The following is a 57671-nucleotide window of genomic DNA, read 5'->3' as shown; positions in this document are numbered from 1 at the left end:
TCTGCTGGTGGAGTGGTTGCAGGATAGCTGGCTGCTGGCGTCGGCTGAGTTTCAACACACGCGTTTGCGCAGCGGTATCCTGCTGCTGGTGTTGCTGCTGACGCCAAATCGCTATGTGGCTGGCGCGGTATCCCGCCCGCTGGCGCAGATTAACCGTGAACTTTTACGCCAGCAGTTTGATGAGTGGGTGAAAGATTCTGTTGAAACGGAAGTCGCGGTGCAGTCCGCCACGGCCGAGCAGGCTGCGGCAGCGACCACACAGCTGTCCCGCTATACCCAAAACGTGACGGAATCTGCCCGGCAGGGGCAACTGGATCCGGTGCTGTGCCGCGACCATGAAATCGATCTGATGATCGACATTCTCTCTCGCCGCCGTAAAAACAACCCGATTGTGGTCGGGGAAGCGGGCGTCGGTAAAAGTGCGTTGATCGAAGGGCTGGCGCTGCGCATCGTGGCGGGTGCCGTGCCGGAAAGATTACGCGATGTCGAACTGCTCACGCTTGACCTGGGGGCGATGCAGGCCGGTGCCTCGGTGAAAGGCGAATTTGAGAAACGCTTCAAAGGCGTGATGCAGGAAGTGAAGGACGCACCGCGCCCCATCATTCTGTTCATTGATGAAGCGCATACGCTCATCGGGGCCGGCAATCAGGCTGGCGGGCTGGACGTTTCCAACCTGCTCAAGCCTGCGCTGGCGCGCGGTGAACTGCGCACCATCGCGGCCACGACCTGGAGCGAATACAAAAAATACGTCGAGAAGGACGCCGCGCTTTCCCGCCGTTTCCAGCTCGTCAAAGTGGGTGAGCCGAACGCGGAAGAAGCCACGGTTATTCTGCGCGGGTTGCGCAGTATCTATGAAAAAGCGCACGGTGTTCTGATTGATGAAGATGCGCTTCAGGCGGCGGCACAGCTGTCGGCACGCTATATCTCTGGTCGTCAACTGCCGGATAAGGCGATTGACGTGCTGGATACCGCCAGCGCGCGCGTCGCGATTAACCTGACGACGCCACCGCGTGCGGTCAGCCAGCTACAGACCCGCCTGCGCCAGCAGGAGATGGAAATCACCCAGCTTGAGCGTCAGGCGCGTATCGGTCTGGGCAATACCGAAGAGCGGTTAGTTGAACTGCGTGACGCGCGTGAGGCCGGCGCGGCACAGCTGGCGCAGTTGGAAGCCGATTGGCAGCAGCAGAAAACGCAGGTTCAGCGCGTGATTGAACTGCGTACCGCGCTGCTGAATGACGAGCAGGCTGTCGACTTTGATGCGGCATCGGTGGCGGCGGAGTTGGCGGCCTGTGAACAGGCGTTGGAAACGTTGCAACAGTCTTCGGTGCTGGTCTCTCCTCACGTTGATAAAACACAGATTGCGGCGGTTATTGCCGAGTGGACGGGCGTGCCGCTGAACCGTATCTCACAGGGTGAAATGGATGTCGTCACGCGCCTGCCTGAATTCCTCGGCGAGATGATTAAAGGGCAGCAGTTGGCGATTGCTCACTTGCATAAACACCTGCTGACCGCGCGGGCGGATCTGCGTCGTCCGGGGCGTCCGCTGGGGGCGTTCCTGCTGGTGGGGCCGAGCGGCGTGGGTAAAACGGAAACCGTGGTCCAGATTGCCGACCTGATGTTTGGCGGACGTAACTATCTGACCACCATCAATATGTCCGAGTATCAGGAAAAACACACGGTTTCACGTCTGATCGGTTCGCCGCCGGGTTACGTTGGGTTTGGTGAAGGCGGCGTGTTGACCGAAGCCATCCGCCAGAAACCGTATTCTGTGGTGCTGCTGGATGAGGTGGAGAAGGCGCACCCCGATGTTCTGAACCTGTTCTATCAGGCGTTTGATAAAGGTGAACTCGCCGATGGCGAGGGTCGGGTGATCGACTGTCGCAATGTGGTGTTCTTCCTGACGTCCAACCTCGGATTCCAGACGATCGTGAACTACGCCGAGCAGTCGGATGTGTTGCTGGATGCGCTCTACCCCGAACTGGCGGCGTTCTTCAAACCTGCGCTGTTAGCGCGCATGGAAGTCATTCCTTACCTGCCGCTGGCGCATGACACCATGGTGGAGATCGTACAGGGCAAACTGTCGCGTCTGGTGTCTCTGCTGCAACAGCGCTTTGGTGCGGAAGTCATTATTGAAGACGAGGTGCCGGAAGAGATTCTGCGGTTGGCGAACCGCAGTGAAAACGGTGCGCGTATGCTCGAATCGGTGATTGATGGCGCCTTGTTGCCACCGGTCTCGCTACAGCTACTGCAACGCCTGTCTGCGGGCGAACCCGTCAGCCGTATTCATTTCCGCGTCGACGCCGGTCAGTTCCAGACTGAGGTGGAGGGCTGAGTATGCAACATGCCCTCGAACTGGCGCTTGCACTCACCCGGCAGCATGACGAGGCCGGTCTGTGCGACTGGCTGCTGGAGACGATGCAGACCGCCTGGCAGCCTCAAGGGATGCTACTGGGTATGGTGGATGTCAGCGGCAGGCAGTTGACCTGTCAGGGGCGAGTGCATGACACGCCGGTGGCGCTGAGTCTGGGCGTGGACGACTTTAGCCACCCGCTGGCTTATGCGCTGCATAAGAATCAGGCCCGCACCTGGGATTCTCTCTATGGCGGTGCCCGCATTGAGCACCGTGACTTTCGGCAGATGCTGGTTTCTGTCGGGACGAACTGCGGGCTGCACGCGCTGCCGCTGCTGTCGGACAGCGGTAAGCCATTGGCGGTGCTGGCGCTGCTGGATACGCCGACGCGCCTGCAAACGCTGAATCAGCAGGGCGAGTGCGAACGGCTGGCACAGGTGTTTTGCCGCCAGCTTATCCTGCTGCGTGAACTGGCGTATACCCGTCGGGAGCAGGTCGCGCTGAGAGATTCTCTGCGCCAGATCAAGGATGAAGGGCAGAGCCGTCGCGAGCAGGAAAAGCGGGTGGAAACGACCTTGGTGGGGCAGTCCACCGTGATTAAAGCGCTGCACCAGCAGATCTATCAGGCAGCAAAACACCGTCTTTCGGTGTTGATTCAGGGCGAAACCGGTTCGGGGAAAGATGTGGTGGCGCGTCTGCTGCATCAATGTTCCGAGCGTGCCGACAAACCTTTTATTGCCATCAACTGTGCTGCAATCCCGGAAAACCTGATTGAAAGCGAGCTATTTGGCTACCAGAAAGGCGCGTTTTCCGGCGCACAAAACAACAAGATTGGTCTGGTCGAGCAGGCTAACGGCGGAACCCTGTTTTTGGATGAAGTCGGCGATATGCCACAGTCCATGCAGGCCAAGCTGTTACGGGTATTGGAGACGCATAGCTTCCGTCCTCTGGGCGCGGAGAAAGAAGTGCATTCTGATTTCCGCCTGATTGCTGCGACCCATCAGCCGCTGGAACAGCAGGTGTCTGACGGCGTATTTCGGCAGGATCTCTATCATCGCCTTTGCCAGTGCCTGTTGCAGGTCGCCCCGCTGCGTGAGCGACCGGACGATATTCGCCTGCTGTGTGAGCACTTCATCGGTCAATTTTCCAATAAACAGCAAAAGCACGTTGGGCCATTGAACCGGGCTTTCCTACGCCAACTGGTGGGGTATGACTTTCCCGGTAACGTACGGGAACTGCGCAACCTGCTGGAAGTCGCCTGTGCACATACGCCGGACGGTGAGGCATTGTCTCTGGCGTCGCTGCCGCCGGAGCTGCGCGAGCGGCTGACGAGCAGCACGGCTGAGGAACAGGATCGCTATCAGCACATCCACGATTTGCGTATTGCCACACAGCGGTATGAAGCGGCTGTCATTGAGGCACGCCTGCGCCAGTTTCAGGGCAACCGCCTGCTGGTGGCCGATAGCCTCAATATCCCTAAACGCACTCTCGACCACAAATGCCAGAAGCTGGAGGTAAATTGATGTTTCTGACGATGGCACCCCTATTGTTGGCAACCGCCGCGACGCCCGATCCCGCCTGGCAGTCGTTATGGGAACAGTGCCGCAATGAGACGGCTTCAGAGCTCCGGCTGGCCTGCTATGACGCGCTGGGCCGGGAAGCGGAACGCAGCGGCACGCTGTCCCCACAACGTGATAACGCGGCGGCGGGCGGAACCTTTCAACTGGGACGTGAAGCCGACAGCGGCGATATGACGCTCACCCGCGTGCTGGCCGATGGCAATACGCTGGTGATTAGCTGCGCCAGCAATATTACGCACTTGCGCTTAACGCTCAGTGAACCCTGGGCAGGAGAGTCCGTCACGTCGCAGCTTGATGGCGTAACGGTGTCCGACAGCTGGTTTATCCGCAATCGCGGACTGCTGCTGGAGTCGGGGCGCGGCCTGCCCGCGATTGATGCATTAAAGCGCTGGATTGGGCATCGCGAACTGGTGCTTAACGGCGCGGACGGTCACACGCTGCGTATCGAACTCGCCGGGTTGGGCGAAGCACTCGCGCCGCTGCGTCAGCAGTGCCACTGGTAAAGGAGGCGTTCATGCATGCACATCCCTGGTGTAAACGCCTGCAAACCTCGTTACCGGATGAGATGTTGCGCGCGGCGGTATTGGCTGACGATCCGCTCTGGGAAAAGGTCGAGACAGAGCTGGTCAAGCTGGGATCGCTGGCGCATAACCAGGTCGATCTTAACGTGGTGGCGGGTTACTGCCTGACCTTGCTGGAAAGCAAGACCAAAGACATGCGGGTGCTGGTGCAGCTATTGCGCTGCTTACAGCACCCGGCCAAAGCGACACCGTTTTCTACCGCGCTGATGCTACTGGACAGCTGGTTGGAGAGCTACTGGGTGGCCGCTTGGCCCGCCAGTCCGGTTCAGAAACAGAAGTTGATGATCCAGATTGTTCGGCGTTTTGAGAGCGTGCTTCCGCGTATTGCAGAAAGTGCATCCAGCGCAGAGCTGGAGCAATTGCAGCAGTTAACGGAGAAGGTGGCGACCCGCTGGGGCGAGCTGGCGAGCGACAAAGCGGCGCTGATGGATGAACTGGTGCAGGGCGTTAAGCGCGCCAGACAGCGACAGCAGGCGCAGGAACAGGCGAATCAGACGGCAAAACCGACCCCGGCAGCGAGCGGCAGTGGAGGCGCAGGTGGAAGTGAAACCAGCGCCAGTGCGGCCCCGACACCCGTCAGTTCGGTGGAGATTAATTCATCCGACGAGCGCGGCTGGCGGCAAACCCAGTTGAACGTCGCCGCGCTGCTGGTTGAGCGTCATCCCGACTCACCGATGGGCTACCGTCTGCGCCGCCACGCTATCTGGTCCGGTATTGCCACTCCGCCGATGTCGTCCAAAGGGAATAAAACCCAGCTGGCACCCGTCTCGTCAGACCGTGTAGATGAATACCAAAGTGCGCTGGCGCAGGCCGATTTGGCGCTGTGGGAACGCATAGAACAAAGTCTGGTGCTGGCTCCTTACTGGTTTGATGGTCACATGCTGTCTGCCTCGGTGGCCTCACGGTTGGGACATGCTTCTGTCGCGACGGCGATTGCTGAGGAACTTTCTGCGTTTCTTCTGCGTGTGCCGGAGCTGCGTGAACTGGCGTTCAGCGATGGCGCGCTCTTTTTAACTGGGAAGTGTAGCCAATGGTTGCAGTCCAGCCAGCCCGTGCGCGGCGGAGGCGGAGCGCGACAGGACGATTTGGCGACGGAGGCGGCGGCCTGTCGGGATGAGAAAGGGATTGGGGCGGCGATGCAGTTACTGGATGAACGCATGCGCCGCCTGAAAGAGCCGCGTGACCGCTTTTATGCCGAGTTGGTACTGGCGGATTTACTCGCCGAAGAAGGGATGAAGTCACTGGCAGCACAGCACTATCAGCACATGTGGCAGGAAAGCCAACAATTGGGCCTGATGCAATGGGAACCGGGAATGGTCAGCCGCGTGGAGCGGTTGGCGGCATCCCGCAAAAAATAAGACATTCGGAGTGAATGGTCACTTATGTTTAAAACAATCATAACCTTTCTACGCAAGCAGTTGCCTAAACTGAAACCCTCCTGGCTACTATTGGGCGTGCTACTGTGGGTCGTCGTGCTGGTTCTGGCCTGGTGGCTGGGGCCGCGTTTGGTGGTGGGCGAGTCGCGTCCATTACAGGGAATTTGGGGCCGCGTGGTGTTCACGCTGGTTTGGCTGTGGCTGGCGTTCTCCTACAGCGCCTGGATGGTCTGGCGTCGTGTGCAGCAGATGCGGGCGGAACGTCATGAGCAGCAGGTGATTGAACAGGATCCCTTGCAGGTGTATGTCGACAGCCAGCAGACATTTCTCGATCGCTGGCTGGACGCTTTTCAGACTCAACTGGGCAAAAGAGCGCTGTATGCGATGCCCTGGTATCTGACGATTGGTCTGGCTGGCAGCGGAAAAAGTAGTCTGATCCATCGTGCTAATCCGGCAAACAAAATGAACCCGAAGCTGGATGCGGAGCTGCGAGACGTGGCGGCAGGCCAGCAGGTGAGCAGTTGGGTCGGGGAATCTGCGGTGATTTGGGATCCCAGCGGACAGCTACTTGCCCAGCCTGAGCTGGAGGGCGATTCGCTCGGACAGCGCCATGCCCGACTGTGGCAGCACCTGCTACAGTGGCTCAGTGAAAACCGCCGTCGTCAGCCGCTCAACGGTCTGGTGCTCACGCTGGATATTTCCTGGCTAGCACAGGCTGGCGTCGCGGATCGTAAAGCCTACGCGCAGGTGATGCGCGCCCGTTTGCAGGAAATTTCCGTCAATATCAACACGCGTTTACCGGTGTATATCGCGCTGACCCGGCTGGATATGCTGAGCGGCTTCGATAAGGTCTATCGCCAGTTGAACCGCGAGGCGCGGCAGGCGGTATTAGGGGTGACTTTTACCCCGCAGGCGAGCAACAGCAAAGACTGGTTAGAAGAGCTGGAGCGTTTCTGGGATGAGTGGGTCACGCACCTGAATGATAACCTGCCAGACATGCTGCTGACGCAGTCCGACAGAAGCGTGCGCAATTCGCTGTTCTCGTTTGTTCGCCAATTGGCTGGCGTGAAAGACTACGTGGTGGAAGTGCTGACGGAAACGTTAGCGACGGGCGAAGATCGCGCGTTCCTGATCCGCGGCGTTTACGTCAGTTCTGTCTATCAGCAAGGCGTGCCGTTCGATGCCTTTGCGCAGTCGGCTTCCCGACGTTATCAACTGCCAGAGCCGATTAACCCTGCGCTGCGCGGTGAATCGAATACGTTCTTTGTGCAGCGCCTTTTTCCTGATGTCATTTTCCCTGAGGCCAGCCTGGCGGGGGAAAACCGGTTGCATAGCCTCTATCGCAGACGTCGACTGAGTATCGGCGTGGGCTGCATGCTGCTTGCCAGTCTGGCGCTGATTGGCGGCTGGCACCATTTCTATCGAGTCAATGAAGAAGCCGGACGTAACGTACTGACGAAAGCGCAGGCGTTTATCGGCACCAATGAACTGGAAGGGCAGCCGGGCTACGGCTATCAGCAGTTGCCGCGTCTGAATTTGATTCGCGATGCGACCTTATCCTTTGGTAATTACCACGAACGTACGCCGCTACTGGCCGACCTTGGCCTGTATCAGGGCGGTAAAATTGGGCCTTATGTTGAAGGCACCTATCTGCAAATGCTGAACCAGCGCTTTTTACCGGCGGTGATGCAAGGGCTGCTGGAAGATTTGAATCAGGCGCCTGCCAATAGCGAGCAAAAGCTGACGATTCTGCGCGTGATGCGGATGCTGGATGATGCGTCAGGACGCAATAAAACGCTGGTCGAACAGTTTATGGCGCAGCGTTGGCAGAAGGCATTTCCTGGGCAGGGCAATGTACAGGAACAGCTGATGCAGCATCTGGATTACGCCCTTGAGCACACCGACTGGCACAAGGCGCGTGAGCAGAAAGATGCGGTAGCGATCAGCACCTTTGCACCCTTTAATCAGCCGATCACGCTGGCTCAGCAGGAACTGAGCAAGCTGCCGATGTATCAGCGCGTTTATCAGAGTCTGGTCATGAAGGCGACTCAAGTGCTGCCACCGGATTTAGCGATCCGTGATGAGGTCGGGCCGACCTTTGATCCAGTGTTTTCCCTGCGCAATGACAAAGCGGGAAGCGTGCCACGGCTGCTGACGTATCCCGGTTTTAGTGATTATTACCTCAAGCAGGACAAAGCGCTGTTAGAGCTGACGGCACTGGACGCTTGGGTGCTGGGGCAGCGCGAACGTGCGCAGTTCAGCGAGGCCGATCGGCGGGAAATTCTGCGTCAGGTGAATGACCGCTACATTACGGATTACATCAACCAGTGGCAGAAAGTGCTGGCGAACATTGATGTGCAGACGCTCGATACGCCGGAACAGGCGCTCGACATTCTCACGGATATTACTGGCAACGATCAGCCCTTCCAGCGCGTGCTGACGACGGTCAGTGATAACACCCGCATTCGTAAGCTGTCCGATGACGATAACGACACCGCGCAGAACATCAACACGCGTACCGGTCGTCCATTTATGACCATCAACGCAGCGCTGAGCGGACGCGGCGAGCAGGGGCCGCTGGTGCAAGAGGTCAACCAGAAACTGACCGATCTCTATCACTATCTCGATCAGATCGTTAACGCGACCGATCCGGGGCAGGCGGCGTTGAAAGCCGTGCAGGCGCGGCAGGGAAATAAATTTGCCGATCCGGTGTTCGCCTTGCAGCAATACGCCCGCAGCCTTCCCGCGCCGCTGGATCGCTGGGTCGGACAATTAGCCGGAGAGAGCGCTAGTCTGGTGACCGGGCTGGCGATGTCGTCGCTGAATCAGGAGTGGCTGGATAAAGTCGTCACGCCATTCAATGAGAAGCTGGCAGATCGTTACCCCTTTGACCCGTCATCGAACAAGGATGTGCCGCTGTCGGAAATGGAAATGTTCTTCATGGCAGGTGGGACGCTGGACAGCTTCTATCAAACCAACCTCAAGGCGATGATGGAAAGCGGCATGCTGGAAGAAGGCATGGCGTCACCGTTGCAGGCTGAACTGGTGAAACAGCTTGAACGCGCTAACCGCATCCGCCAGACCCTATTTAATGCGCAGGGTAGTCTGGAAGTGCATTTCGTGCTGGAACCGCTGGAACTGACGGCGAACAAGCGCCGCAGCGTGCTCAATCTGGATGGACAACTGCTGGAGTACAGCCACGGTCGCCGCCAGAAAACGCCGCTGGTGTGGCCAAACAGTATGCGTGACGGGGCCGAAAGTAAGCTGACTCTGGTGCCGGACGATCGTGAGCGTTCACCGCGTAGCCTGAGCTTTAGCGGGCCGTGGGCGATGTTCCGGTTAATCAATAGCGATCAACTGACTCAGGTGAATGAGAACACTTTTGATGTGCGCTTCTCGCTGGAGAACGGTGCGATGACGTATCGCGTGTATACCGATGCCAGCCACAACCCGTTTGCCGGTGGTTTGTTCAGCCAGTTCACGCTGCCTGACTCGCTTTATTAATTAACTCTCGGGAGCCCGTTCAGGCTCCCTATTGCTGGATGATGTGATATGCAAGATGCACAACAGGCCCTGAAAGTCGGCCGCGATCCACGGATGCTGCCGGAGTTTGACGCACTTCGGGCGGAAATTAACAAGTTGAGTCACGCGTCTCGCCCTGATGTGGATTGGATGCTGGTGCACGATATGGCCACCACCATCTTTGAAAAGCAGGGCGTGGATCTCCAGACGGCGATCTACTTTACGCTGGCGCGTTCGCGGCTGGCGGGATTGACGGGATTCACGGAAAGTTGCGAATTTCTGGCGAACCTGATCGTAACGCAGTGGGATAACTTCTGGCCGCCGGTGCATCAGGAACGGGCGCGCATCGAGATGCTGGACTGGTTTATTGCCCGCATCAGCGAAGTGGTGCGGCAGTACGCCATCAGCCATGAACACAAGCGGCTGGTTTATCGCTGCGAACGCGCGCTACAACTGATGAGTGAAAAACTGCACAACTCGGGCCTGAGCCGCATTCCTCGCGTCGAGAATCTGCTGCACTTCGTCGAAGGCTACACCCATTTGTTCGATGAAACCGAGATTGTCATTGTGTCGGACGATCAGGAACTGAAAAAGCAGGATATGCAGATTCCGCCCATGGTGTTCTTTCATTCAGACATGGAGCCCGGCGCGACGGTGCAAAGCAGTGGTTCATCAGGCTCGGGCCAGGCTCCATTGCCCGCAGGCAGTATTCTCATCGGACGGGAGAAAGGGCAAATGAAACCGACGGTATTGAAAATTGAGGCGCATAAAAAGCAGAAGCCAGCCTGGTTTTGGTTTGTCTCTGGGCTGTTGACCTGTGCATTGCCCGTGGCGGCGATGACGGGCTGGCAGTATTGGCAGGATCAGAAAGCCGACGCGCTGGCGTTACTGCAACAGCCAGCGTACGCGTTGCCTGCGGCTCCCGATCATAACGACATTCGCCGGGTGCGTATTGTGCTGGGCGAACAGAAACTGCAGGGCATGGAAGGCGAGCTGATCAACCGCTATCAGGCACAGCTGGAACAGGTGAAAAACGCGTCGCCGTTTTACCTGTACCAATACGGTAACGGCTTGAAAAACGTGATGCAGCAGCTCTATCCCGATTCGCTGGCGGTGAAGGAGATGGAACGCCAATGGCAGATTGCGCTTGAACGCCAGCAGGGCGATGAACCGAAAACGCTGGGTTACGAACAGGCTCGTGCCAGAGTCAACGATACCTTGCAGCAGCTGCTGGAACTGGAACGCCAGCGCCGGACAGTGACGATCTCCTATCTGAAATCAAAGCTCTACGACATGCAAAAAGACCTGATGTCGGATGTTCCCTTCGGGATACGACTGCGGGAGCTTGAGGCGCGTAAAACCAAGAGTCAGCCGCTGACGCCATCGGAGCTGCGTGCGATGGAAGATGAACTGCGCGCCTTCAATATTCGCCTGTACCGTTTGCAGCAGGGTAATTCCGCCAGCTGATTATCGTGAAGGGAAAAACGCTGAGCACATGATGAAATACAAAAAATTATTGATAGCCCTCTCGGCCTGCTGGCTGGCGTCATGTCAGGCGCCGGTTACGTCGCTGCCTGAAACGGAACTGGCGGCGTCAGCAAACCGGGGAAATGGTGAGGCACAATATCATTTGGCAAAGACGCTCGCCGCGCGCTCACAGTACACCGAGGCGATGCAGTGGATGCAGAAGGCATCTGGCCTGTCTGAGCTGCCGGGCAATCAAGAAATGCGCGCGGCCGCCGCACTTCAGGTTGGTGACTGGTATCAGGCAGGGCTGGGTGCGCCCAAGAACAGTCCGTCTGCTCGCCAGTGGTGGACAACGTCCTCACGTCTGGGAAATGGCGAAGCGGGGCATCGGCTCGGCATGGACTGTCAGGTTCAGCATCAGGGAAAACTGGTCGCGGCCTGTCTGAGTGCGTTTGAATCCTCAGCGGCGAACGGCTATCCCCCTGCGCAGCTGATTGTTGCCCAGTGGCACGCGACGCATACGGGCGGCGAAAAAGAGGCCGTATCGTGGCTGCTGAAAGCCGCAGAACTTGGCAATCGGGATGCGCAGTACCAGCTGGCGCAGCGCTATGAACAGGGCAACGGTGTGGTTATCCGTCGCGATCTGGCTGAACGCTGGTATTTCCGCGCAGCGACGCTGGGGCAGGCACAGGCGCAGCTGTGGATGGCGCAGCACGAAGACGGCGAAAATGCGTTGAACTGGTATCAAAAATCCGCGTCATCAGGCGATGCGCAAGCACAGCTTTGGCTGGGCAAGGCATACCGCGAAGGTAAGCGCTTACCTTGGGATGAGCAAAAGGCGCGTTATTGGCTGGAGCGTGCTGCATCTGGCGGATCGGGTGAGGCAGATTATTTGCTTAGCCAGAGCCAGACAACCCATGAAAAACGTGAACAGTATCTGGTTCAGGCCTCCTCCGCGGGCTATATCCGGGCGCAGCGCGAGCTGGGCGAGCGGTTATTTAAAGCGAACGAACTGGCGCGTGCGCGTGAAGAATATGCTAAAGCGGCATCAGCAGGAGACACCGAATCTCGGCTGGCTTACGGTGAAATGCTGCGGCTGGGGCAAGGCGGTAAAGAGGATTATGTTGAGGCGATGAAACAGTACCGTCTGGCGGCAAATGACGGTAACCGTATGGCTCAGTATCGTATGGGGATGATGCGTCAGGATGGGCTGGGGGCATCCCGCAATCGTATTCACGCCTACGCCTGGTATGCCATGGCCGCGACGGAGGGGATGAGCGAAGCCATTCATGCACGTAACGATCTGGAAGCGACGATGCAGCCGGATGAAATCAAGGCCGGACAGCGGCTGGCAATGCACTGGTCATCGGGGAAAACAGAGTAATTCGTAGTGGTTGTTTGTCGGTGCTCACTAGCTGATAGGCAACCGCTGCTGGTAAATCGTTAAAGCAGAACCAGCAGAGCAGAGCGGTCTGGCTGGATCATAAATAGTGGCAATAAACAGGCGGGTGTTGCGTGATAGCAACACCCGTTTTTTGTTTTTATTGCTCTTTTATTCGTCGTCTTATTACGGGATATCCTGATTTTGCTATGCCTGTTTTTCACAAAAAACGTAAGTGACTGCTTACTCTTACCGTTATGAAAATGAGTAAATTATCGTCAAATATAGTTTTTTGCTATTAATAAGCACTATTTCTATCGGTCATTCATTTCTTTAATTCATCACTAACTCAAACTTTCAGAATAACTGCGCATTCTGCGCAACTTCTTGCTCACTTTCTGGTGTAAATCACTTTTTGCGCAATGTCTGCAAACGATTTGCGAAGTCTGCGCAACTTCTTGCTCAAATTTTACTTAGGTGAAATTTTTGTTAGGTAATTTTCTTTATAAAACATAAAGATAACTTTTGGCATGTGTATTGCTATACAGACGGTGAAGTTACTCATTCTGTTAAACAGCTAAATCTATTCAACACCGATCTATTCAACAACAAGGAGCAACACTATGCCAACTCCATGCTATATCAGCATCGAAGGTAAAACTCAGGGCAACATCACCGCGGGTGCTTTCACTTCTGATTCTGTCGGCAACATCTATGTGGAAGGCCACGAAGACGAAATGCTGGTTCAGGAATTCAAACACATCGTCACCGTACCGACCGACCCACAGTCTGGTCAGCCGTCCGGCCAACGTGTGCACAAACCGTTCAAATTCACCGTCGCGCTGAACAAAGCGGTTCCGCTGATGTACAACTCTTTGGCATCCGGCGAAATGCTGCCGACCGTAACGCTGAAGTGGTACCGCACGTCGGTTGAAGGTAAGCAAGAGCACTTCTTCTCTACCGTGCTGACCGATGCCACCATCGTTGACATCGACTGCAAAATGCCACACTGCCAGGATCCGTCAAAACTGGACTACACCCAGTTGATCGAAGTGTCACTGGCCTACCGCAAAATCGACTGGGAGCACACGGTTGCCGGTACTTCTGGTTCTGATGACTGGCGTGCGCCGATCGAAGCGTAATCTTTCTGTCTCTAACCCGGGCTTGTCCCGGGTTTTCTGCGTTTTTCTTTGGGGCGGTGTTTTTTACCCGCGTGGCGTTTTATCAACATGACTTGTGGTGTGAGCAGACTCAGACCACAACTCAGGTTTTCATTTTCATCAGGATAGCGACATGCCGCTCTGGGGTAACCCGAGGCGTGCGGTAGCCATGGCAACGGCGAAGAAGGAGAAAGCAGGTGGCAAACAGTACAGGATTACAGTTCACCGTTAAGGTCGGTGCCCTGGCAGCAGGCACTTTTGCGGTGGTGGATTTCAGGCTGGATGAAGGGCTGAACCGGCCTTTTAGCCTGTCGCTGAGTCTGGCGAGTGCGCTGCCGGATGTCGATTTCGGCGCGGTGCTGGACCAGCCGTGCGAGCTGATGATTTGGTATGAGGGCGAGCTGAAGCGCCGGGTCAGCGGGATTGTCAGCGGCTTCACGCAGGGCGACACCGGATTCCGGCGCACGCGCTATCAGGCGGAAGTCCGTCCGGCGCTGTGGCGGCTGGGGTTGCGCACCAACGCCCGCATTTTTCAGGCCCAAAAGCCGGAGGCGATTATCGGTGCACTGCTGGAAGAAGCGGGCATTACCGACTACGCCTTTGCGCTGCGTAACGAGCACGCGGTGCGTGAATACTGCGTGCAGTATCGGGAAAGCGATTTGGCGTTTGTCACCCGTCTGGCCGCCGAGGAAGGACTGTACTTCTTCCACGAATACGAAGAGGGCAAACACCGGGTGGTGTTTGCCGACGATGCGGGGGCACTGACCAAAGGCCCCGAGCTGTTCTTCAACCTGGCGACACAGGGGCTGAGCGAGGGCGAATATGTCCGGCGTTTCCACTACGCAGAGCGGGTGAGTACGGCCGAAGTCGAGCTGAAAGACTACAGCTTCAAGACGCCGGCTTACGGGCTGTCGCACAAGAAGATGAGCGGTGAGCTGGCGCATCAGCGTGAAAGCTATCAGCATTACGACTATCCGGGTCGCTATAAGCAAGACCCGAGCGGCAAAGCGTTCAGCGGTTACCGGCTGGATGCGCTGCGCTCAGGGGCGGTAACGAGCGAAGGGGAATCCAACTGCGCGGGGCTGATGCCGGGCAACACCTTCACCCTGACGGAGCACCCGAATGCGACGCTGAATGCGGTATGGCAGACGGTGAGCGTGACACACGTCGGGCAGCAGCCGCAGGCGCTGGAGGAGGAAAGCGGCGGCGAACCGACCACCATGAGCAACAGCTTTGCGGTGGTGAAAGGTACAACGACGTGGCGTGCCGCCATGCCGTACAAACCGATGGTGGACGGCCCGCAAATCGCCACCGTCGTTGGTCCAGCGGGTGAAGAAATCTACTGCGACCAGTACGGTCGGGTAAAACTGCAATTCCCGTGGGATCGCTACGGCGCGAGTAACGATCAGAGTTCCTGCTGGGTGCGCGTTAGTCAGGGCTGGGCGGGCGGCCAGTACGGTATGATCGCCATCCCGCGTATCAGTCATGAAGTGATCGTCAGCTTCCTCGAAGGCGATCCGGATCAGCCGATTATCACCGGACGTACTTTCCACGCAACCAATCCGACGCCGTATGTTTTACCGGCACATAAAACACGCACCACGCTTCGTACCGATACCCATAAAGGCAGTGGTTTCAACGAACTGCGCTTTGAGGATGAGGCAACGCGTGAACAAATTTACTATCACGCGCAGAAAGATATGGATGGTGTTATCAACAACATCCACCGGCAGAGCGTAGGACGCGATCAGCACCTCAGCGTGGATCAGGATCAGTTCCAACGGGTCACGCGTCACCGTCACCGCACGATAGGCAAGGACGACTTTGAAAACATCGGTCAGGACCATCATCAGGAAATTGGCCGAAGCTTTATTCAGAAAATAGGTTCTTCGTTTAAGCGCTTCATCGGTGGTGGTGAGATTACCCGTATCGAAGGAAGCCGTCAGACGACGATGTCCGGCTCTGAAGAGACGCTGATCGGTGCGCACCAGCGCGTTCTGGTGAATACGGACAGCTACCTGAAAGCCGCGGATATCGTGCTGGAAGCGGGGCAGGCCCTGACCATCAAAGCGCCGGGTGGCTTTATCAAGATTGATAGCGCGGGCGTCACGATTTCCGGGACGATTGTGAAAATCAACGACGGCGGTGCGGCTGGCGTAGGGACTGCGCCAGTATCGATTACGCCAGAAGACCCGACGAAGCCCACGCTGCCGGATGCGCCAGACAGACGTTAAGGAGGAACTATGCCAGGTGCTGCACGTTTAGGGGACAGCTGCGCGGGTCACGGCTGCTTCCCTGCTACCCCGATTATTGAAGGCAGCGGTGATGTCATCATCAATGGCAAACCGGCGGCCCGTAAAAGCGATGCGGTCTTACTCCACGCTTGCCCCTGCCCGAATATGCCTCATGGTGTACATAATCGTGCGATATCCGCGGGATCCGGTACGGTCATCATCAATGGCAAGCTGGCGGCGCGTATCGGTGATGCGATCGGCTGTGGCGGCTCGGTCGCCGCTGGCAGTGGGGACGTCATCATTGGTGATTCGCCCTATCAGTCTCCGGTGAAACCCTGCGCCGAACAGTCGGCAAAAAGCCGCGCGCCTCTGCTGGCATTGACGCCGATGCTGTTGCCAACGTTAATGGAATGGGCGTCGGTCGCCGAACTGCCTATTCTTGATGACTTGCTCTCCGTCGCCCAGCGTAAAGAGCGCTATCTGGCGCGCGCCAAGTTGGCGACCGAGGCGGCGACGCTGCCGGGATTAGCCGATGCGGCAAAGCGGCTGGCGTTTAATAACGACAGCATCTTACGCGCCGAAGCGGCTCAGTATGTTTATTCGGTTGATGAATTCCGACGAGGCGTGCTGGACAAACTACCTAAGGCACCGGTTGGGCTGGATATTCTGGATACGAGTAAGCTTCCAGGCCTGACAGACAATGATTTTATGGACAAGAAAACAGGGTTTGGTTCTGCTCTGTTCAAATCAGCAATTAATGGCGAAACGATGTTGACCTACCGGGGCACCAATAATGCGGTGACAGGCGTTAAAGACTGGTTGACTAACGCTGGGCAAGGTATGGGGTTGGAGACGGATCAATACAATCAGGCCATGTATTTGGCAAAGCGGGTAAAAAACGTTCTTTCTCCGCCACCTGTCATCGTGGGGCATTCATTAGGCGGTGGTTTGGCATCGGCTGGCGTTGGCGTAACGGGATTACCCGGCTATACCTTTAATGCTGCGGGTTTGCATAACAATACCGTGTCGCGTGCAGGTGGTGCAGACTTGGCGAAAACAGCTTCGCTGATAACAACGCAGGCTGTGGATGGTGAGGTACTAACGATGGCACAAACCTATGGCAAAGCGTTGATTCCTGGTTTGCTATCCGGTGCGGGCGCATTGATTGGCGGAGCCGCTGGTGCGGCGCTTGGGGGTATCATTGGTGTAGCAAAACTGTTGGAAGGGGGCCTGCCGAAAGCCAGCGGTGATATGATGGCACTTCCCGCTGTCGGCGGCTCGCCGATTGCTCGCCACGGTATGGATCAGGTGATTGCGGGTATTGAAAGCCAGAAAAAGGAAGATATCGGGAAGATAACCAATACATTCAGGGGAATATAATGCAATGGTTGGCACGTATAAAATGGGTAGGCGTCGTTATTCTGGGATTATTAACCGCTTGTCAGGCGGGAGGACACAGTATGCGGGCGAGTGAACTTTTTGAGCCGCCCGTGGTGGCGGTACTGGAAAGTATTCAAAAAGGTGACGAATCAGCCGCTCGTCATCAGCTGTCGCAGGGCGTTAACCTGAATATTCAGGGGAAAGAAGGTATCACGCCGCTGCTGTGGCTGATTTATGAAACGAAGGATAAAAAGGCCGTCACGCTGGCGCTTAAACTGGGTGTCGATCCGAATTATAAAGATGGGTTTGGCGACAGTGCGGTTAATTCCGTGGCGGGCGCGAAAGACCCTGACTGGCTGCGTATTATTCTGGACGCGGGAGGCGACCCGAATGCAATTGGGCGTCGTGGTCAGCCTGCAATATTTAGTGCTATTGGTGAGGAGCGCTGGGCCGATATCAAATTACTTGTAGAACGGGGAGCTGATTTGAACCTCGTTGATGGTTCCAAAGTAAACAGCGCCCACTATGCCGCTTATCTGAATAAATATGAAGTCGCATATTGGCTGATAGAACACGGCGCAGATAGTAATATTTATGATGATACAGGCAGTAATCTCGCTTTTACCGTGGATGACAGCTTATCCATTATGTCTCCTAAATCGCCTCACTACCCTTGGGCGTTAAAGGTAAAGCAGCTGTTACTGGATCGTGGCGTTAAATTCCCACCGCTGTCACCTGCTGAAGTTAGGGAGCGTAGGGAAAAAGGACTGCCAGTATAGTTTTATTTTGATTCTCCGTTTTATTAATCATTTTGCGTTATAAAAATAAACGGCATGTCTCGACCCGATAGTCTGCGTGATTATTGGGTCGTTGCTGCTGTGATGAATACACGCTCATCGTATTAAAAATTATCTCATTTACTGACAGGCAAATAACGATGATGGCAAACGGTTATACCCTGTTTGAAATCAGCCAGTTTAATGCGCCGCTGTTCGCTATTATCTCGCCGTTGAGTTATCCCCAATTACCTGAGTATTGGCAGGCTTTTCAACCTGCGGCGTCAGATATATGGCAACAACTGCATTTTGGCAAGGATGCCGAAAACTGGCAGATGTGGGCGCCTATTGTGGTGAAAATAGAAGAAGGCAAACCGGGGGAAACACTGCTGCACTGGCTGACTGAGATGCAGCCGGAGCGGCATAGTGGCGTAATTCTCATGCATGGTAAACTGACACTGCAGCAGGTGGCTGATTTTTGGCAGCAGCGCATTTCCTGTCTCTGGCCTGATGGCACTAGAGCGCTATTTCGTAGCTATGCGCCAGACGTTTTATCGGCCTGGTGGCCCACTCTGGATCTTGCTGCTCAAACTGATTTTCTCGGTCCGTTGAATAACCTGTATTTGCCCATAGTCGATAGCGAGTGTGGGGAATATCAGCTATTCGCACAGCGGGACGTAAAATACGAAAATAATCACGGCCTCGATAAAACGTACCACATTACTTTAACGCACGATCAATATTCCCTTCTCGCTAATGACAATCGCTTACACCGACTCGCGAATGAACTGTTCCTTTTTGTCAGCGTGCAATGTGTTTTTCCGCTGGATATTGAAATAGTCAAAGCGCGCTTTATTAGCGGCATTGCCTTCGCGAAAAATTATTACCCCAAAGCCAGTGAAGCGGAATGTGAAGCCTGGGCCGCCCACCGCTGGGTACTCGGGAGTGAATTCTATTTGCATCCGATCTTTATTCATCTGACTGAACGTTATTCGATTGCGGACAGTATTCGGATTTTTAAATCTGAACCTGAACGTATTGAGAGTGTGCAGCTTAATTACCATCGCCCCGGTTGGATGCGGGGAGAGTTACCCGACATAACGGAGGTCACGCTGTGAGTGTATCGCAACCTTTCCTTGAACTGCTGCCGGAAGATGACGCCGCCTGGCAAACGCGTATCGCTCAGGGCGGCTGTTTTGTTATCGCAGAAGCATCGATGAACGATGCAGTCCCCTGGCTGGCCGAGCGTTGGGGGGGCAGCCTGGAGCAGACGCGTTTGTACTGGGGGGAAACAGGGCGCGTTCATGCCTCGGTATCACCCTATTGTATTCCGCTTAATGTCGCCAACTGGCCTCAGGTGAAAGAACACCTTGTCACTCAACCGGGCTGGGGAATGGGGTTACAGCTAGCGTGGTTTATGCAGGCGTATTCGCCGCTCGATCAACTGCTTGAGGTCACGAAGCATCTGCGACAGTGGAGCCTGGTGGCTTCACCTTCTGGGGAAAACGCCATCCTGCGTGTGGGGGACTGGCAGGTGGTGAATCAGCTGTTATCCGCCAGTTCCGCACAAGAAGCCTGTGCGCTCTATGGTCCGATAGCCAGCTTCTGCGACATTTCCCCTGACGGTGTAGTACGCGCCTTAAACCTCACTGCCCGTGAACCCCATTCTATTCCAGACATCCTGCCGCGCCAGCTGAGTGCTGAACAATGGCAAGCCATCATGGTGCCGTACGGGCATCAGAATCTGGCGCGCTATATGGAACATCTGCGTGCTTACCATGCTGACTGGCAAAACGCGCCTGATGATGAATTACGGGCGTTTACCCATCAGCAGGCGGAACAGGCGAAGAGCAACGGCTTTAACAACGACCGCGATATCGTGCGTTGGCTGGCATTGGCGACAGAACTCTCGCCGGAATTCATTCATCAGCCCTGGGCAAAAAATATTCTGATACAGCCTGAATACATTGGCACGCAAAGCCGCATGGATCGCCTGTATCAGGCAGCTATTGACCACCTGGACGAAGCATAAAATAAAAAGGACGTCATTTCATGAGTCAGGATAAACAGGATTCATTACACCAAAGTGGTTCCGCAGCGAAAAAAGAGTTTTCAACGGATAAAATTATTCAAGGAGGGTGTAAAGAATGTGAGTGTGAAACCTTTGTTCAGTATGTTTACTCATCAGGGGATCCCGTACCAAATGCCCCCTTTGTTTTAACCGATAGCAAAGGGAATAAAACTGACGGGCAAACGGATGAAAATGGTTACTTTAAAGTCCAAAATATGGCGTGCAGTACTTATCAACTTGATATTAAGGAAGGTTCAGATGACTTTTCTTCCCCTGATACCGTAGAGAATAATCCAGTCCTTCAATCTAACCCCGTTCATGCAGCATTGGCAGGAGAGTATTTTACCCTTTATTTGCTACTGCATGAAAAAGGGATTGTAGAGTACGACGCTGAAGACAGTGAACGTTATGATGAAGTTAATGTTGATGATAGTACATGGAGTGGGCGATTTTTTTCTAATGTTGAAGATAAATATCAATTAGCCTATGACCGTTTTCAAACATTAAAAAAACAGATTAACGCAGGGGATCGTGAATTTAAGCGGGCAATTAATAAAATTCACCATAGCTTATCAGCAGAGGTTGCCGATCAGACAACAGAAACAGCGGTTTTGCTACTTTGTCAAATTATCCTCGGTTTTATTCCTGTTGTTGGTCAGGCACCGGATGTGTATTTTATTGGTGAGTGGTGCTGGGCTGCCTATAAAAAACCAGATAACCTGGAGGATAACTACTTCCTTGCTGAAGGTGCACTGAATATTGTAGGTGTTATTCCTGGTCCTGGACATGCGCTAAAAATTGCAGGTAAATCTGTTGTCCGTGCAATGAAAGCATTAGAGAAAAGTGCGTTGGATAATCAGGCCGTTCAACTAGCCGTTCGTGAAATTAGAAATCTATCTAATGGTAATATTGTTCGATGGTTAATGGACTTTGCTGAAAAAATTAACAAGGAAGCTAAAGAGGCTTTAAATCTGCTCAATAAAATAATTACGGCTATTGAGCTGATGGTGAATAATGCCACAAGTTCAGCAAAAAGTTGGATTGTTGCATTTGCAAAAGATAGTTTTTCGGCAATTTGTGGTGTTATTAAAAAGCTCATTAATAAATTTAAAGAAATTATTGATGGGATTATCCAAAAAGTTAATACGTTTATTGGGAAAATTATTACCAGAAAATCTGGAACAGCGGTAGGAAAAGATAAGGCGGCAAAACCTGAAATTAAGGTAGCAGATAAAACGCCATCAGATGTTGATGGTACTCCCGGTCATGCGTCATCTACGGCTAGTACGGCAGATGGAAAGACCTGCTCTACATCAAATAAATGCCAAGGTGAAGGTGAACCGGTCGATATGGCCACGGGGTATATGGTGGAGTGGCGTACTGATTTCCAACTAGCAGGTATTTTACCGCTGGCGATTAAACGCTATTACCGTTCTGGTGGTGAGCGAAAGCCTGGTTTATTAGGATCATTATGGCGTAGTAACTGGGATATTAGCCTGACACTTGAAGACGGTGTGGTGACACTGACTGATGGTGAGTTCAATCAGGCGATATTTGTTTTGCCTATCGAGGGGGAATCTACGCGTTCACCATCTAACCCGCAGTGGCGATTGACCCGTCAACAGGGGCGGTTGATTTTGCAAGATGTTGGTGGTTTGCACTATCGATTTGAGCACGCCAGAGGGAGAGAATTATGCCTGACATCCATAGAGGATCGGCAGGATAACCAAATCTCGCTGATTTGGGAGTTCGGCATATTGCGCTGGGTGGTTTTGCCTGATAGCCGTTTGATTCATGTGGAAACTCGTCGTCAGCGTATTACCTGTTTAACGTTATGCGATATTCATCGCAAACCTTTGAAAACACTTGCTAGCTATACCTATGACAAGAATGGGTATTTATTGAGCGTACGTGCTAGCGATGGGTGCAACTTTGATTATCGTTATTCTCCAGAAGGCTGGCTGCTGCGCTGGTCGGATTTATCATCGACCTGGGTTGAGCACGACTACGATAAAAAAGGCCGTGTAATACGGGACAGAACCTCGGAAGGCTACTGGCCGGGTCACTTTGAATACGACGATGACACCCTGACCAGCCATTACCACAGCGGGTTTGGTGGGGTGATTAGCTATGTGCGCGATGAGCGTAATAATATTCTGTCAAAACGTACGCCTGATTGCGGCGAGACCCGGTTCGAGTGGGTGGACAACCAACTGGTGGCGGAGACCGACCCGCTAGGTGGTCGCACGGTGTATCAGCGCAATGACTGGGGGCAGGTCACCGAGGTTATTCTGCCTGACGGCGCGACGCACCAGTATGCGTATGATGATAACGGGCAACTACTGGCTTATATCGACCCGCTGGGCAGCGAATGGCACTATCAGCGCAATGCAGCCGGGCAGGTTGTTGAGGTGAACGACCCGGAAGGGCGCGAGTGGCTGTACCGCTACGGTGAAACGGGGCAACTGTCGACGGTGATAGGCCCAGACGGCGTGTTGCAGCGTTACCACTATAACCGTCGTGGCCTGCTGAGCAGCCTTGAGCGGGATAATGCACCGCCGGTAGCGTTCCGCTATGACGATCTGGACCGCCTGACGGAGCGGCATATCGGACATGAAGCGGGCGTGCAGGTGCGGCGCTGGGAGTATGACGGTGTGCGCGCGTCACCGTCGAAAGTGGTGTATGAGGACGGCAGCGAGACGCGGTTTGGTTACGATGTGGAAGGTAACCTGACGGCGGTGACGGATGCGCTGGGTCAGCGTTATCAGTTCCGCTACGGGGCGTTCGATAACCTGCTGGAAGCGACGGACCCGCTGGGGGCGACGGTGCGTTATCACTACAATGCGGAAGCGGAGTTCGCCGGGGTGACGAACAGTCAGGGACGGGACTGGACGTACGGTTTTGACAGCAGTGGACGACTGAGCGAGGAACGGCATTACGACGGGCGGGTATACCGGTATCAGTACGATGTGGCAGACCGTCTGGTGCAGCGCACCGCGCCGGACGGCAGCGCATTGTACTACGAGCACGATGCGGCAGGGCGGATAACACGAATCACGGCACGCAAAGCGGACGGTGAAACGGACGGCATCACCGAGCTGGCGTATGACGTGGCCGGTAGGCTGACCAAAGCCGCCAGCCCGGATGCGGTGGTGGAGTACGCCTATAACCGGGCGGGTCAGGTCACATCGGAAACGGTGAACGGCGAGGCGGTGCAGAGCGGTTACGACGCGGGTGGTCAGCGTGCGGTAGTCGAAGGGATACTGGCACCGCTGCAACTGGCGTGGCAGTCGGGTCGGCTGTCGTCGCTGGGTATCGGTTCACACCAGCCGCTACAGTTCAGCCACACGGCGGCGGGCGAAGAGCAGCGGCGCAGTAACGGCAGCGGATTTGCATTACGCCACGAGTGGAGTCCGACGGGGCTGCTGCAGCGTCAGGCGCTGGAGGGCGCGGATGGCCGGGTGAATGACGTGCTGGAGCGCCGGTACCAGTATGATGTGCTGGACCGTCTGACGGGCATCAGCGACAGTCACTGGGGGGAACAGGCGTTCCGGCTGAACGGGGCCGGTCAGGTGACGGCGGAGCGCCGTGATGAGGGACGGCGGCGTCAGGCACGGCTGTTTGGCTATGACAGCGAACAGAACCTGTGCGAGGTGTCGCAGATAGCGCCGGGTCTGGGTGAGACGCTGAAGGTACAGGATGCGGTGGTACAGGCGTCGGCGCGCTACGATGCGGCGGGCCGGGTAGTCGAGCGGGGCCATACGCAATACCGGTATGACGACTGCGGGCGTCTGGCGATGAAGCGTGAAACGCGGCCGGGGTTCAGGCCAAAGGAAACGTACTTTGACTGGGACGTACAGGACCGTCTGGTACGGGTGAGCCTGCCGGACGGGGTACGCTGGCGGTATCGTTACGATGCGTTTGGTCGCAGAGTCAGTAAGGTGCGTGAGGGACAACTCCCGTCGGCGCAGGCGGTAGCGCGGGTGGCGTACCGGTGGGACGGTGACCAGCTTATCGGTCAGCAGCAGTATCGTGCAGATGGCAGTGCGGCACGGGAAGTACAGTGGGTGTACGAGCCGGGGAGCTTCCGGCCGCTGGCACAGGTGGAGGCGCAGGGCGACAGTACGCAGTTGCACTACATCGTGACCGACCTGACGGGAACGGCCAGAGAGCTGTGCAGCGAGGAAGGGGAAGTCCGCTGGCGCGGGGAACAGGGACTGTGGGGCGCTCACCGCGAAGAGCGACGGCCTATCCCGCTACGGCGCTATCTGGGCGATGCGGCGAACGAAGAGGTGTACTGCGAGCTGCGCTATCAGGGGCAGTTGTATGACGCAGAAACAGGGCTTTACTACAACCGGCATCGTTACTATGATGCGGAGAGCGGACAGTATCTGTCACCGGACCCGATAGGGCTGCTGGGTGGTATTCGACCTCAAGCGTATGTTCATAATCCGCTGGAATGGGTCGACCCGTTGGGGTTGGCACGGTCTGTTTGTCAGGCTCGCTATGAAAGGTATAAAGACTATCGCTCACAAGGATATTCGGCTGAAGAGGCTGCGAAACTATCCAAAGGAGCTAACCCTGCAATGATTACCCCTGGCTCTCTTCCTGCTGCGGAAGAAGCGGCAGTAAATAGAACGCTAGGACATATTGATAACGGAGATAAACCTGCTGGAGCTCTTGGGAAAAAATGGGGAACTACATTTAAAAATCATCAAGGCGAATTGCCTGGCGGAAGTGGTGCAAATTCTCCTTATAGCGAGTATCGAGTAGATCCCGGTCCCGGTGTAAGTGGTGCAGGGGCTAGACGAGTTGTTGTCAACAATAATACGGGTGAAACATATTATACATGGACGCATTACGGTGATTCAGGAAACCCATCTTTTGTGAGGATTAGATAATATGTCTTTTAATTTTTTCCAAACAAATGAATTGGATGCTCTATCTAGTGAGTATGAAAAAAATGGGTATGTGATAATTAAATCCTGTTTCAGTCAATCGAAGGGTATATATGACGTCTTTGATGAAATAAAAATATCTCTGCCTCTAGATCCGCCATTATATAGTAGATGCAATTTTGATGCTTTTTCTGATTCTATTTTTAGTGGTTTGGACTCACTTGAAAATGATAAAGTGTGTGTATTTTTAGTGGATATTAAGAAAGCTCTTAGAGATGACAGTAAAAGTTATAATATTTTACTGGATATATTTTCTGATAACTTATCTTATCTTGAAACTGAAGGGAAAGAAGTTGTTTTATTTATTAGCTAATTAAAGAGGCCGGGAGGATCTGACGATCCTTCCGGCTTTTTATTTTATTAGCTGTCAGGTTGTTTTTTATAAATTAATCTGCGTCTCAATAATAATCCTCCCCCTTTCCACCGTCACGGTAACAGGCATCCCGGTGATAAAGCCACACTCTTCGAGCCAGCGGCCTTTGAGGTTGATGGCGGAGGGTGGGTTGGGCTTGCCATTATGCGGGGCGTATCCCACGGTGTAGTAACGCTCTGTTTTGGTTGCTTTATTAACGGTGACGTCTGACTTAGAATGTGCCTTAGCCATGATTAACTACCTCGTATAGTTGCTTGTGGTGAGCGGCGTGGGTGAGGTGCGAACTCATCTTCGCCGCGCTATTTATCCGTCAGTTACGCGCCTGAGCAATCAGAGCGCTTAACATCTCCGAAATCATCTTCTGTTTTGCCTTGGGCAAACTGGCTATCTCTTCAATAAGCTGTTGCCATTTCGGAGCTGGGCCACGCTTGCGTCTGGCAGGCTCTGGGGCTTCCCCGAATACCTCTTCGAGATAAACTGAAAAAATCTGTGCTACAGAAGGGAGTGATGAAACCTTGATCCTTCTGCGCCCGGCTTCCCTCGTCGGCGCAAGCGGTAGCGCGGGTAGCCTACCGATGGGACGGTGACCAGCTGATTGGTCAGCAGCAGTACCGTGCAGATGGCAGTGCGGCACGGGAAGTGCAGTGGGTGTACGAGCCGGGGAGCTTCCGGCCGCTGGCACAGGTGGAGGCGCAGGGCGACAGTACCCAACTGCACTACATCGTGACCGACCTGACGGAAACGGCGAGAGAGCTGTGCAGCGAGGAGGGGAAAGTTCGCTGGCGCGGGGAGCAAGGGCTGTGGGGCGCAACGACGACCTATTCCGCTGCGGCGCTATCTGGGCGATGCGGCGAATGAGGAAGTGTACTGCGAGCTGCGCTATCAGGGTCAGCTGTACGATGCGGAAACGGGACTTTACTACAACCGTCATAGGTATTTCGACCCTGAAAATGGGCAGTATCTCTCACCAGATCCTATTGGACTAGATGGCGGGATCCGGCCCCAAGCGTACGTCCACAATCCCTTAGAATGGGTTGACCCATTGGGATTGGCTGGCTCTGTTTGTCGAGCTAGATATAAGAGGTATAAAAAATATAGATCTCAAGGATATTCAGCACAGGATGCTGCTAAATTATCAAAATCATATTCTAACCCAACTAGGCGCCCATCTTATGCTAAAGGCCAGGTTGATGAGGTGTGGAATTCAGCTAAGCAAGCAGATGGTAATGTCTATGATCCAAATTCAGGTGAAAAATTAGTTTGGGATCGAAGTAAATCAAGAGCGGGGCAGTGGGATATGGGGCACTTAAGCGGGAGAGAATACCGGAAGTTACATAAAGATTATATGGATGGTAAGATATCTAAAGATAAATTTCTAAGTGAGTATAGAGACCCGAAAAATTACCAACCTGAATCTATTTATTCAAATAGAAGCCATATGTTTGAAGATAAGTAACATGAGGTGAAAGATGATTAGTAATGCTTTTCAATTCGTTAGAGATGGTCAGAGTGAAGGGTTATGCTCACTAGTTAATAGTGAGAATGTGAATGTAACTAATGAGTACGGCCAAAATTTATTACATGAAGCTATTGCTTATGGGAATGTTGCCGTAGTAAATAAACTTATTGAATTAGGAATTGATGTAAATCACCAAGATGATAAGGGACAAACTCCTTTACACTATACAGCTCAGCATAAGATGAAGGATGTTGCTGAAATAATTCTAATGAATAAAGGTGATGTTTTGGTAACTGATAAATTTGGTAATCAGGCTCTATGGACTGCAGTTTTTAATGCGAGAGGAGATTATGATATTGTATCTTTGTTATTAAAATACAATTCACTTCCTGAGCATAAAAATAATTCAGGGAGATCTCCGCTAGATTTTGCTAGGCAAATTAAAGATACAGATCTTATTTCTATTCTTGATGTAAAAGTATAGTTTTCTTTATTTTGTTTCGATGTTATTTTCGGGAGGGCGCTATGATGCTGGTGAGTATAAATAATTACTTTAATTATAGTTATTGAAAGGGGACTTAATAGTATTAAGTGGAAAAATCCGGATGTGATTTCAAGGTCCTTCCGGGTTTTTATTTAACAGATAGTTGCTAAAAATTATTCTCAATCTCAATAATAAATCTGCCGCGACCCAGTGTAATGGTCGCGGAGGGCGGCCATAAATTCCGACTCTTCGAGTCAGCAGCCTTTAAGGTTGATTATGTTACATAAATCACTAATGAAAATGTATAAAAATCAGTATGATTGAATCGTTTAGGTAAGAGAGGTAAATGTCAGGGGGGGCGGTAGCATGTAATATTCATAATTAACCACCATCAACTTCCGGAGTAGGCAAGTGGAATTTACCGTATGCGACAGGAATGAGAGATGGGATTGAAATTAGGGTTGATTTCTATCCCCCAACGCATCCGACTCTTGCTGGAAAAATATCAACGGCGTATCCAACCAATGTTACACCTAACCCCCCAAAACCATAATGTGATATGAAAATTAATGACGAAATGAAATTTTACATGGAAGTAAAGAACTCAATTTCAAGACTGATTGATATTTATGGAAAAAATCTTGATGAGGAAACAATTAACTCTGTTAATCACTTCTTAGATCATGGTGAGTATGAAATGGCGTATGAAGGAGTTTTCATAGATCTCATGTCTATAGGATTTAACCCTGACGATATCGATGTTTCACATTATATTGGAATTGGAATTGGTCTTGGTTTAAATAAAGAAAGTGTATTTGATTTTGACTTTTGGAATAAGTTAAATGCTTATTTGAATATATCTTGAATTGAAGTTGTTTGATTTTAAAAATCCGGAAGCGATCTAACGATCTTTCCGGCTATTTTATTTTTAGTGGTTTTTGTATTACGCCAACATAGTCTCTATCTCTGCCCGAATAGTTATCTTTCCGGGCAGCACGTCAATATTTAACGGCTGGCCGAGTAACCCGCTTTGGGTGAGCCAGTCGCCTGCCAGCGTCAGTTCTCCGCTGTCACTGACCCAGTCCGCCCCTTCCGTCTCGTTGCCATCCAGTTCAGCCAGCAGCGCCGCGATATCGGTATCCTCACCCAGCCGTGTCAGCACCAGCCCGTTGCGGTAGAGGCTGATACGGAACAGGCGTATGACGTGGCTGGCCGGCTGACCAAAGCCGCCAGCCCGGATGCCGTGGTCGAAGGGATTCTGGCACCGCTGCAGCTGGCGTGGCAGTCGGGTCGGCTGTCATCGCTGGGTATTGGTTCACACCAGCCGCTGCAGTTCAGCCACACGGCGGCGGGCGAAGAGCAGCGGCGCAGTAACGGCAGCGGGTTTGCATTACGCCATGAGTGGAGTCCGACAGAGCTGCTGCAGCGTCAGGCACTGGAGGGCGCGGACGGCCGGGTGAATGACGTGCTGGAGCGGCGCTACCAGTACGATGTTCTGGACCGTCTGACGGGTATCAGCGACAGTCACTGGGGCGAGCAGGCATTCCGGCTGAACGGGGCCGGCCAGGTGACGGCGGAGCGCCGTGATGAGGGACGGCGGCGTCAGGCACGGCTGTTTGGCTATGACAGCGAACAGAACCTGTGCGAGGTGTCGCAGATAGCGCCGGGTCTGGGTGAGACGCTGAAGGTACAGGATGCGGTGGTACAGGCGTCGGCGCGCTACGATGCGGCGGGCCGGGTAGTCGAGCGGGGCCATACGCAATACCGGTATGACGACTGCGGGCGTCTGGCGATGAAGCGTGAAACGCGGCCGGGGTTCAGGCCAAAGGAAACGTACTTTGACTGGGACGTACAGGACCGGCTGGTACGGGTGAGCCTGCCGGACGGCGCGCGCTGGCGCTATCGTTATGATGCGTTTGGGCGCAGAGTCAGTAAAGTGCGTGAGGGACAACTCCCTTCGGCGCAGGCGGTAGCGCGGGTGGCGTACCGGTGGGACGGTGACCAACTGATTGGTCAGCAGCAGTACCGGGCAGACGGTTCAGCGGCGCGGGAAGTGCAGTGGGTGTCCGAGCCGGGAAGCTTCCGGCCGCTGGCACTGGTGGAGGCGCAGGGCGACAGCACGCAGCTGCACTACATCGTGACCGACCTGACGGGAACGGCCAGAGAGCTGTGCAGCGAGGAAGGGGAAGTCCGCTGGCGCGGGGAACAGGGACTGTGGGGCGCTCACCGCGAAGAGCGACGGCCTATCCCGCTGCGGCGCTACCTGGGGGATGCGGCGAACGAAGAGGTGTACTGCGAGCTGCGCTATCAGGGGCAGTTGTATGACGCAGAAACAGGGCTTTACTACAACCGGCATCGTTACTATGATGCGGAGAGCGGACAGTATCTGTCGCCGGACCCGATAGGGCTGGGTGGGGGAATAAGACCACAAGCCTATGTTCATAACCCGCTCACTTGGGTTGATCCGCTCGGGCTGGCGCCGAAAGAGGACAAGGTATATATACCCAGAGATAAAGATGGAAATGTAATCCCTCTGGATAAACATAAGGTAAATGGGCAGGATATCCCATTGCCTCACCCTGATGCTGAAGGACGAGCTCATACAGTATTGGGTGGAAAAGTTAGTTCTAAAACTGGTGAGGAATATAGGCAAAGTGCGACTTTCCCTGCCGATACGTGGCCAGCCGCGAATGGACAGCCAGTTCCTTTAAGTGAAGTTCACTGGTCTGATCATGGGCGACCTGACCATCATACAAACCCGCATCAGCATATATTTACTTATGAAGGTAAAGATGGATGGAAAAGAGGCGCTCCATCACCTTACTATCCAACAAAATAATATAGGTAAAACTATGGACGTTTTATTCGAGGTTTTTTTACCAAAAAATATAAAGTTAAATAAATTTGGTTGGGAGGAAGTGTATACGGAATGGGGCGGTCAGCAATACTCTCAAGAACCAGCAGTATATAAATGGAATGACTTGCTTTTATTTGAGGGTAATAAAGATGTTTTATCTTATGAACGTTTGTTGGGTAGGAGTGTTTCTTTAACAAATTACTGTGCTTATACTTTAAAAAGTAGTTCTCTTTTCGATTTAGAACAATGCGTTAATAAAAAATTGGATGTGAGTAATAATGCTGTTTTTTTGTTTTTTGATAATTTATTAAAGAATGTGGAACATTGGGTTGTACTGACTTTGATTGATTGGGATCAATTTGATGAGATATATAATGTTAGTAATGAAAAGGAAGCATTATTTTTTTTAATGGAAAGCTTGAATTGGAATGAGCCAAAAGGAATTGCATTGATAAAAAATTAATAAACTGCAATTATGATTTTATCATATTAGGTGCTGGAAGCGATCACCCGATCCTTCCGGTTTTTAATTTTATGGTCTTATCAATCGCTATAAATTAATCTTCGTCTCAATAATAATCCTCCCCCTTTCCACCGTGACGGTCACGGGCATGCCGGTGATAAAGCCGGATGCTTCGAGCCTGCGGCCTTTAAGGTTGATGGCGGAGTGTGGGTTAGGCTTGCCGTTATGCGACGCGTATCCCACGGTGTAGTAACGCTCTGTTGTGGCGGGTTTACTCTCACGAAGATGGCAGCGGGATGCGGTGGTGGAGGCGCAGGGCGACAGGACGCAGTTGCACTACATCGTGACTGACCTGACGGGAACGGCGAGAGAGCTGTGTAGTGAGGAAGGGGAAGTTCGCTGGCGCGGGGAGCAGGGGCTGTGGGGCGCCCACCGCGAAGAGCGGCGTCCTATTCCGCTGCGGCGCTATCTGGGCGATGCGGCAAACGAGGAAGTGTACTGTGAGCTGCGCTATCAGGGGCAGTTGTACGACGCGGAAACGGGGCTTTACTACAACCGACATCGTTACTATGATGCGGAGAGCGGACAGTACCTGTCGCCGGACCCGATAGGTTTACTGGGTGGCCGCAGACCACAAGGTTACGTACATAACCCATTAGAATGGGCTGATCCGTTTGGGTTGACGCAGAAGGAAGGGAAAACTAAAGGATCTGGAACGATACATGAATTAGATCCTAAAGATATTCGTTTTAGCCAGAGCTCTGTAAATGGCGCTGCTGATTTAACTGAAAGTATGAAAAATAACGGATGGGCGGGTGACCCGATTGATGTTGTCAGAATGAGCGATGGAAAATTGACAACTATCGATAATACTAGGGTTTTAGCTGCCTCTAGAGCTGGGGTTAATGTTAAGGCTAGAATTCACGAAGCATCAGATGCTTTGCCAAGTGATTTTGTTGAGCGTTTTACAACGAAGAAAGGAACACCTTCAAGTTGGGAAGAGGCAATAAATCTCAGAATTGGGAAGCAAAGTGCAGGATATAGAAATCAATATCCTAGTGGTTCACCTGTAATAGGATCTATGGATTAATATGGAAAAGTTATTTTTACAAAATGAATTGCCTGAGTGGTTTTCATACCCTTCTGAATTTACAAGAGTAGTTGAACAGGGATTACTCGATTTTGATCCTTGGATCATTCTTACAGAAGAGCGTTTAAGAACCAGATTTAATGGTATTAAAAATAGATATCCATCAAGAGATTTAGTTCCTTTCGCTCGTCGGGAAGATAATGATGACATTGCGTGTTGGGAAAAAGGAAAGGATGGTAAAGTTATCATTATTCACGACTTCTCTAGCGATGGATATGAAAATGTTCGTGAATTTAATCATTTTTGGGACTGGTTTAGAGATGCTGTTGAGGCAACGATCTCTTATGATGGCGAGTAATTAAATAAAAGCCGGAGGCGATCACAAAGATCCTTCCGGCTTTTTACTTTATGGTCTGGGTATTTTTTATAAATTAATCTCAGTCTCAATAATAATCCTCCCTCTTTCCACCGTCACGGTTACGGGCATCCCGGTGATAAACCCCGACTCTTCGAGCCAGCGGCCTTTAAGGTTGATGGCGGAGGGCGGGTTGGACTTGCCATTGCGCGGGACGTATCCCACGGTGTAGTAACGTTCTGTTTTAGCGGGTTTATTAAGTGTGACGTCTGACTTAGAATGTGCATTAGCCATGATTAACTACCTCGTATAGTTGGTTGTGGTGAGCGGCGTGGGTGAGGTGCGAACTCATCTTCGCCGCGCTATTTATCCGTCAGTTACGCGCCTGAGCAATCAGGGCGCTTAACATCTCCGAAATCATCTTCTGTTTTGCCTTGGGCAAACTGTCTATCTCTTCAATAAGCTGTTGCCACTTCGGAGCTGGGCCACGCTTGCGCCTGGCAGGCTCTGGGGCTTCCCCGAATACCTCTTCGAGATAAACTGAAAAAATCTGTGCTACAGAAGGGAGTGATGAAACCTTGATCCTTCTGCGCCCGGCTTCCCTCGTCGGCGCAAGCGGTAGCGCGGGTAGCCTACCGATGGGACGGTGACCAGCTGATTGGTCAGCAGCAGTACCGGGCGGACGGTTCAGCGGCGCGGGAAGTGCAGTGGGTGTACGAGCCGGGAAGCTTCCGGCCGCTGGCACAGGTGGAGGCGCAGGGCGACAGCACGCAGCTGCACTACATCGTGACTGACCTGACAGGAACGGCGAGGGAGCTGTGCAGCGAGGAGGGGGAAGTTCGGTGGCGTGGGGAGCAGGGGCTGTGGGGCGCCCACCGCGAAGAACGACGGCCTATTCCGCTGCGGCGCTATCTGGGCGATGCGGCGAATGAGGAAGTGTACCGCGAGCTGCGCTATCAGGGGCAGTTGTACGACGCGGAAACGGGGCTTTACTACAATCGCCATCGTTACTATGATGCGGAGAGCGGGCAGTATCTGTCTCCGGACCCTATAGGGCTGCTGGGAGGGATAAGGCCACAGGGTTATGTGCATAATCCGCTGGAGTGGGTCGATCCGCTGGGGTTAACTAAAGCAGGTTGTGATGGGGAAAATAACCCAGAGAATTCAAAAAAACCTGATCCGTCAGCAGGTGGGCATTTCTCAGGAACGGAGAAACCAAGAATCACAGGCGCTACGCCAAATTCCATGTATACGCATATTGACCCAAAAACAGGAAAAGCTGTTCAAAATGCAATATATGATGACAATGGTGATGTAATTGGGCATGTGGATTTTAAAAATCATGGGATAGAATCTGGTCATTATCACTTATTCCCTGAACCTGGTAATCCAGCATCTGGGCATGGCCCTGGTAAACCACATTATCCTCATTCAGGTATACCTTCAGGGTGGGATGCTCTTCCACCGGGAATTGAACCTCATACGCCTATAGGAAAGTGAGATATTTTATGATTATAGATATGCTAGATGAAATAACGAATGGGTATGATGGGCTTATTAAAAAAATTAACTTTATTTCTTTTGACAGTGTCACTGTTGAAGTCTCTGTTATAAGGGGGGCTGATAGGGAATGGGTTAATGTAGAATTTGAATTAAAAGGGTTGGTTGAGTTTGCTGTTAAGCAAGAAACCAAATGCAGCAATACAGTAATGAGTAACGGTATATCTTATAAATGTATAGATGGTATTCATTATATTGATTTTTCTCCATACTCCGATGATATGGAAGATATTAGTGATTATCGTATGTCAGATGTATATTTTGCTGCAAAAGGAATTGGATATAGCATTAACTCTTACTCTGATATATAAAATGGGTAAGGTTTTAATTATCAGTTTATTGATTGTCTAATCAGTTTGTAAATAATAGCCGGAAGCGATCGCACGATCCTTCCGGATATTTTATGGCTTGGTTGTTTTTTATAAATTAATCTCGGCCTCAATAATAATCCTACCTCTTTCCACTGTGACGGCAACGGCATCCCGGTGATAAAGCCGGACCCTTCGATTCAGTTACTCTTAAGGTTGATAACGGAGAATCGTTTCATGCTACAAGTCAATTAAAAAAAATTTTATAGTAGAATGGGGTATCCGACATATTATTAATTTATAAGGGTTAATTTTGCGGGGTAATTTAATTTTTCGCGATAATAATACTGGAAATAAAATTGTTTTTAATTATCTCTCTTGGGTTGATGTAATAACAGCTGTGATTTTTAAATATACTGACAAATCTAAAGAGGAGTGTAGTTACTTGCTTCGTTCTAGTCAGTTAATAAAAAATGCTACTAATAGCTATATGTCAGTTGTGCTGTGTAGTCATGAGATTGAGTACCATTGGGCTATGTTGATAGCATATGGTGATTTATATTGGAAGAATGGGGTTAGTCAGGATGAGCCTGATGGATATTGGGAGTGGGAATCTGAATACAGAAAGGCTAATTATTTAGCTGAGGAAAGTTTTATTTTTATTAACGGTTTTTCTAGTAAGGAAGATCAAATCAGTTTGCTGTGAGTAGAAGTTATATAACTTGCAATATGAAGAACGACAAATTATGTTAAAAGTGTAATTAATTCTTGAGTGTGATATTTATGGTGGATGTCGGGGCATTAGGATGAAAAGTGATTTTAATTCTCGTTTTGCTTTTCTCTCAGAGAGATTAGACTCATTTTACGATGAGGGTTTTTCTTCTGATAAAGATATGTATCGTGAGAATGAAAAGATAAAGTCAGACGTTGTTGATTTTATTTTTGACGCCAATTCTTGTGATGAAATAGACTTTGTTGATAAAGCATTTAAACTTCTCGTTGAGCATACTGGGTGTCAAGAGGATTTTGAAATCCTAGAGAGAATTCTTCTTCCGGCTTTTGAAAGAAAAATACTTGATGCTGAATTATTAGATAAATATTTAAAAGAGAGTCCATTATCCCGATGGCTATAGGCTAGTAAAATTTAACCCTTGTATAGCATACGCATGAAATCGTGATTTTTATTGATGCAGAGTATTAAATTTATAAGTAAGTATTGATTTCCATCTCAAAAAACATCCTTTAAAATATGCAAAAGATTGGTTTTTTATGAAGAATTATGAGCTAATTGAAGAAATAAATGCGCGTGAATGGAAAAGGCCTTGGTTTGATTTTTCTATTTTCTCTTACGATAGAGGTAAGTTGATTATCGCTGGTAGCTATGATTTATCTTATTACCATAATTTGGAAATTATATTTATTCAGTCAGAGTTTATTGATGGAGTTACTGAATGGTCTTGTGATGTATCTGAACGTTTCATTAAATGTCATCCTGAAGGTAAAATTATAGAATTTTATTCTGATGGGGAGCGAAAGTTAAAAGTGATTGCTGAAGGTTTCTTGGTTAATTTCGATACTTTTTTTTATTATCCAAGAGGACATTTAACTGATGGACAGAGATTAGCATATTGGCTGACATGATTTTGTAAAGTTAATGAAATTATAAGTTATATAAATATTGTTTTTTTGTTCTATTGTAACAATGATAGGTATTCTAGATGGGATAAGGTTCATGGATACATCGTGGTGATTCGATAAATCCATTTTTTAAGGATTAGATAATATGTCTTTAAATTTTATCCAAATGAGTGAAGTTAGGGTGTTAATAAATAGATATGAAGAAAATGGATGTGTGATAATTAATGTCAATTTTAACTGGGCAAGAAACGTATATGATGTCTTTGATGGAATTAAAAGAACACTACCTCTGGATCCGCCATTATATAGCAAATGTAATTTTGATGCTTTGTCTGATTCTATTTTTGGTGGGTTGGATTCTCTTGGGGAAAGTGAAATTTGTGTTTTTTTAGTTGGTGTCAAGGATGCTCTTAAGAACGACCGTGGGAGTTATGACACTTTGTTAGATATATTTTCTGATAATGAATCCGAATTTGAGAATGAAGGAAAAAAGATTCTTTTCTTTATCAGCTAGATAGAAATAGTCGAGACTGTAATCAATCCCCCGCCCACACCACTCAACTCATCACAAGATCATTACGACAACATTCCCCTCACTTTACCCAAGTCATCCTCCCGCTAGACAATACTTCAATCACCAGTGACAGACTCTTTTGCTCGTTCTGTGCGTTCCACTTCCTGTCAAAATCCGTTCTCCATTACCTACTTATCCTATCCGCACTAACGGTATCTGCATCATGGCTTATCCCTGATTTTAACGCTTAATTATTTTCTTATATTTTTTATGATCGCCGTGAATTATTAGCGATGTAAATAAAAATACTGAATATGTTATTCAGTATTTTTTTGTGCGCGTACAAAGGTTTTATTTTATTGTTTCTACGTTGTAATAACGTGGTTAATTTTCTTCTTTAAATTAATGTAAGTTAATGAGGTTATTTTGGATATAATGAACAATGAATTGGTTTCATCGCTAATATTAAGTGAGTTGATCCAATACCGGCGTAGATTTACCCATTCAACGAAGCTGATTAGTGAAGAAGAGTCCCAGGTGACTCAGGTTCAATTACCTAGAATTCGTGCTTTTGTTGAAGAGGGGCGTCGTATTGAACTTATTCTGCCAGCGTTTCCCGTTAAATCTCCTAGCCCCTATAAAGTGCTGGGCAGAATGCCAGATATGGCGGAACGTTTGTCCCTGACCTTCCTTAATTCGTTATGCCAGCGTATTCAGCTTTATTATCCGCCCGGCGCGCATATCCGTATTTGCTCGGATGGGCATGTATTTGGCGATCTGATTGGAACCAGTGACGAAACGATTAACATCTATCAGGATGAGATTGAAAATTTGCTGCATGAGCTGGGGGCCGTTCATCTCAGCGTCTTTAACCTTAAAGACGTAGAGAATATGGCATCACTGACCGCTGATTATGATCATCTTCGCCAGCGCCTGGTTGAGGATTACGCCGAGTCAGAAGAGGACATCAAAGTGCAGCTCATGCAGAGCGAAGAAGGGTTACAGCTTTATCGTTCAATAACCCGCTTTCTCTATGAGGATAGTCTGCGGCCTGACTATACCGGATCTAACGCGGCGTTACAGAAGGATGCCAAAAAACGTGCATGCGGCGTGATTCAACGTAGTTGGGCGTGGGGCAACCTGCTTGCTGAGCAATTCCCTGATGCCATCCGTTTGTCTATTCACCCTCAGCCTTCGGACAGCCTGAAGCTGGGTATTCATATGATGCCTACCAAGGATGATTGGCTGACGCCCTGGCATGGTGTTGCCGCCAATGTGAATGGGCAATTTGTGCTTATGAAGAATGTTGAAGCACAGCAGTTGGAGGGTGAGGTTGTGGAGATTCGCGGTACGCCTAGCCATTACTTAGTTAATCAGCCTGATATGGCATGAACGTTATCGTTCACTGAGACGCCGATATTGTCATCTTATAAAGGAATATACACGATGAAAAATAGCATGAACTGCCGCGTTGAACCGCTTTCCCCTTTTGGTGCGCTGCTGACGCCTGTGGAAACGGGGCAGAGCATCGCCACATTGCCGATCGACACACTGCGTGCGCTCGCCCGAGAACATCATCTTCTGGTACTACGTGGGTTTTCTTCCGGGTTTTCCGATCCTGAAATACTGACTGAATATGCTGGTCACTGGGGGGATATCATGATGTGGCCTTTCGGGGCCGTGCTGGATGTGAAGGAGCATGCGGATACCCAGGATCACATCTTTGATAACAGCTATGTACCGCTGCACTGGGATGGTATGTACAAACCAACCATACCCGAGTTTCAACTGTTCCACTGCGTTTCTGCGCCGGGGCAGGATCAAGGCGGACGTACCACCTTTGTTGACACCACGCGTTTGTTGGCAGAGGCCGACGCACAATTAGCCGATAAGTGGCGCAGTGTTTCAATCACGTATCGTATTAAAGCCGTTGTGCATTACGGCGGTGAAGTCACATCTCCATTGGTCATCCCTCACCCCAACGGCACCGGTGAGATCATGCGTTATAACGAGCCGCCGATCGAAGGCGAGCGTTTCCTTAACCAGCATGCGCTGGAATACCATAATGTCACGCCGGAAACGCAAAGTGCATTTAGTCAGACGTTGCGGCAGCATCTGTACGATCCCCGTTATTACTATGCGCATCAATGGCTACAGGGCGATGTTGTCATAGCTGACAACTTCTCGCTGCTGCATGGCCGTGAAGCCTTTACGGCGCAGTCTGCACGTCACCTCCAGCGCGTGCATATTCAGGGCACCCCGATTTGTGTAAATACCTGCATTGATAACGCGGCATAAGGAAAAGCATCATGGCACATATTCTTATGGCGGCGATGGCGACGCCGGGGCACGTTTATCCGTTGCTGACTATCGCGCGCTATTTGGTTGAGCAGGGGAACGACGTCACGCTGTTTAGCGGTGCGCTGTTTCGTGAGCAGGCGGAGGCGGCTGGCGTCGGGTTCATTCCTTTTAGCGATGACATTGATTTCGACTACCGACACCTTGAACAGCATTTCCCTCAACGCGCCATATTACCGCCGGGTAACGCACAGATGGCTCTGGCCCTGAAGGATTTCTTTGCGGCACCGATTCCACTGCTGGATCGCCAACTGTGCAACGCGTTGGCAAAGACGCACGCCGATTTGCTCATGGTTGAAAATTGTTTTTATGGTGTCTTGCCTTTGCTGTTCTCTGGGCAACGGCCGCCCGTCATTGTAATAGGCGTTACGCCGCTGTCCTATTCGACACGAGATTCGGTTTTCTATGGGCCTCGTATTCCCCCTAAATTGCTGCCGCCCGATCTGAGCCATGAACAGCTTGTTGATGAGGAAACTCGGGGGTTGATGAATGAAGTTCAGCGCGCGTTTGACCGTGCGATGGTGCAGTCGGGAGGGAAGCCCCTCGCACAGCCTTTTATGGATGCACTGATTGGCCGTTGCGATCGTTTCTTGCAGCTATCCACCACTGAGCTTGAGTATCAGCGTGATGATTTGCCACCAAGCGTGCGATTTATCGGGCCATTATCTCGCCAGATTGCAGCAGAACGTGTTCCTGAATGGTGGACGTCGGACGACAGGCGGCCACTTATTATCGTTTCACAGGGAACGCTGGCAAATGTCGATCTCCAGCAGTTGATTGGGCCAACGCTGCGCGCATTAGCTGACTTACCTGTCAGAGTGCTGGCGACCACCGGAGGGCGTTCAGTTGATTCACTGCAACCCTCTTTGCCTGAAAATGCCAGAGTGGTGAGCTTCCTCTCTTATGACGATTGGCTGCCAAGAGCATCGATATTTATCACCAATGGTGGATACGGCTCGATGAATGCCGCACTGAAAGAAGGTGTTCCCTTAATTGTGGCCGGGGTAGGGGAAGATAAACAGGAAAGTGCTGCGCGTGTGGTATTTGCCAAATGTGGGATTAACCTGCAAACCAGTACGCCGAGTGAGCTGCAGATCAAGCAGTCTGTTATTGAGATATTGGAGGATCCCGGCTATTTACAGCGTGCAAGGTGGATTAAGGCCGATTATGCCAGCCATGATGCATTGGCTCTGATTCAGGCCGAAGTGAATGCGCTATGTTTTACAAAGGAATGCCTGTCAAAAGAGGACGATATAGCATCAGCTAGGGATGCTTCTCTGCTTCGTGTTTAGTTATTATTCCATATGTAATAATAAATAAATCCGCCACGCGTTATGGGGTAAAACCGTGCCCCATAACGCTATTGCGCATCATGTTTTTAAAATAGAATACACGCATGGATTTTCTATCGCAGGGTTGCAGTAAATGAAACTACTCTTGGCCGTGATTTTTTCAGTATCGATAATTCCCCAGACCGGTTTTTCGGCAACAAAAACGGATGCGCTGACGGTGCTGAAACATTTGGATGTGACCACTTTCCTCAGTTCTTTTGGGCCGAAACATTTTCCTAAGGGGACGCTGCTGAAAGATACCGGTGATTATGTGTTTAGCCAGGAAAAAGACTGGGCAGAAGCAACAGACACGGATGGCAGTTGGACGTATTCGCTACGTATTATCTCGGAAAATGAAAAAGAAATTACAGTCTGTTTCGTGGACGATGCGCTTGTGGGAAGTTACTTTTCAATGAATCCTTTCCTGATAAAGAAAACGAAAAATGCCCAGTCGTACTCGATGACTGAACTTGAGCCTGGTACCGGAGGATGTGCGCTCAGTGATGAATAATCACGATCGTCGTTGATAAATTAACGACGTTATCCGAACGTTACTAAAAATAAGGAGCCGCTATAAGCCGCTCCTTTGTTGTTTCTACTACTGCTATTTTACAGCGCCTTATCGGTCAACAACGCAACCTTGCTGGCTTTTGATACACGCTCAAGGTACGCCTGGACGTTAGGGCCAAACTGCACGCCTTTCACGATCGTGAGCGACAGTAAGATCGGGAACAGAATAAAATCGGTGGTGGAAATGGTACTGACGTTTGCCAGTCGCGGCTCCAGTTCGTTGAGTTTTTGTTCCACTTCCGCCATCAGTTCTGGCGTTTTCGCGAGTAGTACATCCAGATCACCGAAGGCTTTTTCTTCACGCAGGATGTAGGCATGACGCGCCTCTGGCGTGGAAAGCTCTTTGAAATCCGCTTTTGTGAAGCGGGGAACCGCAAGGTTAAACACCGCACTGGAAACGGACTTACACCAGGTTTCTATCTCAACATCAACCGCTTTGTCTGCGATTAACGGCGCTTGCTTGCTGTCGACATAGTGGACGATATCCATACTTTCCGGCATGAAGCTGCCATCTTCTTTCTGCAGGATGGGCACCACTTTGCGGCCCACCATGCGCGTCGGTGTGTCGACATCGCCTTCCATAATGACCGATTGCTCAACAGGCAGATCTTTCAAACCAAAAATCATTCTGGCCCTGACACAGAATGGGCAGTGTTCGTAAATGAAAAGTTTCATGCATCGCCTCGTAAGATTTTGAAAAAGGCGGCAAAAGCTTGCCAGCCCTGTCATGACAAATCATGCCATCAGAGTAATACCTGATGTGGTTGGCGGTAAAGCGAATGTGGCTTACCGCGGTAGAGGGTGGGGAAAGGGGGCGTGTGTGAATCCGTCTTATCCTCGCCGGATTCCTGTATGATGCGGTGAAACTCCTTTTGCGGAAGAGAAGCCATGGATCGCCTTAGCGCGCTGGAAACATTTATCTGCGTTTTTGAAACGGGGTCGTTTTCCGCTGCGTCCCGCAGGCTCGGTATCGGGCAGCCTGCGGTTTCCAAAGCGATCATGCAGCTTGAAAATCAGCTGGCAACGCCACTGCTGCTTCGCTCTACCCGAGGGTTGACGCCGACAGAAGCCGGGCAGCATTTTTATGATCAAATCGTCCCTGCGGTAAAGATGCTGGGGGAAGCTCAAGTGCAGGTGGTGAGTGGGAGCGCGGCGCTGTCCGGGCGGCTGCGTATCTGTGCGCCAGTGACGTTTGCCAGGCTGCACATCATGCCTCGCCTCCATGAGTTCATGGCAGAACATCCTCAGCTAAACGTCGATGTCATTCTGGACGATCGCCCCATCGATTTGATTGCTGAAGGGATTGATGTGGCATTACGTTTGGGCGAGATGAAGGATTCCAGCCTGATCGCCCAGCGGCTGGCATCGTGTTCTATGCGTCTGTTGGCGACCCCCGACTATTTTGCGCGTCATAGCATGCCAGCCTCTCCTGATGCGCTGGCCGCACACCCTGCCGTTATCTATTTGCAGGGGGAGAGAACCGATCGTTGGATCTTTTCTCAGGAGGGAACACAGACCACCGTCTTCCCTAATGGACGTATCCGTGTTTCTGCGGCGGAAGGCGTGCGTGCGGCCGTGCTGTCCGGTGCAGGGCTGGCTGTGGCGTCTGAATGGATGTTCGCGCCAGAGCTGGAAAGTGGGCAGGTCGTCACCGCGCTGGATTCATGGTCGCTGGGGAAAATGGACCTGTGGGCTGTCTACCCCGGAGGCCGCATGACATCCGCTCGCGCCAGAATTTTTACCGGCTTCGTTCAGCGCCTTTTCTCCTAATTCATTCCTGTTTGGAATAGATGATATCCATTTTACCTCTCTACTGGGAATGAACCCGGCACCTTATGCTGTGCTCATCACTTGCCGACTTCCGGCGGGAAACACACAGACAGGTATGATGATGAGTACATTATCCAGCGAAGCCGAGGTTAGAACGCAGCAGGTTCCCGGCAAATTACTGATTTTCTCGATGGCCGCAGCCAGTGGCATTTCTGTTGCCAATATCTATTACAACCAGCCGATGCTGGGCGTGATGAGTGAAAGTTTTACGTCGAGCGGGGCAGTCTCGCTGATCCCAACGGTGACGCAGCTGGGCTACGCTTTGGGACTGTTACTGCTGGTTCCTCTCGGTGATAAGTTCGATCGCCGTCAGCTGATTGTGTGGCAATTTTTGATGCTGGCGTTGGCTTCTGCGTTTGCAGCCTTATCGACATCGGCTGTTGCTTTATTAAGTGCGTCGTTGCTCATCGGTTTTGGGGCGACTGCCGCACAGCAGATTGTTCCGGCTGCGGCGGCGCTTGCCAACGCGAAACAGCGCGGCGCCATTGTCGGGACGGTGATGAGCGGGTTGCTAAGCGGGATTCTGCTTAGTCGTACGATTGCGGGCCTTGTGGCGGAAAGTGCGGGCTGGCGTGCGATGTTCTGGCTGAGCGTGCCGCTGGCGCTGGCGGGCGCGTGGGCAATGGGAAAAATGTTACCGGCTTCGCCATCGAATCAAACCGTTCGTTACAGTGAACTGATGCGTTCACTGGTGACGCTGTGGCGCGGTGAGCGTGCATTACGCAAAGCCACGCTGATTCAGGCGCTGCTGTTTGCATCGTTCAGCGCGTTCTGGAGTGTGCTTGCGCTGTATCTGGAAAGCGGACGTTTTCACATGGGGGCCGCTGCTGCGGGGTTGTTCGGGGTGATTGGTGTAGCGGGGATCTTTGCAGCTCCGCTGGCGGGAAGAATCGCCGACAGAACCGGTAGTCGCCCGGTTGTGATTGCCGGAGCGCTGCTGACGCTGCTCTCATGGGGAATATTCATCGGCTTTGATTCCGTTATTGGCCTGATTATCGGCGTTATTCTGCTCGATCTCGGCGTACAAAGCGCATTAGTGGCCAACCAACATGTGATTTACGGGCTCGGTGAAGCGGCAAGAGGTCGAATCAATACCGTATTCATGGGCGGTATGTTTTTAGGCGGCGCGGGGGGATCCTCCGTTGCGATGGCTGCCTGGCATCAGGGGGGATGGCTGATGGTCGGAGGGCTTGCCAGCGCGTTGGCAATCATGGCACTGCTGGCTGCGCTGATGAAAACGAAAAAAGTGTAATAGCGGCTGGGAAGCAGGCTGACATAGCCAGACAGGGCGGCAGGGAAACATTGCCAATGTTGTTTTACAACCGGTAGATTAACCTTACCTGCTGATGACAATACTATACATTTGGCTTGCTATAGTCCTTTCATCCCTTGTCAGTACCTCACATCTCTGTGAGTGTTGTGTTAGTTAACCATCCCTGTCATTAGAATGACCTTACCCGCCTTGTGCGGGTTTTTTTTTGCCTGTTTTCCTGCTCGCGGGACGAGTGCTGAGCGTATCTATTCTGTGTCGCTGTTGAGTGAACTGTCGGGCACGGCTTTGGTGACGACCCGGTTTCTGCCTTCATGTTTGGCCTGATAGAGCGCGTCATCCGCAATTTTCAACACGCTGTCGATCTGTTCCGCTCCCGGAATAAAGCAGGTGACGCCTAATGAAATTGTGATGTTTTCAGGAATCGGCAGCGGCATTTTTTCCACTTTTTTACGCAGCCGTTCTGCAATATCAACGGCTTGTTTCATATCCGTATCGGGCAGGAGTGCCAAGAATTCTTCTCCGCCAGTGCGGCAAATCAGATCGGAGTCACGTGAACCCTGTTTTATGTTTTTAGCCAGCAACCTGATGACATCATCGCCGATGTTGTGTCCGTAGGTATCATTCACGCGTTTGAAATGGTCGATATCGATCACGATGGCGGCAACCTGATGGCTCTTTGACAGAATGAGCTCAATGTTTTCATAGACACCACGGCGATTGAGTAACCCGGTGAGCGGATCGGTGTGGGCTTGCAAGCTCAGTTTGCCGATCCGCTTGTGCAATAACACCGTACCGAAAAGAATGACGCGTTTTAGCTGGTCAACTTCAAAGTACCAGGAGGGGACTTTCTTGATTTTTTCAATCACGTCGGGCTCTTCCATTTTACTGGCAGAAACGGCCAGCAGGCGTAGAGGGTTGGCTATAGAGAAGGCGAGCAGGGTGAGCGCAATGAGCGTTAATGCCATCACTGGCGCACCTTCATATAAGACTGAACGCATGACGCCGTTAAGTGAATCAATAACGTTTTGGGAAGGATGCAAGGTAACGATAATCCAGCCAGATGACTTGACCGTATCAAAACCAGCCAGCGATGGGGTACCTAGCATATCGGGTATCGCAAGGGTTCCACTTTTTTTGTTCTGAAATGCGGCTTTGATTTTCTCATCTCTGATGGATTTGCCGACCCATTGTTTATCCTGATGGTAGAGAACAATCCCGTTTTTATCGATCACGTAAACGCTGGAGTAATCGTTATAAAAATGGGTATTCATGAATTCGTTCAAGACGCTTTTGCTTTTTAAATAAATGGTTCCGCCGATGTAACCGAGATAATTTCCCTGTTTGTCTTTGATGGGGGAGGACACCAGCACGATCAGATTTCCCGTAACCGAAATATAAGGCTGGCTGATTAACGGTTTTTGTTCCACCAATGCCTGCTTGCTGGCCTCTGAGGTTAGTGTGCTTCCTTTCAGATTCAGCGATGTTGGGTAAACCGTGCGTATGCGATTCTGCGTATCCGCAACGAAGACGGAATTAAAACTTTCGCTCATGCGGTATGTCTGCTCGCTTTTCTCCAGCAATGCCTTATCGTCATCAAAGCCTTCTGCCATTAATGTCGCGCTGTAGACCAACTCTTGTTGTGCGGAGGATAAAAAACTTTCCGTGGTAGCCGCGAGTTTGGAAGAATAGTTAAGGTTTGAACTCAATATCTGATCGGTAATGAGCTTTTTTTGTACATTATAAACAGCAACATAGGCGTTGGTCAGCGTAATGAGCATGCTGATAATGGCAAGAGATAGAATGAGTGAACGCAAATTGACCGGGAGTCGTTTTCTTATTTTCATGGTGGCCGCACCTATTTTCCGCTAGGTAAGCAAAATCACGTTTTCTTTTTGTTATTTCATCATCAATGGCAAACCGGCGGGGCATCCTTGCGACCAATGAATAAACCCGCCATTCAAAGTTATAGACGCTAATTAGGCTATCTGGCAACGTATTGATATCTCTCCATCATCTTCGACTTAATGGAGAGAATGCACGATTTCCAGCGTGCCATTAATGATGAATTGCACCCCCATGCAAACCAGCAGAAATCCCATCAGACGTGAAATGGCTTCAATGCCGCTTTGACCGATCAAACGCATAATCAGACCAGAGCTTTTCAGGCTGAGCCAGACGATCAGGCTGATCAACATAAAAGTCAGTACGGGGGCAACGGTAATCACCCATGGCGTAATATCGACGCCGCTCTTGATTTGTGAGGCAGAACTAATGATGAGGGCAATGGTTCCAGGCCCCGCGGTGCTGGGCATCGCCAGCGGAACGAAAGCGATATTGACCTCATTGGCAGAGAAACTGTCGTTGATTTCTTCTTTTTTGCTTTTGACTTCAGGCGCATGTTCTGGTTTTTGCTGAGGGAAAAGCATGCGAAAACCGATAAATACCACGATGAGCCCGCCAGCGATGCGCAAGCCGGGAATGGAAATTCCGAAGGTATTCATCACGACCTGACCCGCGTAGTACGCGACGGTCATAATGATGAAGACATAGAGTGAGGCCTGAAAGATCTGACGATTTCGTTCCCCTTGGCTCATGTTGCCGGACATCGCCAGAAATACGGCTACCGTTGTCAGTGGGTTCGCAAGTGGCAGGATTAACACCAGACCAAGACCAATGGTTTGAATCAATTCCAGCATTCTACGTTCCTCTTTATTGGGGCGCTGTCGTCAGTTCAGGAAAACGGTCAATGATGACCTGTCGCGAGGGTGTCTGATACGGCTTACGCCAGCTCATCCTCCGCTAATTTTTTGAAGCGATAGAGCGTTTTCGTCAGCATATCGCGAGAAAACATATCAAACATTTGGCCGATCTTTTTTCCAATCAAGCCTCCCGGTGGATTGTAGCGAATCGTCAGCGTCACGGCTGTACCCGCTTCCGATGTGGCTGGCTGAAACGAAAGCCTGCCTTCATTGGGAACCCGCGCCCCTTCCAGTGAACGCCAGTGGATATATTCCCCTGGTTTTTCATCAATAATACGAGCCTGCCATTCAATGAGCGCGCCAATCGGCGTGTTAATCCGCCAGTTGGAGTCGGTATAGTTCAGTATCTCAATACTGGCGAAATGCCCCATCAGGATCGGCAACGTTTCCGGTTTACGCCAAAGATCAAACAAGCGCTCTGCCGGACGATTGATAGTAATACTGCTGCCGATCTCATTGGCATAGCTGCCGTTTTTCGCTGCGGTTCTTCTTAAGAAAGAGGGAAGCACCCGTCATTCTCCCTAATTGATGGTTACCCCTTTATGGGCATATGCACACCATTCTGACTGATATCGGCCAGCGAAGCAAAGCGGTAGGTGGCGGGCGATATGGGATAGTGTTGATGCAGGCTATCACAGCAATAGCCAGGATTTTTGCGTGCCTAATGTTGAGTTAATGTTCATTCGGTACTGTAAGCATCAGACAGTAGCCGAATGAAGTGCCGCAAAACACCAGGGTTTTTCTATAATGATAATCGCTGTACCCCGCCCACTATTTTTAGTGGGCTTTTTTTTATTTATATTTCTCTGTTTAGGCATTTTATTTTTATATGAATTGATATTCGTCAATTTATTGTTAATGAATTTATACCTATTAAGATGTAATAGATGTTTATCCGTAGGCTCTGTCCTTTAAATAACATATGGTCTGTGAGTCGATTTACTTTATAAACATGCCGTGCTACGTTTATCGCCAGCTTTTATGCTGGTGAGAATAAATATGAGTAATCCATTTGTTGCCCGATGGAGCCGTAACGGCAATCTGCTTTGCCACGGCCACTGGTTAATATCTTATAAAGACAAAGATTTCGCGCTACCGGAAAAATATAAAGAAAATCATATGGGAACGATGGGGATCTACTCTATCATCGATCCTGATGATGAAACTTACCGGGACGGATTAGATGAGGACGATTGGATTCTGGAGAATATCGACTGGTTGGCCGATAGCTTCGAAGAAAATAATATTCCCATCGAAGAGTGTTATTTTAGATATTTCTTTCAGGCTATAAATAAGCAGGACTGGCGATGCACCAGTTGCGCAGGCTGTATGTAAATTACGCTAGTATTCATTATTTCCTATCTGCTTTGTACCCTACTGACCACTTGTACTCTACTGACTACAGAGTAAAGTCGCGCTATTTTCTACCTGACTATCGGCGGCGCTTTCCTTCGTTTTTCATCCCTTTTCATTTTCTTTGCTATGCGCTTCGCATCCCGCGCAGCGGGGCGTCTTTTTCAGGGAAAAGTGTTACCCTGACCCAACAATCCTTGATTAAGATGAGGCGGCAATGACGGAAGCTGACATTCTGCGGTTAAGTGTTTTGGTCGGTGAAAAACTGAAGGCGCGCGGTGCTACGCTGACGTGCGCGGAATCCTGCACTGGGGGCTGGTTGGCTAAGTCTATTACTGATGTCGCAGGTAGCTCCGGCTGGTTTGACTATGGCTTTGTGACATACAGCAATCTGGCCAAGCAGCGTCTGGTAAATGTGAACGCGAAGACATTGGAACGGCATGGCGCGGTGAGTGAAGCCGTCGTCAATGAGATGGCCGCAGGGGCGTTGCAGGCCGCCGATGCAGATTTTGCCATATCGATAAGCGGCATCGCCGGGCCCGACGGGGGGACCGAAGAGAAGCCTGTCGGCACGGTATGGTTTGGCTTCACAGATAAACAGGGCGGGGCATTCGCGCGGACAATGCGGTTCAGTGGAGACCGAAACGCGGTACGTCTGCAATCGGTCCATTTTGCGCTGCAAACGCTGCTCGACGCGTTTCTGAAAAAATAACCTTGATGCTGTATGCGCATACAGTATAATGTCAGTAATTATTCGGCAATTCATGATTAAGCAGCCGCGTAGAGACAGCAGCTTTACGCCGCATGACAGGAGCAGAAATGGCTATTGATGAGAACAAACAAAAGGCACTTGCGGCAGCACTGGGCCAAATCGAAAAGCAATTTGGTAAAGGTTCTATCATGCGGTTGGGCGAAGATCGCTCAATGGATGTTGAAACTATTTCTACAGGCTCCTTGTCCCTTGATATTGCTCTGGGCGCCGGTGGTTTGCCGATGGGCCGTATCGTTGAGATTTATGGCCCGGAATCTTCCGGTAAAACAACGCTGACCTTACAGGTTATTGCTGCCGCTCAGCGTGAAGGCAAAACGTGTGCGTTCATCGATGCTGAACACGCGTTGGATCCGATTTATGCGAAAAAGCTTGGCGTAGATATCGATAATCTGCTGTGTTCTCAGCCGGATACCGGCGAGCAAGCGCTGGAAATCTGTGATGCGCTGACGCGCTCCGGTGCTGTTGACGTTATCATCGTCGACTCTGTTGCTGCTCTGACACCGAAAGCAGAAATTGAAGGTGAAATCGGCGATTCCCACATGGGGCTGGCCGCACGTATGATGAGCCAGGCGATGCGTAAATTGGCGGGTAACCTGAAACAAGCCAATACGCTGCTGATCTTCATCAACCAGATCCGTATGAAAATCGGTGTGATGTTCGGTAACCCTGAAACCACAACGGGTGGTAACGCGCTGAAGTTTTACGCTTCCGTTCGTCTGGATATTCGCCGTACTGGCGCGATTAAGGAAGGCGAAGAAGTTGTCGGCAGCGAAACTCGCGTTAAAGTCGTGAAGAATAAAGTGGCGGCACCGTTCAAACAGGCTGAATTCCAGATTCTGTACGGCGAAGGTATCAATATCCACGGTGAGCTAGTCGATCTGGGTGTGAAACACAAGCTGATCGAAAAAGCGGGTGCCTGGTATAGCTACAACGGCGACAAGATTGGTCAGGGCAAAGCAAATGCCTGTAATTTCCTGAAAGAGAACCCAGCAGTTGCTGCGGAACTGGATAAGAAATTGCGTGAAATGCTGCTGCATAAAGGCAATGAGCTGACGCCTGCCACAGCGGGCAATAGCCATGACGAAGATGCATTCGCCGATGAAGGCAACGAAGAGTTTTAATGGTGGCTGAATTCCTTGTGACAAAGTACATCAGCGGGTAGATGGATGAATAAACCCTTACGCTATGCGATGAATGTGCTTTCTGTTCGGGATTATAGTGAAGCCGAAATACGCCGCAAATGTGCGGCGTATTTATATAAATCAGAAAGTGCAGAAGCAGAAGATGAAGCGAGAGAGGCTACTGCTCGAGCTGCAGCAGAAGATGTGGAAGTGGCCATTGCTTACTGCAAAGAGCACGGTTGGCTGGATGATGCGCGCTATGCACGCCGCTATATCAGCAGCCGAAGTCGCAAAGGCTATGGCGTCCAGCGAATTAAAATGGAGCTTAGCCAGAAAGGAATCGATAAGACGATATTAGCCACGGCATTAAACGAGAGTGATATCGATTGGTGCGCGCTGGCGAAATCAGTTGTGGAACGAAAATTCGGGCATCCTCTGTCCGATGAATGGAAAGACAAAGTCAAACATCAGCGATACCTGCTCTATCGTGGCTTCTTTCATGAAGAAATCCAGTCAATTTATACGAATTTTTCAGATTGAACGCATACGGGATTTTACTTCCCATCGAAGAAAATTTATCTTATTCCCACTTTTTTGTTCGTGAGTTGCTCGGTAGCGTCAGCATGCTGGACTAACCTTGCCCGCGACCTGTTCTTCTAGCTTGATTCCAGGACAATTATGAGCAAGAGCACCGCTGAGATCCGTCAAGCGTTTCTCGATTTTTTCCACAGTAAGGGACACCAGGTTGTTGATAGCAGCTCTCTGGTGCCGAACAACGATCCGACATTGTTATTCACCAATGCGGGTATGAACCAGTTTAAAGATGTGTTCCTCGGGCTGGATAAACGTAACTATGTCCGTGCGACGACCTCGCAGCGATGCGTGCGTGCCGGTGGTAAACATAATGACCTGGAAAACGTAGGTTATACTGCCCGCCACCACACCTTCTTTGAAATGCTGGGTAACTTCAGCTTCGGTGATTACTTCAAGCATGATGCGATTCGCTATGCGTGGGAATTACTGACGTCTCCCCAGTGGTTCAACCTGCCGAAAGAGAAACTGTGGGTAACGGTATACGCAACAGATGACGAGGCCTACGACATTTGGGCTGATGAAGTTGGCGTACCGCGTGAAAGAATTATTCGTATTGGTGATAACAAAGGCGGACCTTACGCTTCTGATAACTTCTGGCAGATGGGCGAAACAGGGCCGTGCGGTCCGTGTACCGAGATTTTCTTCGATCACGGTGAACACATCGCGGGTGGCCCACCGGGAAGCCCTGATGAAGACGGCGACCGCTATATCGAAATTTGGAACCTGGTGTTCATGCAGTTCAACCGTCAGGTTGATGGTACGATGCTGCCGCTGCCGAAACCTTCCGTCGATACCGGAATGGGATTAGAGCGTATCTCTGCCGTGTTGCAGCACGTCAATTCAAACTATGACATTGATTTGTTCAAAACGCTGATTGAGGCGGTTGCTAAAGCCGTTGGTACGACGGATTTAACCAATAAGTCGCTGCGTGTTATCGCTGACCATATCCGTTCTTGTGCGTTCCTGATTGCGGATGGCGTGACGCCATCTAATGAAAACCGTGGCTATGTTCTGCGCCGTATCATTCGTCGCGCTGCACGTCACGGTAACATGCTAGGCGCTACGGATGCCTTCTTCTATAAACTGGTTGCGCCACTGATTGAAGTCATGGGGCCAGCGGCGGAAGAGTTGAAGAAGCAGCAGTCTGTTGTTGAGCAGGCGCTGAAGATGGAAGAAGAGCAGTTTGCTCGTACGCTGGAACGCGGCCTGTCTCTGCTGGATGAAGAAATTAAGAACCTGAAAGGGGATACGTTGGATGGCGAAACGGCCTTCCGCCTGTATGACACCTATGGTTTCCCTGTCGACCTCACCGCGGATGTGTGCCGTGAGCGTGGCCTGAAAGTCGATGAGGAAGGTTTTGAAGCTGCAATGACGGCTCAGCGCCAGCGTGCGCGTGAGGCCAGCGGATTTGGCGTTGATTACAACAGTCTCATCCGTGTGGATGAAAACACGCCATTCTGCGGCTACGAAAAAACGCAGCAGCAAGCGAAGGTTATTGCGCTTTATCACAATGGAAATGCGGTTGATCAAATTGCGGCAGGCGATGAAGCAGTAGTGATCCTGAACGAAACGCCATTCTATGGTGAGTCCGGTGGTCAGGTTGGCGATCAGGGTGAACTGAAAAACGCGGGCGCCAGCTTTACCGTTCAGGATACTCAGAAATATGGTCAGGCAATCGGCCACGTCGGTAAACTGACTCAGGGTACGCTGCGTGTTAATGACAGTGTCGATGCAAACGTTGATAGCCAACGCCGCGATCGCATTCGTCTGAACCACTCCGCAACGCACCTACTGCATGCCGCGCTGCGTCAGGTTCTGGGCGATCATGTCGCGCAGAAAGGTTCTCTGGTTAACGATAGCTATCTGCGTTTTGACTTTTCACATACGGAAGCGATGAAACCTGAGCAGATTCGTCAGGTTGAAGATATCGTCAATGCGCAAATCCGCCGTAACCTTACCGTGCAAACGGATGTTATGGCACTGGATGATGCAAGAGCGAAAGGCGCGATGGCGCTGTTCGGTGAGAAGTACGACGACCATGTTCGTGTCCTGACAATGGGGGATTTCTCCATTGAACTGTGCGGGGGCACACACGCAAGTCGTACGGGTGATATCGGCCTGTTCCAAATCATTTCGGAATCAGGTACTGCTGCCGGGGTACGTCGTATTGAAGCGACCACGGGGGAAAATGCGCTTTCTGCGCTGCACCGTCAGAGCGACGTTCTGCAAGATATTGCGCAACTGCTGAAAGGGGATAGTCACAACCTGACGGATAAGGTACGCTCTGTTCTGGATCGTGCCCGCACGTTGGAGAAAGAGCTTCAGCAGTTGAAAGCTCAGCAAGCGGCGCAGGAAAGCTCGTCGCTGTCCGGCAAAGCAAAAGAGGTGAGCGGCGTGAAGTTGCTGGTTACGCAACTGGACAACGTGGATCCTAAGCTGCTGCGCACGATGGTGGATGACCTGAAGAATCAGCTAGGGTCTGCTGTTATCGTTCTCGGAACGGCGGCAGAAGGCCGGGTTAGCTTGATTTCTGGTGTAACGAAAGATCTGACCGACCGCGTAAAAGCCGGTGAACTGATTGGGTTTGTTGCTCAACAGGTCGGTGGTAAAGGCGGTGGCCGTCCGGATATGGCTCAGGCTGGTGGTTCAGACGTGTCTGCATTGCCTGCTGCGCTGGCAAGTGTTGAATCTTGGGTTACTGCTAAGCTATAAATAGATAACGTTTTATTCGCGTTATCCAACAAAAACGCCATAACTTTCTGGTTGTGGCGTTTTTGTCTGCGGAAAAGGGTCCGGCAAGTGGGGTAGAACGTGTGCTACCTTCAGATATTCTGAAGGATGATGTGCTCAGCCCCGCTGTCGTGATAACAAAAGCACAAGCTACTGATATCGACTAAACTAACAAGTAGTGACAAACCGGAGTGTGGTGGTGGTGCTTATACCATCGTCTAGGTTTACGTTTTCACGGCACATGATGGATAATGGCGGGGAGACAGAGAGACCCGACTCTTTATAATCTTTCAAGGAGCAAAGAATGCTTATTTTGACTCGTCGAGTTGGCGAAACCCTCATGATCGGCGATGAGGTAACGGTTACCGTATTAGGAGTGAAAGGCAACCAGGTGCGTATTGGTGTTAATGCACCTAAAGAGGTTTCTGTCCACCGTGAAGAGATCTATCAGCGTATTCAGGCCGAAAAATCTCAACCAACGTCATATTGATTGACAATGCGTCTCGTGTTCGCGGGACGCAATTGTTATTTCCCGCTTTTCTCCCACACATTTATCGATATATCCATTTTACTGTGCGTTCCTTCTAGCAAGGTAACCGCCTGTTTTTCTGTCGATAAAACAGACTTTTTGTTGTGAAAATACGCATCTTGGATGCGAATTGTTCAAACAAACACAAGGTGGGAAAAATTGTTTGACTTATAAGTCTGGGAAAGTAATATGTGCGCCACGCAGTACCGGTGAGCACTAACAAGAAGTTCTTAGTAGCAAATCAGGTAATGTAAGGTGAGGTGGCCGAGAGGCTGAAGGCGCTCCCCTGCTAAGGGAGTATGCGGTCAAAAGCTGCATCGAGGGTTCGAATCCCTCCCTCACCGCCATTTAATATGCATCCGTAGCTCAGCTGGATAGAGTACTCGGCTACGAACCGAGCGGTCGGAGGTTCGAATCCTCCCGGATGCACCATTAAATACTGCCTTTTCGAGGCAAGTAGTATTAGTAAAAGTAAGTTTTGTCGTAGATAAAGAATTTTTAATGCATCCGTAGCTCAGCTGGATAGAGTACTCGGCTACGAACCGAGCGGTCGGAGGTTCGAATCCTCCCGGATGCACCATATTTCGATATGGATAAGGTTGTTATCTTGCTCTTATAACCGATAATCTTGGTTTATAGGAATAAGGAAGAAAATGCTGTTTTAGCAACAGCGCCAAAAGGCGAGGCGAAGCCGAATAATCTTCCTGGATGCACCATTCTTAAGTATCTCGCTCAATTCCCTTATTTCTGCACCACACTCTGCATCCGTAGCTCAGCTGGATAGAGTACTCGGCTACGAACCGAGCGGTCGGAGGTTCGAATCCTCCCGGATGCACCATATTTCGATATGGATAAGGTTGTTATCTTGCTCTTATAACCGATAGTCTTGGTTTATAGGAACAAGGGAGGAAAACGTTGCTTTAGCAACGGCCCGAAGGGCGAGGCGAAGCCGAGTAATCCTCCCGGATGCACCATATTCTGATGTAAATAAAATCGTTGTCTTACTTCTTATCTTAGTGTGGCTTAATAAGCGCAAGAATAATATTGCGTAATCGACGTCCTGCCAGGACGGTACAAGTCAGACACCGTTCTCAGATACACCACTTCTGTCTTATCAAACGTCCTCTGCCTACTTTTAGCGCGATAACGTCATTGGCCCTTTTGCCGATTCAGAACGATATTTCTCTCATCACGTCCGCACCTTAACTCTTGTCTCTTATTCTGCCTGTATACCGGTATTGAATCGGTGAATAAATAAAGGTTTTCTTACCACTATGGTAGTAATAACCTGTTTTTTATAAGGTTATTGAGTAAGCGACAACGTTTTCACTTTACGATAAAGTAAGCTCTCTTTTCAGTGATCATGGAGTCATGATGTACGATCGCTATCAAGGGCTGATCTTTGATATGGATGGCACCCTGCTCGATACTGAACCGACGCACCATAAAGCGTGGGATGAGGTTCTTGCACGGTATGGTATGAGATATGATGCCAGTGCCATGACAGCGTTGAACGGCTCGCCCATCTGGCATATTGCACAGCGTATTATCGACAGTCATCAGGCTGATATTGATCCTCACCAACTGGCTGCGGAAAAAACTGCTGTTGTTGAGGCAATGCTGCTGGATACAGTAAAACCCCTGCCGCTGATTGATGTGGTTAAGCATTATCGCGGACGGCGCCCTATGGCGGTCGGTACGGGTAGCACGCATGGCATGGCTGATAGATTGCTAACGCATTTGGGTTTGCATGATTATTTTGATGCAATTGTTGGGGCGGATGATGTGATTCGGCATAAGCCTTTCCCTGATACCTTTCTGCGCTGTGCTGCGTTGATTTCTGTTGCACCGGAACACTGCATTGTGTTTGAAGATGCAGACTACGGTATTGAAGCCGCTAAACGCGCTAACATGGCCGTGGTTGACGTCCGTACATTGTGAGTGAGTTCTGGGCCGTTTTTTCTCTTTTCTGGAGTAGCCTGCTCAGTGCAACACTGTTGCCCGGTAGTTCAGAAGTTCTGCTGGTAACGTTATTGTTGGCTGACAGCGCAAAACCCTACCTGTTGATCGCTGTGGCGACGGTAGGAAATACGCTGGGCGGGTTAACAAATATTTTTATAGGGCGCTTACTCCCTCAGCCAAAACAACAAGCTGGGTATACGGTGGCCATGCGCTGGTTGCAGCGCTATGGTTGCGCTGCGCTGTTATTTAGCTGGGTTCCGGTAGTAGGCGATTTATTGTGCGTGTTAGCGGGTTGGCTACGCATGCCCTGGGTACAATCGGCGGTTTTCATCGTTATTGGAAAAGCGCTGCGGTATATCGTATTGGCAGGTATAACGTTACAGGGCATGGCGTGGTGGTCTTAACCAGATTGCAATGTGAACTGGTGAGTGCTACTGAGTTTCAATTATGCTTACAACCATTACATTTTAACAACGGGAGGTCGATTTGATCCCGGACATTTCAGAAGCACTTTCTTGGCTGGAAAAACACCCCTTGGCGGTGAAGGGCATTCAGCGTGGAATTGAACGCGAAACATTGCGCGTAACAGCAAACGGACATCTTGCTACGACAGGGCACCCTGAGATATTGGGTTCGGCGTTGGCACACCCGTGGATTACGACAGATTTTGCAGAAGCGCTGTTGGAGTTTATTACGCCGGTCGATAAAGATGTTGATCACCTGCTGACGTTTCTGCGCGATATTCATCGCCACGTTTCCCGCAATCTTGGTGATGAGCGGATGTGGCCATTGAGCATGCCGTGCTTTATCGACAGCGAACAAGATATAGAGCTGGCGCAGTATGGTTCATCAAATATCGGGCGCTTCAAAACGCTTTATCGCGAAGGGTTGAAAAACCGCTATGGCGCGTTGATGCAGACCATTTCCGGCGTGCATTACAACTTTTCCCTGCCGCTGTCATTCTGGCAGGCGCGTGAGGGCGTCTCTGATACAGAAAGTGGGAAAAAAGCCATTTCTGCGGGATATTTCAGACTGATTCGCAACTATTACCGCTTTGGTTGGGTGATCCCTTACCTGTTCGGTGCTTCTCCGGCGATCTGTTCTTCTTTCCTGAAAGGGCGGGAAACGGCACTGCCGTTTGAGCGCACGGAAAAAGGCATGCTGTATCTGCCCTATGCAACCTCTCTGCGGCTCAGTGACTTAGGCTATACCAATAAATCACAGAGCAATTTGGGGATTACGTTTAACGATCTGGATACCTATGTCGCTGCGTTAAAACGCGCGATAAAAACGCCATCTGAGGAATATGCTCGGGTTGGTATGAAGAAGGATGGTCGTTATCTACAATTGAATACGAACGTCTTGCAGATTGAGAACGAGCTTTATGCGCCGATTCGTCCGAAGCGTGTAACTCGAGCGGGTGAAACGCCGTCTGATGCCTTGCTGCGTGGCGGAATCGAATATATCGAAGTGCGTTCACTGGATATCAATCCTTTCTCTCCGACCGGGGTGAGTGAAAGTCAGGTACGTTTCCTGGATCTATTCCTGATCTGGTGTGCGCTGGCAGATGCGCCGGAAATGAGCGCCGATGAGCTACTGTGTACGCGTAAAAACTGGAATCGGGTGATTCTGGAAGGGCGTAAACCGGGGCAAACGGTGGGTATGCGGTGTGAAACCATCCAACAGCCGATTGCCGAAGTAGGGAAATCCCTGTTTGCGGATTTACGTCGTGTTGCGGAAGTACTGGACGCGGAAAACGGTCAACTGCACTATCAGCAGGTTTGCGATGAGCTGCTTGCTGGTTTTGACGATCCAGAAACGACGTTCTCTGGTCGACTATTAACGTTGATGAAGCAAGAAGGCAATGGTAGCGTGGGGCTGAATTTAGCGGAAGAATACCGCAAAATGCTCAGCAACGAACCGTTGCAGGTGTTGACGGAAGAACAGTTGGCTGCTGCGAGCGAACGCTCCTGGCAGCGTCAACGTCAGATTGAGTCTGAAGATACGATGAGCTTTGACGATTATCTGGCGGCGAATTAAAAAGAAAAGGCCACAGAAACTGTGGCCAAATAAACATCTCTAATAGGGATGATGATAATAAATGCGCGTCTTTCAGTAAGTCAGACTCGCATAAAAAGGAAAAGTTCTCGGAAACGAGAAAAAATGAATTTTTTTCTTTGAGGAGGTGGAATTATGCCGTTACTAGATAGCTTTACCGTTGACCATACCCGTATGGCCGCACCCGCAGTTCGGGTCGCTAAAACCATGAAAACCCCTCATGGCGACAATATCACGGTATTTGACCTGCGCTTCTGTCGTCCGAACATTGAAGTCATGCCAGAGCGTGGTATCCATACGCTAGAGCACCTGTTTGCTGGGTTCATGCGCGATCATCTAAACGGTGATGGCGTGGAAATTATCGACATTTCTCCGATGGGATGCCGTACGGGTTTCTACATGAGCCTGATTGGCACGCCGGATGAGCAACGTGTTGCTGATTCCTGGAAAGCGGCGATGGCAGACGTTCTGAAAGTGACCGACCAGCGTAAAAT

General features: G+C 50.9%; 48 protein-coding genes, 4 tRNA genes and 8 pseudogenes (2 of these 60 cut by a window edge). 49 read left to right on the top strand and 11 right to left on the bottom strand.

What is annotated here, in order from left to right:
* The 15 genes from tssH to R9X49_RS21430 form a co-directional block, all read left to right on the top strand.
* Positions 1-2332, top strand: partial view of a type VI secretion system ATPase TssH gene (gene tssH, locus R9X49_RS21500; RefSeq protein ID WP_319850302.1) — the 3' portion only. 266 nt of this gene lie to the left of the window's left edge; only the last 2332 of its 2598 coding nucleotides appear in the window; the start codon falls outside the window, past its left edge; its stop codon occupies positions 2330-2332.
* A gap of 2 nt (positions 2333-2334) precedes the next feature.
* Entirely contained in the window at positions 2335-3873 is a 1539-nt protein-coding gene (locus tag R9X49_RS21495) for a sigma-54 dependent transcriptional regulator (RefSeq protein WP_319850301.1), read from the top strand.
* Positions 3873-4433 (top strand): type VI secretion system-associated protein VasI, encoded by a 561-nt coding sequence (gene vasI, locus R9X49_RS21490; protein ID WP_319850300.1) that lies wholly within the window; start codon positions 3873-3875, stop codon positions 4431-4433. Before R9X49_RS21495 ends, vasI begins: the two co-directional genes overlap by 1 nt.
* An 11-nt stretch (positions 4434-4444) precedes the next feature.
* On the top strand, positions 4445-5869 hold the full coding sequence (gene tssA / locus R9X49_RS21485) for a type VI secretion system protein TssA (RefSeq protein WP_319850298.1): 1425 nt from the start codon (positions 4445-4447) through the stop codon (positions 5867-5869).
* 24 nt (positions 5870-5893) lie between these two features.
* Positions 5894-9391, top strand: a complete 3498-nt coding sequence (gene tssM, locus R9X49_RS21480) for a type VI secretion system membrane subunit TssM (protein WP_319850297.1) — start codon at positions 5894-5896, stop codon at positions 9389-9391.
* A gap of 48 nt (positions 9392-9439) precedes the next feature.
* Positions 9440-10876 (top strand): VasL domain-containing protein, encoded by a 1437-nt coding sequence (locus R9X49_RS21475; protein ID WP_319850295.1) that lies wholly within the window; start codon positions 9440-9442, stop codon positions 10874-10876.
* A gap of 28 nt (positions 10877-10904) precedes the next feature.
* Positions 10905-12260 carry a tetratricopeptide repeat protein gene (locus tag R9X49_RS21470; RefSeq protein ID WP_319850293.1) on the top strand — a complete coding sequence of 452 codons (1356 nt, stop codon included), beginning with the start codon at positions 10905-10907 and terminating at the stop codon, positions 12258-12260.
* Between the two features lie 620 nt (positions 12261-12880).
* Entirely contained in the window at positions 12881-13399 is a 519-nt protein-coding gene (locus R9X49_RS21465; RefSeq protein WP_039348868.1) for an Hcp family type VI secretion system effector, read from the top strand.
* Between the two features lie 215 nt (positions 13400-13614).
* Positions 13615-15651, top strand: coding sequence for a type VI secretion system tip protein VgrG (locus R9X49_RS21460; RefSeq protein WP_319850292.1), 2037 nt, complete (start codon positions 13615-13617; stop codon positions 15649-15651).
* 9 nt (positions 15652-15660) lie between these two features.
* Positions 15661-17031: a PAAR domain-containing protein gene (locus R9X49_RS21455; RefSeq protein WP_319850290.1), complete on the top strand. Its 1371-nt coding sequence runs from the start codon at positions 15661-15663 to the stop codon at positions 17029-17031.
* Between the two features lie 80 nt (positions 17032-17111).
* Complete coding sequence (locus tag R9X49_RS21450) at positions 17112-17810, top strand: ankyrin repeat domain-containing protein (protein ID WP_319850366.1); 699 nt, start codon at positions 17112-17114, stop codon at positions 17808-17810.
* Positions 17811-17968: 158 nt separating this feature from the next.
* The gene (locus tag R9X49_RS21445; RefSeq protein ID WP_319850289.1) at positions 17969-18925 is read left to right on the top strand and encodes a DUF4123 domain-containing protein; all 957 of its coding nucleotides are present in this window, start codon (positions 17969-17971) and stop codon (positions 18923-18925) included.
* Positions 18922-19839, top strand: a complete 918-nt coding sequence (locus tag R9X49_RS21440) for a DUF4123 domain-containing protein (protein WP_319850287.1) — start codon at positions 18922-18924, stop codon at positions 19837-19839. Before R9X49_RS21445 ends, R9X49_RS21440 begins: the two co-directional genes overlap by 4 nt.
* Positions 19840-19859: 20 nt before the next feature.
* Positions 19860-24779 carry an RHS repeat-associated core domain-containing protein gene (locus R9X49_RS21435; RefSeq protein WP_319850285.1) on the top strand — a complete coding sequence of 1640 codons (4920 nt, stop codon included), beginning with the start codon at positions 19860-19862 and terminating at the stop codon, positions 24777-24779.
* A gap of 1 nt (position 24780) precedes the next feature.
* Entirely contained in the window at positions 24781-25149 is a 369-nt protein-coding gene (locus R9X49_RS21430; protein ID WP_319850284.1) for a barstar family protein, read from the top strand.
* 66 nt (positions 25150-25215) lie between these two features.
* Here the strand turns inward: R9X49_RS21430 and R9X49_RS21425 are convergent, their stop codons facing one another.
* Complete coding sequence (locus R9X49_RS21425) at positions 25216-25440, bottom strand: SymE family type I addiction module toxin (RefSeq protein WP_319850281.1); 225 nt, start codon at positions 25438-25440, stop codon at positions 25216-25218.
* 79 nt (positions 25441-25519) lie between these two features.
* Positions 25520-25747 (bottom strand): annotated as a pseudogene (locus R9X49_RS21420) (transcriptional regulator); the annotation flags it as partial.
* Between the two features lie 5 nt (positions 25748-25752).
* Here R9X49_RS21420 and R9X49_RS21415 point away from each other — a divergent pair.
* From R9X49_RS21415 to R9X49_RS21400, 4 genes and pseudogenes are all read left to right on the top strand, one after another.
* Positions 25753-26266: pseudogene (locus tag R9X49_RS21415) on the top strand (RHS repeat-associated core domain-containing protein); the annotation flags it as partial.
* Between the two features lie 138 nt (positions 26267-26404).
* A complete protein-coding gene (locus tag R9X49_RS21410) occupies positions 26405-26665 on the top strand; it encodes an HNH/ENDO VII family nuclease (protein ID WP_319850364.1) in 261 nt (86 codons plus the stop codon).
* A gap of 13 nt (positions 26666-26678) precedes the next feature.
* Positions 26679-27152: an ankyrin repeat domain-containing protein gene (locus R9X49_RS21405; RefSeq protein WP_319850280.1), complete on the top strand. Its 474-nt coding sequence runs from the start codon at positions 26679-26681 to the stop codon at positions 27150-27152.
* 589 nt (positions 27153-27741) lie between these two features.
* Positions 27742-28017 (top strand): hypothetical protein, encoded by a 276-nt coding sequence (locus R9X49_RS21400; RefSeq protein ID WP_319850279.1) that lies wholly within the window; start codon positions 27742-27744, stop codon positions 28015-28017.
* 78 nt (positions 28018-28095) lie between these two features.
* On the opposite strand, the pseudogene R9X49_RS21395 reads toward R9X49_RS21400, so the two are convergent.
* Positions 28096-28347, bottom strand: a pseudogene (locus R9X49_RS21395) (SymE family type I addiction module toxin); the annotation flags it as partial.
* Here R9X49_RS21395 and R9X49_RS21390 point away from each other — a divergent pair.
* Both R9X49_RS21390 and R9X49_RS21385 read left to right on the top strand, forming a co-directional pair.
* Positions 28339-29991 (top strand): annotated as a pseudogene (locus tag R9X49_RS21390) (RHS repeat domain-containing protein); the annotation flags it as partial. The pseudogenes R9X49_RS21395 and R9X49_RS21390 overlap by 9 nt on opposite strands.
* Entirely contained in the window at positions 29945-30472 is a 528-nt protein-coding gene (locus R9X49_RS21385) for a hypothetical protein (RefSeq protein WP_319850278.1), read from the top strand. The pseudogene R9X49_RS21390 and the gene R9X49_RS21385, both read left to right, overlap by 47 nt.
* 87 nt (positions 30473-30559) lie before the next feature.
* On the opposite strand, the gene R9X49_RS21380 is transcribed toward R9X49_RS21385, so the two are convergent.
* Positions 30560-30796 (bottom strand): SymE family type I addiction module toxin, encoded by a 237-nt coding sequence (locus R9X49_RS21380; RefSeq protein ID WP_413775908.1) that lies wholly within the window; start codon positions 30794-30796, stop codon positions 30560-30562.
* Here R9X49_RS21380 and R9X49_RS21375 point away from each other — a divergent pair.
* Both R9X49_RS21375 and R9X49_RS21370 read left to right on the top strand, forming a co-directional pair.
* Positions 30771-31562, top strand: a pseudogene (locus tag R9X49_RS21375) (RHS repeat-associated core domain-containing protein); the annotation flags it as partial. The gene R9X49_RS21380 and the pseudogene R9X49_RS21375 overlap by 26 nt on opposite strands.
* A gap of 1 nt (position 31563) precedes the next feature.
* Complete coding sequence (locus R9X49_RS21370; RefSeq protein ID WP_319850277.1) at positions 31564-31920, top strand: hypothetical protein; 357 nt, start codon at positions 31564-31566, stop codon at positions 31918-31920.
* Positions 31921-31986: 66 nt separating this feature from the next.
* Here R9X49_RS21370 and R9X49_RS21365 read toward each other — a convergent pair whose 3' ends face one another.
* Together R9X49_RS21365 and R9X49_RS21360 are read right to left on the bottom strand one after the other, a co-directional pair.
* Positions 31987-32211, bottom strand: coding sequence for a SymE family type I addiction module toxin (locus R9X49_RS21365; RefSeq protein WP_319850276.1), 225 nt, complete (start codon positions 32209-32211; stop codon positions 31987-31989).
* A gap of 79 nt (positions 32212-32290) precedes the next feature.
* Positions 32291-32518 (bottom strand): annotated as a pseudogene (locus tag R9X49_RS21360) (transcriptional regulator); the annotation flags it as partial.
* A 5-nt stretch (positions 32519-32523) separates the two neighbouring features.
* Here R9X49_RS21360 and R9X49_RS23210 point away from each other — a divergent pair.
* The 10 genes and pseudogenes from R9X49_RS23210 to R9X49_RS21310 all read left to right on the top strand — a co-directional run.
* A pseudogene (locus tag R9X49_RS23210) lies at positions 32524-33417 on the top strand (RHS repeat-associated core domain-containing protein); the annotation flags it as partial.
* An 8-nt stretch (positions 33418-33425) separates the two neighbouring features.
* Positions 33426-33788 carry a hypothetical protein gene (locus R9X49_RS21350; protein WP_319850275.1) on the top strand — a complete coding sequence of 121 codons (363 nt, stop codon included), beginning with the start codon at positions 33426-33428 and terminating at the stop codon, positions 33786-33788.
* A gap of 310 nt (positions 33789-34098) precedes the next feature.
* The gene (locus tag R9X49_RS21345) at positions 34099-34491 is read left to right on the top strand and encodes a hypothetical protein (protein ID WP_319850274.1); all 393 of its coding nucleotides are present in this window, start codon (positions 34099-34101) and stop codon (positions 34489-34491) included.
* Positions 34492-34591: 100 nt separating this feature from the next.
* The gene (locus tag R9X49_RS21340; RefSeq protein WP_319850273.1) at positions 34592-34918 is read left to right on the top strand and encodes a hypothetical protein; all 327 of its coding nucleotides are present in this window, start codon (positions 34592-34594) and stop codon (positions 34916-34918) included.
* A 136-nt stretch (positions 34919-35054) separates the two neighbouring features.
* Positions 35055-35426: a hypothetical protein gene (locus tag R9X49_RS21335; protein WP_319850272.1), complete on the top strand. Its 372-nt coding sequence runs from the start codon at positions 35055-35057 to the stop codon at positions 35424-35426.
* Positions 35427-35568: 142 nt separating this feature from the next.
* Positions 35569-35937 (top strand): barstar family protein, encoded by a 369-nt coding sequence (locus tag R9X49_RS21330; protein ID WP_319850271.1) that lies wholly within the window; start codon positions 35569-35571, stop codon positions 35935-35937.
* Between the two features lie 426 nt (positions 35938-36363).
* A complete protein-coding gene (gene pvcA, locus R9X49_RS21325) occupies positions 36364-37329 on the top strand; it encodes an L-tyrosine isonitrile synthase (protein ID WP_284144927.1) in 966 nt (321 codons plus the stop codon).
* Between the two features lie 54 nt (positions 37330-37383).
* Complete coding sequence (locus R9X49_RS21320) at positions 37384-38235, top strand: TauD/TfdA dioxygenase family protein (protein ID WP_319850270.1); 852 nt, start codon at positions 37384-37386, stop codon at positions 38233-38235.
* An 11-nt stretch (positions 38236-38246) separates the two neighbouring features.
* A complete protein-coding gene (locus R9X49_RS21315) occupies positions 38247-39587 on the top strand; it encodes a glycosyltransferase (protein ID WP_319850269.1) in 1341 nt (446 codons plus the stop codon).
* Between the two features lie 133 nt (positions 39588-39720).
* Positions 39721-40137 (top strand): bacteriocin immunity protein, encoded by a 417-nt coding sequence (locus R9X49_RS21310; RefSeq protein WP_319850268.1) that lies wholly within the window; start codon positions 39721-39723, stop codon positions 40135-40137.
* 98 nt (positions 40138-40235) lie between these two features.
* On the opposite strand, the gene grxB is transcribed toward R9X49_RS21310, so the two are convergent.
* Positions 40236-40871 carry a glutaredoxin 2 gene (grxB, locus tag R9X49_RS21305; protein ID WP_319850267.1) on the bottom strand — a complete coding sequence of 212 codons (636 nt, stop codon included), beginning with the start codon at positions 40869-40871 and terminating at the stop codon, positions 40236-40238.
* Positions 40792-41040 (bottom strand): annotated as a pseudogene (locus R9X49_RS23205) (hypothetical protein); the annotation flags it as partial. The pseudogene R9X49_RS23205 and the gene grxB, both read right to left, overlap by 80 nt.
* A gap of 44 nt (positions 41041-41084) precedes the next feature.
* Between R9X49_RS23205 and R9X49_RS21300 the strand changes: the two are divergent.
* Both R9X49_RS21300 and R9X49_RS21295 read left to right on the top strand, forming a co-directional pair.
* Positions 41085-41966 carry a LysR family transcriptional regulator gene (locus R9X49_RS21300; protein ID WP_319850266.1) on the top strand — a complete coding sequence of 294 codons (882 nt, stop codon included), beginning with the start codon at positions 41085-41087 and terminating at the stop codon, positions 41964-41966.
* Between the two features lie 121 nt (positions 41967-42087).
* Positions 42088-43278, top strand: a complete 1191-nt coding sequence (locus R9X49_RS21295) for an MFS transporter (protein ID WP_319850265.1) — start codon at positions 42088-42090, stop codon at positions 43276-43278.
* 266 nt (positions 43279-43544) lie between these two features.
* Here the strand turns inward: R9X49_RS21295 and R9X49_RS21290 are convergent, their stop codons facing one another.
* The 3 genes from R9X49_RS21290 to R9X49_RS21280 all read right to left on the bottom strand — a co-directional run bounded on the left by R9X49_RS21290 (position 43545) and on the right by R9X49_RS21280 (position 46567).
* Positions 43545-45143, bottom strand: coding sequence for a sensor domain-containing diguanylate cyclase (locus tag R9X49_RS21290; RefSeq protein WP_319850264.1), 1599 nt, complete (start codon positions 45141-45143; stop codon positions 43545-43547).
* Positions 45144-45320: 177 nt separating this feature from the next.
* Entirely contained in the window at positions 45321-45995 is a 675-nt protein-coding gene (locus tag R9X49_RS21285; protein ID WP_263057892.1) for a MarC family NAAT transporter, read from the bottom strand.
* Between the two features lie 83 nt (positions 45996-46078).
* On the bottom strand, positions 46079-46567 hold the full coding sequence (locus R9X49_RS21280; protein WP_319850263.1) for an SRPBCC family protein: 489 nt from the start codon (positions 46565-46567) through the stop codon (positions 46079-46081).
* 490 nt (positions 46568-47057) lie between these two features.
* Here R9X49_RS21280 and R9X49_RS21275 point away from each other — a divergent pair, with 490 nt between their 5' ends.
* The 14 genes from R9X49_RS21275 to luxS form a co-directional block, all read left to right on the top strand.
* Positions 47058-47393 (top strand): hypothetical protein, encoded by a 336-nt coding sequence (locus R9X49_RS21275; protein WP_319850262.1) that lies wholly within the window; start codon positions 47058-47060, stop codon positions 47391-47393.
* A gap of 235 nt (positions 47394-47628) precedes the next feature.
* On the top strand, positions 47629-48123 hold the full coding sequence (pncC, locus tag R9X49_RS21270) for a nicotinamide-nucleotide amidase (RefSeq protein ID WP_319850261.1): 495 nt from the start codon (positions 47629-47631) through the stop codon (positions 48121-48123).
* Positions 48124-48230: 107 nt separating this feature from the next.
* Entirely contained in the window at positions 48231-49304 is a 1074-nt protein-coding gene (gene recA / locus R9X49_RS21265; protein WP_015841372.1) for a recombinase RecA, read from the top strand.
* 45 nt (positions 49305-49349) lie between these two features.
* Entirely contained in the window at positions 49350-49844 is a 495-nt protein-coding gene (gene recX / locus R9X49_RS21260) for a recombination regulator RecX (protein WP_319850260.1), read from the top strand.
* Between the two features lie 138 nt (positions 49845-49982).
* Entirely contained in the window at positions 49983-52610 is a 2628-nt protein-coding gene (alaS, locus tag R9X49_RS21255; RefSeq protein WP_319850257.1) for an alanine--tRNA ligase, read from the top strand.
* Positions 52611-52932: 322 nt separating this feature from the next.
* Positions 52933-53118: a carbon storage regulator CsrA gene (csrA, locus tag R9X49_RS21250; protein ID WP_005972168.1), complete on the top strand. Its 186-nt coding sequence runs from the start codon at positions 52933-52935 to the stop codon at positions 53116-53118.
* A 293-nt stretch (positions 53119-53411) separates the two neighbouring features.
* Positions 53412-53504 (top strand) — tRNA-Ser (locus R9X49_RS21245).
* Positions 53505-53512: 8 nt separating this feature from the next.
* Positions 53513-53589, top strand: a tRNA-Arg gene (locus R9X49_RS21240).
* Positions 53590-53660: 71 nt separating this feature from the next.
* Positions 53661-53737 (top strand) — tRNA-Arg (locus tag R9X49_RS21235).
* Positions 53738-53918: 181 nt separating this feature from the next.
* A tRNA-Arg gene (locus tag R9X49_RS21230) sits at positions 53919-53995 on the top strand.
* Positions 53996-54531: 536 nt separating this feature from the next.
* Positions 54532-55098, top strand: coding sequence for a fructose-1-phosphate/6-phosphogluconate phosphatase (gene yqaB, locus R9X49_RS21225; protein WP_319850256.1), 567 nt, complete (start codon positions 54532-54534; stop codon positions 55096-55098).
* Positions 55095-55523: a YqaA family protein gene (locus R9X49_RS21220; protein WP_319850255.1), complete on the top strand. Its 429-nt coding sequence runs from the start codon at positions 55095-55097 to the stop codon at positions 55521-55523. The genes yqaB and R9X49_RS21220 overlap by 4 nt, the downstream gene beginning before the upstream one ends.
* An 82-nt stretch (positions 55524-55605) precedes the next feature.
* Complete coding sequence (gene gshA / locus R9X49_RS21215) at positions 55606-57159, top strand: glutamate--cysteine ligase (protein ID WP_319850254.1); 1554 nt, start codon at positions 55606-55608, stop codon at positions 57157-57159.
* A gap of 153 nt (positions 57160-57312) precedes the next feature.
* Positions 57313-57671 carry the 5' portion of an S-ribosylhomocysteine lyase gene (gene luxS, locus R9X49_RS21210; RefSeq protein WP_010286009.1) on the top strand. 157 nt of this gene lie beyond the right edge of the window, so 359 of the gene's 516 nt are visible here — the first part of the coding sequence; the start codon lies at positions 57313-57315; its stop codon lies beyond the right edge, outside the window.

The organism is Pectobacterium carotovorum (genome assembly GCF_033898505.1).
In the GTDB taxonomy this organism is placed as follows: domain Bacteria; phylum Pseudomonadota; class Gammaproteobacteria; order Enterobacterales; family Enterobacteriaceae; genus Pectobacterium; species Pectobacterium carotovorum_J.
Note: the sequence above shows the minus strand (reverse complement) of the source record. Positions and strands in the feature narration are given on the sequence as shown.

What these genes read in the sequence shown, in the direction of transcription:
- R9X49_RS21450 (WP_319850366.1), top strand. Translation starts at nt 17,112, where the DNA reads ATGCGGGCGAGTGAACTTTTTGAGCCGCCCGTGGTGGCGGTACTGGAA.
- yqaB (WP_319850256.1), top strand. Translation starts at nt 54,532, where the DNA reads ATGTACGATCGCTATCAAGGGCTGATCTTTGATATGGATGGCACCCTG.
- R9X49_RS21320 (WP_319850270.1), top strand. Translation starts at nt 37,384, where the DNA reads ATGAAAAATAGCATGAACTGCCGCGTTGAACCGCTTTCCCCTTTTGGT.
- R9X49_RS21330 (WP_319850271.1), top strand. Translation starts at nt 35,569, where the DNA reads ATGTCTTTAAATTTTATCCAAATGAGTGAAGTTAGGGTGTTAATAAAT.
- R9X49_RS21300 (WP_319850266.1), top strand. Translation starts at nt 41,085, where the DNA reads ATGGATCGCCTTAGCGCGCTGGAAACATTTATCTGCGTTTTTGAAACG.
- R9X49_RS21465 (WP_039348868.1), top strand. Translation starts at nt 12,881, where the DNA reads ATGCCAACTCCATGCTATATCAGCATCGAAGGTAAAACTCAGGGCAAC.
- R9X49_RS21290 (WP_319850264.1), bottom strand. Translation starts at nt 45,143, where the DNA reads ATGAAAATAAGAAAACGACTCCCGGTCAATTTGCGTTCACTCATTCTA.
- R9X49_RS21275 (WP_319850262.1), top strand. Translation starts at nt 47,058, where the DNA reads ATGAGTAATCCATTTGTTGCCCGATGGAGCCGTAACGGCAATCTGCTT.
- R9X49_RS21370 (WP_319850277.1), top strand. Translation starts at nt 31,564, where the DNA reads ATGGAAAAGTTATTTTTACAAAATGAATTGCCTGAGTGGTTTTCATAC.
- R9X49_RS21435 (WP_319850285.1), top strand. Translation starts at nt 19,860, where the DNA reads ATGAGTCAGGATAAACAGGATTCATTACACCAAAGTGGTTCCGCAGCG.
- R9X49_RS21335 (WP_319850272.1), top strand. Translation starts at nt 35,055, where the DNA reads ATGAAGAATTATGAGCTAATTGAAGAAATAAATGCGCGTGAATGGAAA.
- R9X49_RS21315 (WP_319850269.1), top strand. Translation starts at nt 38,247, where the DNA reads ATGGCACATATTCTTATGGCGGCGATGGCGACGCCGGGGCACGTTTAT.
- R9X49_RS21425 (WP_319850281.1), bottom strand. Translation starts at nt 25,440, where the DNA reads ATGGCTAAGGCACATTCTAAGTCAGACGTCACCGTTAATAAAGCAACC.
- R9X49_RS21385 (WP_319850278.1), top strand. Translation starts at nt 29,945, where the DNA reads ATGGATGGAAAAGAGGCGCTCCATCACCTTACTATCCAACAAAATAAT.
- tssM (WP_319850297.1), top strand. Translation starts at nt 5,894, where the DNA reads ATGTTTAAAACAATCATAACCTTTCTACGCAAGCAGTTGCCTAAACTG.
- R9X49_RS21310 (WP_319850268.1), top strand. Translation starts at nt 39,721, where the DNA reads ATGAAACTACTCTTGGCCGTGATTTTTTCAGTATCGATAATTCCCCAG.
- R9X49_RS21295 (WP_319850265.1), top strand. Translation starts at nt 42,088, where the DNA reads ATGAGTACATTATCCAGCGAAGCCGAGGTTAGAACGCAGCAGGTTCCC.
- alaS (WP_319850257.1), top strand. Translation starts at nt 49,983, where the DNA reads ATGAGCAAGAGCACCGCTGAGATCCGTCAAGCGTTTCTCGATTTTTTC.
- R9X49_RS21445 (WP_319850289.1), top strand. Translation starts at nt 17,969, where the DNA reads ATGATGGCAAACGGTTATACCCTGTTTGAAATCAGCCAGTTTAATGCG.
- R9X49_RS21470 (WP_319850293.1), top strand. Translation starts at nt 10,905, where the DNA reads ATGATGAAATACAAAAAATTATTGATAGCCCTCTCGGCCTGCTGGCTG.
- R9X49_RS21400 (WP_319850279.1), top strand. Translation starts at nt 27,742, where the DNA reads ATGGAAGTAAAGAACTCAATTTCAAGACTGATTGATATTTATGGAAAA.
- R9X49_RS21285 (WP_263057892.1), bottom strand. Translation starts at nt 45,995, where the DNA reads ATGCTGGAATTGATTCAAACCATTGGTCTTGGTCTGGTGTTAATCCTG.
- pncC (WP_319850261.1), top strand. Translation starts at nt 47,629, where the DNA reads ATGACGGAAGCTGACATTCTGCGGTTAAGTGTTTTGGTCGGTGAAAAA.
- R9X49_RS21405 (WP_319850280.1), top strand. Translation starts at nt 26,679, where the DNA reads ATGATTAGTAATGCTTTTCAATTCGTTAGAGATGGTCAGAGTGAAGGG.
- grxB (WP_319850267.1), bottom strand. Translation starts at nt 40,871, where the DNA reads ATGAAACTTTTCATTTACGAACACTGCCCATTCTGTGTCAGGGCCAGA.
- recX (WP_319850260.1), top strand. Translation starts at nt 49,350, where the DNA reads ATGAATAAACCCTTACGCTATGCGATGAATGTGCTTTCTGTTCGGGAT.
- recA (WP_015841372.1), top strand. Translation starts at nt 48,231, where the DNA reads ATGGCTATTGATGAGAACAAACAAAAGGCACTTGCGGCAGCACTGGGC.
- csrA (WP_005972168.1), top strand. Translation starts at nt 52,933, where the DNA reads ATGCTTATTTTGACTCGTCGAGTTGGCGAAACCCTCATGATCGGCGAT.
- R9X49_RS21455 (WP_319850290.1), top strand. Translation starts at nt 15,661, where the DNA reads ATGCCAGGTGCTGCACGTTTAGGGGACAGCTGCGCGGGTCACGGCTGC.
- R9X49_RS21350 (WP_319850275.1), top strand. Translation starts at nt 33,426, where the DNA reads ATGATTATAGATATGCTAGATGAAATAACGAATGGGTATGATGGGCTT.
- R9X49_RS21340 (WP_319850273.1), top strand. Translation starts at nt 34,592, where the DNA reads ATGAAAAGTGATTTTAATTCTCGTTTTGCTTTTCTCTCAGAGAGATTA.
- R9X49_RS21495 (WP_319850301.1), top strand. Translation starts at nt 2,335, where the DNA reads ATGCAACATGCCCTCGAACTGGCGCTTGCACTCACCCGGCAGCATGAC.
- R9X49_RS21365 (WP_319850276.1), bottom strand. Translation starts at nt 32,211, where the DNA reads ATGGCTAATGCACATTCTAAGTCAGACGTCACACTTAATAAACCCGCT.
- R9X49_RS21475 (WP_319850295.1), top strand. Translation starts at nt 9,440, where the DNA reads ATGCAAGATGCACAACAGGCCCTGAAAGTCGGCCGCGATCCACGGATG.
- tssA (WP_319850298.1), top strand. Translation starts at nt 4,445, where the DNA reads ATGCATGCACATCCCTGGTGTAAACGCCTGCAAACCTCGTTACCGGAT.
- vasI (WP_319850300.1), top strand. Translation starts at nt 3,873, where the DNA reads ATGTTTCTGACGATGGCACCCCTATTGTTGGCAACCGCCGCGACGCCC.
- R9X49_RS21430 (WP_319850284.1), top strand. Translation starts at nt 24,781, where the DNA reads ATGTCTTTTAATTTTTTCCAAACAAATGAATTGGATGCTCTATCTAGT.